Annotated in this window: 51 protein-coding genes, 1 tRNA gene and 1 pseudogene (2 of these 53 running past the window's edge); 28 read left to right on the top strand and 25 right to left on the bottom strand. The window is 63.6% G+C overall.

The window, feature by feature from the left end:
• Window positions 1-1,148, bottom strand: partial view of a glycogen synthase GlgA gene (glgA, locus tag AAFG50_RS31875; RefSeq protein ID WP_028176141.1) — the 5' portion only. Its footprint begins 310 nt before the window's first position; 1,148 of the gene's 1,458 nt are visible here — the first part of the coding sequence; its start codon is at window positions 1,146-1,148; its stop codon lies beyond the left edge, outside the window.
• The gene (glgC, locus tag AAFG50_RS31870) at window positions 1,145-2,407 is read right to left on the bottom strand and encodes a glucose-1-phosphate adenylyltransferase (RefSeq protein ID WP_011089198.1); all 1,263 of its coding nucleotides are present in this window, start codon (window positions 2,405-2,407) and stop codon (window positions 1,145-1,147) included. Before glgC ends, glgA begins: the two co-directional genes overlap by 4 nt.
• Window positions 2,408-2,741: 334 nt before the next feature.
• Between glgC and AAFG50_RS31865 the strand changes: the two genes are divergently transcribed.
• On the top strand, window positions 2,742-3,170 hold the full coding sequence (locus tag AAFG50_RS31865) for a hypothetical protein (RefSeq protein WP_028176140.1): 429 nt from the start codon (window positions 2,742-2,744) through the stop codon (window positions 3,168-3,170).
• Between the two features lie 119 nt (window positions 3,171-3,289).
• Here the strand turns inward: AAFG50_RS31865 and AAFG50_RS31860 are convergent, their stop codons facing one another.
• A complete protein-coding gene (locus AAFG50_RS31860; RefSeq protein WP_028176139.1) occupies window positions 3,290-4,276 on the bottom strand; it encodes an ABC transporter substrate-binding protein in 987 nt (328 codons plus the stop codon).
• Window positions 4,277-4,754: 478 nt separating this feature from the next.
• Here AAFG50_RS31860 and AAFG50_RS31855 point away from each other — a divergent pair, with 478 nt between their 5' ends.
• The 9 genes from AAFG50_RS31855 (at window position 4,755) to AAFG50_RS31815 (ending at window position 13,701) form a co-directional block, all read left to right on the top strand.
• Window positions 4,755-5,855: an ABC transporter substrate-binding protein gene (locus tag AAFG50_RS31855; protein ID WP_028176138.1), complete on the top strand. Its 1,101-nt coding sequence runs from the start codon at window positions 4,755-4,757 to the stop codon at window positions 5,853-5,855.
• The gene (locus tag AAFG50_RS31850; RefSeq protein WP_028176137.1) at window positions 5,833-6,855 is read left to right on the top strand and encodes an ABC transporter permease subunit; all 1,023 of its coding nucleotides are present in this window, start codon (window positions 5,833-5,835) and stop codon (window positions 6,853-6,855) included. Before AAFG50_RS31855 ends, AAFG50_RS31850 begins: the two co-directional genes overlap by 23 nt.
• Window positions 6,849-7,649 (top strand): ABC transporter ATP-binding protein, encoded by an 801-nt coding sequence (locus AAFG50_RS31845; RefSeq protein WP_011089193.1) that lies wholly within the window; start codon window positions 6,849-6,851, stop codon window positions 7,647-7,649. Before AAFG50_RS31850 ends, AAFG50_RS31845 begins: the two co-directional genes overlap by 7 nt.
• The gene (locus AAFG50_RS31840; protein WP_028176136.1) at window positions 7,643-8,815 is read left to right on the top strand and encodes an acyl-CoA dehydrogenase family protein; all 1,173 of its coding nucleotides are present in this window, start codon (window positions 7,643-7,645) and stop codon (window positions 8,813-8,815) included. The genes AAFG50_RS31845 and AAFG50_RS31840 overlap by 7 nt, the downstream gene beginning before the upstream one ends.
• 30 nt (window positions 8,816-8,845) lie before the next feature.
• Window positions 8,846-9,946 carry an LLM class flavin-dependent oxidoreductase gene (locus AAFG50_RS31835; RefSeq protein ID WP_028176135.1) on the top strand — a complete coding sequence of 367 codons (1,101 nt, stop codon included), beginning with the start codon at window positions 8,846-8,848 and terminating at the stop codon, window positions 9,944-9,946.
• Window positions 9,943-10,881: an ABC transporter substrate-binding protein gene (locus tag AAFG50_RS31830; RefSeq protein WP_028176134.1), complete on the top strand. Its 939-nt coding sequence runs from the start codon at window positions 9,943-9,945 to the stop codon at window positions 10,879-10,881. Before AAFG50_RS31835 ends, AAFG50_RS31830 begins: the two co-directional genes overlap by 4 nt.
• 360 nt (window positions 10,882-11,241) lie before the next feature.
• Entirely contained in the window at window positions 11,242-12,087 is an 846-nt protein-coding gene (locus tag AAFG50_RS31825) for a CmcJ/NvfI family oxidoreductase (protein WP_028176133.1), read from the top strand.
• 104 nt (window positions 12,088-12,191) lie between these two features.
• Window positions 12,192-12,488, top strand: coding sequence for a septal ring lytic transglycosylase RlpA family protein (locus AAFG50_RS31820; RefSeq protein WP_028176132.1), 297 nt, complete (start codon window positions 12,192-12,194; stop codon window positions 12,486-12,488).
• A 43-nt stretch (window positions 12,489-12,531) separates the two neighbouring features.
• Window positions 12,532-13,701 carry a Gfo/Idh/MocA family oxidoreductase gene (locus AAFG50_RS31815; RefSeq protein ID WP_028176131.1) on the top strand — a complete coding sequence of 390 codons (1,170 nt, stop codon included), beginning with the start codon at window positions 12,532-12,534 and terminating at the stop codon, window positions 13,699-13,701.
• 219 nt (window positions 13,702-13,920) lie between these two features.
• On the opposite strand, the gene AAFG50_RS31810 is transcribed toward AAFG50_RS31815, so the two are convergent.
• The 7 genes from AAFG50_RS31810 to AAFG50_RS31780 all read right to left on the bottom strand — a co-directional run bounded on the left by AAFG50_RS31810 (window position 13,921) and on the right by AAFG50_RS31780 (window position 21,561).
• Window positions 13,921-15,231: an ABC transporter substrate-binding protein gene (locus tag AAFG50_RS31810; protein WP_028176130.1), complete on the bottom strand. Its 1,311-nt coding sequence runs from the start codon at window positions 15,229-15,231 to the stop codon at window positions 13,921-13,923.
• A 187-nt stretch (window positions 15,232-15,418) separates the two neighbouring features.
• A complete protein-coding gene (locus tag AAFG50_RS31805) occupies window positions 15,419-16,657 on the bottom strand; it encodes an ABC transporter substrate-binding protein (RefSeq protein WP_011089186.1) in 1,239 nt (412 codons plus the stop codon).
• A 40-nt stretch (window positions 16,658-16,697) separates the two neighbouring features.
• On the bottom strand, window positions 16,698-18,179 hold the full coding sequence (locus tag AAFG50_RS31800; protein ID WP_028176129.1) for an ATP-binding cassette domain-containing protein: 1,482 nt from the start codon (window positions 18,177-18,179) through the stop codon (window positions 16,698-16,700).
• Window positions 18,179-19,105 (bottom strand): branched-chain amino acid ABC transporter permease, encoded by a 927-nt coding sequence (locus AAFG50_RS31795; RefSeq protein ID WP_011089184.1) that lies wholly within the window; start codon window positions 19,103-19,105, stop codon window positions 18,179-18,181. The genes AAFG50_RS31800 and AAFG50_RS31795 overlap by 1 nt, the downstream gene beginning before the upstream one ends.
• 1 nt (window position 19,106) lies before the next feature.
• The gene (locus AAFG50_RS31790; RefSeq protein ID WP_028176128.1) at window positions 19,107-19,982 is read right to left on the bottom strand and encodes a branched-chain amino acid ABC transporter permease; all 876 of its coding nucleotides are present in this window, start codon (window positions 19,980-19,982) and stop codon (window positions 19,107-19,109) included.
• A 98-nt stretch (window positions 19,983-20,080) separates the two neighbouring features.
• A complete protein-coding gene (locus tag AAFG50_RS31785) occupies window positions 20,081-20,203 on the bottom strand; it encodes a hypothetical protein (RefSeq protein WP_256380425.1) in 123 nt (40 codons plus the stop codon).
• 254 nt (window positions 20,204-20,457) lie between these two features.
• Entirely contained in the window at window positions 20,458-21,561 is a 1,104-nt protein-coding gene (locus AAFG50_RS31780) for an FAD-dependent oxidoreductase (protein ID WP_028176127.1), read from the bottom strand.
• A 254-nt stretch (window positions 21,562-21,815) separates the two neighbouring features.
• On the opposite strand from AAFG50_RS31780, the gene AAFG50_RS31775 reads away from it, so the two are divergent.
• Complete coding sequence (locus AAFG50_RS31775) at window positions 21,816-22,355, top strand: hypothetical protein (protein WP_311996474.1); 540 nt, start codon at window positions 21,816-21,818, stop codon at window positions 22,353-22,355.
• On the top strand, window positions 22,313-22,957 hold the full coding sequence (locus AAFG50_RS31770) for a hypothetical protein (RefSeq protein ID WP_011089179.1): 645 nt from the start codon (window positions 22,313-22,315) through the stop codon (window positions 22,955-22,957). Before AAFG50_RS31775 ends, AAFG50_RS31770 begins: the two co-directional genes overlap by 43 nt.
• Window positions 22,958-23,040: 83 nt before the next feature.
• Here the strand turns inward: AAFG50_RS31770 and AAFG50_RS31765 are convergent, their stop codons facing one another.
• Complete coding sequence (locus AAFG50_RS31765; protein WP_028176126.1) at window positions 23,041-24,162, bottom strand: D-alanine--D-alanine ligase family protein; 1,122 nt, start codon at window positions 24,160-24,162, stop codon at window positions 23,041-23,043.
• A gap of 130 nt (window positions 24,163-24,292) precedes the next feature.
• Window positions 24,293-25,525, bottom strand: coding sequence for an SMP-30/gluconolactonase/LRE family protein (locus AAFG50_RS31760; protein WP_028176125.1), 1,233 nt, complete (start codon window positions 25,523-25,525; stop codon window positions 24,293-24,295).
• Window positions 25,526-25,803: 278 nt separating this feature from the next.
• Between AAFG50_RS31760 and AAFG50_RS31755 the strand changes: the two genes are divergently transcribed.
• The 5 genes from AAFG50_RS31755 (at window position 25,804) to AAFG50_RS31735 (ending at window position 30,350) form a co-directional block, all read left to right on the top strand.
• Window positions 25,804-26,067 carry a hypothetical protein gene (locus AAFG50_RS31755; protein WP_028176124.1) on the top strand — a complete coding sequence of 88 codons (264 nt, stop codon included), beginning with the start codon at window positions 25,804-25,806 and terminating at the stop codon, window positions 26,065-26,067.
• Window positions 26,068-26,518: 451 nt separating this feature from the next.
• Entirely contained in the window at window positions 26,519-28,081 is a 1,563-nt protein-coding gene (locus AAFG50_RS31750; protein WP_011089175.1) for a 2-isopropylmalate synthase, read from the top strand.
• A 228-nt stretch (window positions 28,082-28,309) separates the two neighbouring features.
• Window positions 28,310-29,314, top strand: coding sequence for a TRAP transporter substrate-binding protein (locus AAFG50_RS31745; RefSeq protein ID WP_028176123.1), 1,005 nt, complete (start codon window positions 28,310-28,312; stop codon window positions 29,312-29,314).
• Window positions 29,315-29,510: 196 nt separating this feature from the next.
• Window positions 29,511-30,107, top strand: coding sequence for a Spy/CpxP family protein refolding chaperone (locus AAFG50_RS31740; RefSeq protein ID WP_028176122.1), 597 nt, complete (start codon window positions 29,511-29,513; stop codon window positions 30,105-30,107).
• 167 nt (window positions 30,108-30,274) lie between these two features.
• Window positions 30,275-30,350: transfer RNA gene (locus AAFG50_RS31735), tRNA-Lys, on the top strand.
• Between the two features lie 411 nt (window positions 30,351-30,761).
• Here AAFG50_RS31735 and AAFG50_RS31730 read toward each other — a convergent pair.
• A complete protein-coding gene (locus AAFG50_RS31730) occupies window positions 30,762-31,496 on the bottom strand; it encodes a class I SAM-dependent methyltransferase (protein WP_231166559.1) in 735 nt (244 codons plus the stop codon).
• Window positions 31,497-31,765: 269 nt separating this feature from the next.
• Between AAFG50_RS31730 and AAFG50_RS31725 the strand changes: the two genes are divergently transcribed.
• Complete coding sequence (locus AAFG50_RS31725; protein WP_011089086.1) at window positions 31,766-32,086, top strand: helix-turn-helix transcriptional regulator; 321 nt, start codon at window positions 31,766-31,768, stop codon at window positions 32,084-32,086.
• A 438-nt stretch (window positions 32,087-32,524) separates the two neighbouring features.
• Window positions 32,525-32,665, top strand: a pseudogene (locus tag AAFG50_RS31720) (IS630 family transposase); the annotation flags it as partial.
• A gap of 148 nt (window positions 32,666-32,813) precedes the next feature.
• Here AAFG50_RS31720 and AAFG50_RS31715 read toward each other — a convergent pair.
• From AAFG50_RS31715 to AAFG50_RS31685, 7 genes are read right to left on the bottom strand one after another with little or no spacing between them, the layout of a single operon-like run.
• Window positions 32,814-33,347, bottom strand: a complete 534-nt coding sequence (locus AAFG50_RS31715; protein ID WP_028176119.1) for an NADH-quinone oxidoreductase subunit B family protein — start codon at window positions 33,345-33,347, stop codon at window positions 32,814-32,816.
• Window positions 33,348-33,360: 13 nt separating this feature from the next.
• On the bottom strand, window positions 33,361-34,872 hold the full coding sequence (locus tag AAFG50_RS31710; protein ID WP_028176118.1) for an NADH-quinone oxidoreductase subunit C: 1,512 nt from the start codon (window positions 34,870-34,872) through the stop codon (window positions 33,361-33,363).
• 18 nt (window positions 34,873-34,890) lie between these two features.
• Window positions 34,891-36,342, bottom strand: a complete 1,452-nt coding sequence (locus AAFG50_RS31705; RefSeq protein WP_011089082.1) for a hydrogenase 4 subunit F — start codon at window positions 36,340-36,342, stop codon at window positions 34,891-34,893.
• Complete coding sequence (locus AAFG50_RS31700) at window positions 36,339-37,001, bottom strand: hydrogenase-4 component E (RefSeq protein ID WP_027548289.1); 663 nt, start codon at window positions 36,999-37,001, stop codon at window positions 36,339-36,341. The genes AAFG50_RS31705 and AAFG50_RS31700 overlap by 4 nt, the downstream gene beginning before the upstream one ends.
• A 5-nt stretch (window positions 37,002-37,006) precedes the next feature.
• Window positions 37,007-37,963, bottom strand: coding sequence for an NADH-quinone oxidoreductase subunit H (locus tag AAFG50_RS31695; protein ID WP_028176117.1), 957 nt, complete (start codon window positions 37,961-37,963; stop codon window positions 37,007-37,009).
• Entirely contained in the window at window positions 37,954-39,969 is a 2,016-nt protein-coding gene (gene hyfB, locus AAFG50_RS31690) for a hydrogenase 4 subunit B (protein WP_027548290.1), read from the bottom strand. Before hyfB ends, AAFG50_RS31695 begins: the two co-directional genes overlap by 10 nt.
• Complete coding sequence (locus tag AAFG50_RS31685; protein WP_028176116.1) at window positions 39,969-40,289, bottom strand: helix-turn-helix transcriptional regulator; 321 nt, start codon at window positions 40,287-40,289, stop codon at window positions 39,969-39,971. Before AAFG50_RS31685 ends, hyfB begins: the two co-directional genes overlap by 1 nt.
• 158 nt (window positions 40,290-40,447) lie before the next feature.
• Here AAFG50_RS31685 and AAFG50_RS31680 point away from each other — a divergent pair, with 158 nt between their 5' ends.
• A complete protein-coding gene (locus tag AAFG50_RS31680; protein ID WP_198046592.1) occupies window positions 40,448-42,175 on the top strand; it encodes an ABC transporter transmembrane domain-containing protein in 1,728 nt (575 codons plus the stop codon).
• Window positions 42,057-42,824, top strand: coding sequence for a hypothetical protein (locus AAFG50_RS31675; RefSeq protein ID WP_074076697.1), 768 nt, complete (start codon window positions 42,057-42,059; stop codon window positions 42,822-42,824). The genes AAFG50_RS31680 and AAFG50_RS31675 overlap by 119 nt, the downstream gene beginning before the upstream one ends.
• 238 nt (window positions 42,825-43,062) lie before the next feature.
• On the opposite strand, the gene lpdA is transcribed toward AAFG50_RS31675, so the two are convergent.
• From lpdA to AAFG50_RS31655, 4 genes are read right to left on the bottom strand one after another with little or no spacing between them, the layout of a single operon-like run.
• The gene (gene lpdA / locus AAFG50_RS31670; RefSeq protein WP_028176115.1) at window positions 43,063-44,460 is read right to left on the bottom strand and encodes a dihydrolipoyl dehydrogenase; all 1,398 of its coding nucleotides are present in this window, start codon (window positions 44,458-44,460) and stop codon (window positions 43,063-43,065) included.
• A 13-nt stretch (window positions 44,461-44,473) separates the two neighbouring features.
• Entirely contained in the window at window positions 44,474-45,757 is a 1,284-nt protein-coding gene (locus AAFG50_RS31665; RefSeq protein WP_028176114.1) for a dihydrolipoamide acetyltransferase family protein, read from the bottom strand.
• Entirely contained in the window at window positions 45,757-46,773 is a 1,017-nt protein-coding gene (locus AAFG50_RS31660) for an alpha-ketoacid dehydrogenase subunit beta (RefSeq protein WP_011089072.1), read from the bottom strand. The genes AAFG50_RS31665 and AAFG50_RS31660 overlap by 1 nt, the downstream gene beginning before the upstream one ends.
• Before the next feature lie 3 nt (window positions 46,774-46,776).
• Window positions 46,777-48,009 (bottom strand): 3-methyl-2-oxobutanoate dehydrogenase (2-methylpropanoyl-transferring) subunit alpha, encoded by a 1,233-nt coding sequence (locus AAFG50_RS31655; protein ID WP_028176113.1) that lies wholly within the window; start codon window positions 48,007-48,009, stop codon window positions 46,777-46,779.
• A 98-nt stretch (window positions 48,010-48,107) separates the two neighbouring features.
• Here AAFG50_RS31655 and AAFG50_RS31650 point away from each other — a divergent pair, with 98 nt between their 5' ends.
• A complete protein-coding gene (locus AAFG50_RS31650) occupies window positions 48,108-48,431 on the top strand; it encodes a hypothetical protein (protein ID WP_156149855.1) in 324 nt (107 codons plus the stop codon).
• Window positions 48,432-48,451: 20 nt separating this feature from the next.
• Entirely contained in the window at window positions 48,452-48,952 is a 501-nt protein-coding gene (locus AAFG50_RS31645; RefSeq protein WP_011089070.1) for an Lrp/AsnC family transcriptional regulator, read from the top strand.
• Between the two features lie 143 nt (window positions 48,953-49,095).
• On the opposite strand, the gene AAFG50_RS31640 is transcribed toward AAFG50_RS31645, so the two are convergent.
• Window positions 49,096-49,605, bottom strand: a complete 510-nt coding sequence (locus tag AAFG50_RS31640) for a hypothetical protein (RefSeq protein ID WP_011089069.1) — start codon at window positions 49,603-49,605, stop codon at window positions 49,096-49,098.
• Window positions 49,606-49,983: 378 nt separating this feature from the next.
• Here AAFG50_RS31640 and AAFG50_RS31635 point away from each other — a divergent pair, with 378 nt between their 5' ends.
• The 5 genes in view from AAFG50_RS31635 to AAFG50_RS31615 are tightly spaced (at most 51 nt apart) and all read left to right on the top strand, a layout consistent with a single transcriptional unit that may run on beyond the window.
• Window positions 49,984-50,982, top strand: a complete 999-nt coding sequence (locus AAFG50_RS31635) for an ABC transporter permease (RefSeq protein WP_049832626.1) — start codon at window positions 49,984-49,986, stop codon at window positions 50,980-50,982.
• A gap of 38 nt (window positions 50,983-51,020) precedes the next feature.
• Window positions 51,021-52,034, top strand: a complete 1,014-nt coding sequence (locus AAFG50_RS31630) for a sugar ABC transporter substrate-binding protein (protein ID WP_028176110.1) — start codon at window positions 51,021-51,023, stop codon at window positions 52,032-52,034.
• Between the two features lie 51 nt (window positions 52,035-52,085).
• Window positions 52,086-54,206 carry an SMP-30/gluconolactonase/LRE family protein gene (locus tag AAFG50_RS31625; RefSeq protein WP_028176109.1) on the top strand — a complete coding sequence of 707 codons (2,121 nt, stop codon included), beginning with the start codon at window positions 52,086-52,088 and terminating at the stop codon, window positions 54,204-54,206.
• Window positions 54,203-55,285: a strictosidine synthase gene (locus AAFG50_RS31620; RefSeq protein ID WP_143279714.1), complete on the top strand. Its 1,083-nt coding sequence runs from the start codon at window positions 54,203-54,205 to the stop codon at window positions 55,283-55,285. The genes AAFG50_RS31625 and AAFG50_RS31620 overlap by 4 nt, the downstream gene beginning before the upstream one ends.
• Window positions 55,286-55,289: 4 nt before the next feature.
• Window positions 55,290-56,563, top strand: partial view of a sugar ABC transporter ATP-binding protein gene (locus AAFG50_RS31615; RefSeq protein ID WP_028176107.1) — the 5' portion only. Its footprint extends 220 nt past the window's final position; only the first 1,274 of its 1,494 coding nucleotides appear in the window; the start codon lies at window positions 55,290-55,292; its stop codon lies off the right edge, out of view.

Here is a 56,563-nt window from a genome sequence, read left to right as displayed (position 1 = left end):
CCGCACGGCTCGAACCGCGACGGCACGATGAGCGCGTCCGAGCCGGCCTGGATCAGATGCGCCAGGATCTCGTCGTAGCCGATCACGACCCCGATCCGGCCGGGATTCGCGCGGGCGGCGGCCTGATAGCGATCCTGGAGATCGCGGTCGCCGCTGCCGAGCAGCGCGAGCTGCATGCCTTCGCCCAAAATGGTCGGAATGGCCTCGAGCAGGAGATCGAGCCCCTTCTGCCAGGACAGCCGGCTGATGACGCCGAGCAGGGGGGCTTCGTCCGAGGAATCGAGATTGAATTGTTGCTGAAGCACCGCCTTGTTCGCAGCGCGGAACGTAAGGTCCTCCGCGCCGAACCGATAGGCGATGTGCGAATCGGTCTGCGGATTCCACACCGCGATGTCGATGCCGTTGAGGATCCCGCTCAATGCGCCCGCGCGCGCGCGCAGCAGGCCGCCGAGCCCCATGCCGCCTTCGTCGCTCTGGATCTCACGCGCGTAGGTCGGGGACACCGTCGTGATGCGATCGGCGAATTGCAGGCCGGCCTTCAGGAAGCTGATGCCGCCGAAATATTCGAGGCCGTTGACGTCGAAGGAGCTCCACGGCAGGCCGATCGCACCGATCAGCTCAGGCGCGAACTTGCCCTGATAGGCCATGTTGTGGATCGTCATCACGGTGCCGGGACGCGGACGATTGTCGTAGTGCAGATAAGCGGGCGCGAGCCCGGCCTGCCAGTCATGGGCGTGCACGATGTCGGGCACGAAGGCCGGAACCAGACCGTGGCCGATGTCGGCCGCCACGCGCGACAGCGCCGCAAAGCGCACGCCGTTGTCCGGCCAGTCGACCCCCTCTGCCGTGACGTATGGGTTGCCCGGCCGCGCGTAGAGATGCGGCACGTCGAGCACGAACAGGTCGAGCCCGTCATGCGCGCCGGCGAGCAGCCGGCCCGGCCCGCCGAAATAATCCGGCCAGCGCCGGATCTCGTCCGCGCCCGAGAGCAGCCGCATCACGTCGGGATAGCCCGGCATCAGGGTGCGCATCTCGACGCCGTGCGCCTTCAGCGCAATCGGCAGCGCGCCGGCGACATCCGCGAGGCCGCCGGTCTTGACGATGGGGTAGACTTCAGAGGCGACCGCGAGGACGCGAACAGGCGTCATGTATTCAGCCTGTCGATCATCGGTTGGGTGATGAGGGAGATGCCCTGCTCGGTGGTGCGGAAGCGCTTTGCATCGAGCTCGGGATCCTCGCCGATGACGAGCCCCTCGGGGATCTCGACGCCGCGGTCGATCACGACGTTCTTTAAGCGAGCGCCGCGCCCGACATTCACATAGGGCATGATCACGGCGTTCTCGACATTGGCATAGGAGTTGATGCGCACGCCGGTGAACAGCAGCGACCGGCGCAGCGAGGCGCCGGAGATGATGCAGCCGCCCGAGACCAGCGAGCTCACCGCCTGGCCGCGCCGGCTCTCCTCGTCATGGACGAACTTGGCGGGCGGCGTGATCTCCGAGTAGGACCAGATCGGCCATGCGCGGTCGAACAGGTCGAGCTCCGGCACCACGTCGGTGAGGTCGATGTTGGCCGCCCAATAGGCGTCGACCGTGCCGACGTCGCGCCAGTAGGCGCGGGGATCGTCGCCGGAGCGGACGCAGGAGGTCGAGAACTGGTGCGCGATCGCGCGGCCGTTCTTGACGATGTAGGGAATGATGTCCTTGCCGAAATCGTGGTTCGAGCTCGGGTCCTCGGCGTCGCGCTTGAGCTGGTCGAACAGGAATTTCGCATCGAACACGTAGATGCCCATGCTGGCGAGCGAGACGTCCGGCTTGCCCGGCATCGGCGGCGGATCGGCCGGCTTTTCCAGGAACTCCTGGATCCAGCCGTTCTCGTCGATATGCATGATGCCGAAGCCGGAGGATTCCGCGCGCGGCATTTCGAGGCAGCCGACCGTGACGTCGGCGCCGCTATCGACGTGCTGGCGCAGCATCACCTCGTAGTCCATCTTGTAGATATGGTCGCCGGCGAGCACGACAATGAAGCGGGCGTTGTGCGACTCGATGATGTCGATGTTCTGGTAGATCGCGTCCGCCGTGCCGACATACCACATGTTCTCGGAGACACGCTGGCTCGCGGGCAGGATGTCAAAGCTCTCGTTGCGCTCCGGGCGGAAGAAGTTCCAGCCCATCTGAAGATGCCGGATCAGGCTGTGCGCCTTGTACTGGGTGGCGACCGCGATGCGGCGGATGCCGGAGTTCACCGCGTTCGACAGCGCGAAATCGATGATGCGGGACTTGCCGCCGAAATAGACCGCCGGCTTGGCGCGCCGGTCGGTCAGCTCCAGAAGCCGGCTACCGCGTCCGCCAGCCAGGACGAACGCCAGCGCCTGACGGGCGAGCGGCTCATTTCCGACGGCACTCATGTCATCCTCCCACTCTTCTGGCGCAAGTCGGAGCCCTCGCGAGATGCCTCTCGGCCGCGCACCATTGGAACCAATAGTAACGGTACGAATAGTAAATCGGGAAGGTGGTTGTTGGTTGCGAACGCGCGGGAAGCTTAATGCTTTGCCGTCGTGCGCGGCGCAGGTGCCGTCGCATCGGTGTCATCCCGGCGCGGCGAGCCTGACCACAATTGAGGCATGCATGGGCTCTCTTGTGCGCCGCACGCAGAATCGAGCGTTTGACTTGGCGCAAGGATGCCCGATCATACGCCTGCGATCCTTTTTCCAGGCGAAACGTCCGAGAGGGAGCAAGACGATGAGGATCTGGACAACGGCAATTGCCTGTTCGCTGGTGGGCGCGGTCATGGCCGGCCAAATCGAGCAGGCCGCAGCAGCCCCGATGCCGACCAATGTCGCGGCCATGAAGGCTGCGGCCGGCGACGACGTCACGCAGGTGCATTGGCGCGGCGGCGGCTGGGGATTGGGCCTCGGCGGCCTCGCGGTCGGCGCGATCATCGGCGGCGCCATCGCCAGCAGCGCGCCTTACGGCTACGGCTATTACGGCGGCGGCCCGTATTACGGTGGCTATGGTTATCCGGGATATGGCTATGGTTATGCGCCGGCCTATTACGGCTACGGGCCGGCCTATGCCTATCCGCGATACTATGGCTACCGCCGGGTCTATCGGCCCTATTACGGCTATTACCGGCCGTATGCGCGCCCGTACTACCGCGGATATTGGTGATCGCGGTTAAAGCGAGAGCCACACGATCAGGCTCATGCAGGCGAGATGCGCGAGCACGATCGCGGCGAGATGCAGCGGGCCGGCCTTGAGGCGAAGCCTGCGCATCCCGCCGCCTCCGCCTAGTTCGACCCGGCGGCCGCCGCGGTGAAGCTGCGGTCGACGGCTTGGTTGACGTCGAGCTTCTTCGGCAGGATGCCGTAGCGCGTCGAGCGGTCCGAAGCTGCCTGGATCTCCTTCACCACATTCTCGTCGATCACGATCGGGCTGGTGCGTTGCGCGGTGTAGGCCGACCGCAGCACGTCTTCCGGCAGCTTGGTCAGCTCGGCCGTGCTCCTGGCGTATTCGGCAACATGATCCAGTGACCACAGCCGTGCCTTGTTCAACCGCTGCACCAGGTCCTGCACCGCCGCGCGCTTGGTGGCGATGGCATTGTCGGAGGCGACGATGAAGGTGATCGTCGGCGTCAGGCCGTCGCCGTCGGCGATCACGCGGGCCTTGTCCTTCAGCGTGGCGAAGGAGACATAAGGCTCCCACACCGCCCAGGCGTCGATCGAGCCCGCCACCAGCGCGATCTTGGCATCCACGGGGCCGAGCGGAGCGAACGTCGCGTCCTCCAGCTTGATCTGCGCCTTCTCCAGCGTCGCGTCGATCAGAAACTGCCCCCAGCCGCCGCGCGTGCCGGCGAGGCGCTTGCCCCTGAGGTCGGCCGCCGACTTGATCGGCGAATCCTGCCGCACGAGGATCGCCTGCGTCTTCGCATCCGAGCGCGTGCCGCCGATCGCCTTGATCGGCGCACCCGCCGCATAGACCGACAGGAAGGACAGATCGCCGGTGTAGCCGACGTCGAGCGCGCCCGCATTGAGCGCTTCCAGGATCGGAGCTGCGGCCGGGAATTCCGACCATTCGATCTTGTAGGGCAGGTCCTTCGCGTAGCCGGAGATCTCCAGCAGCGAGCGGTTGCCGCCCTTCTGGTCGCCGACGCGCAGCACGACGGTGTCGGCCGCGAGCGATGCGGCCGCCGTCGACAAGGTGATGGCGGCCGCCAGCAGCGACGCCGCAAGCCGGCGCGTCAGGGAATGATCGAGAGAGGAAGAGTTGATGCTCATGTGATCTGTCTTGTTGGTTTGCTCACAGCGCGTGAGCGAACGAAGCAGCGGGACGATCAAGTCTATGAGCGCGCGATGCGCAGTCAATGGAATGGCCAACCGTATTGCGCGCGCGATCGGCAAGGACGTTTCAGCGAACGATCGCTTTCGAGAAAGCGACGTGCGCCGGCTGCAAAGCAGCGCTGCAACGATGCGGATGCCGCAGTCGTGATGGAGATTACAAACGGACCCGGCCGCGAAAATCCTTTCACCGTTCCTGCACGCGACGATGGAGAGAATGACTTCGCTTCGCGCAACATTCGAAATTCCATTTCATTGACGATGCGGCGAGCGCGCCGCATGATTTGCGCATCGCATCAACGCGGCGCCGGAAGCGCCGACGGAAAGACATTCTCTCAACGCAGCTCCGTACGGAACATGTGCAACGACATTCGTTGCGCAAACGGCGGAGACGTGCCAGCGCAGGAGCCAGGGCCCGATGAACAACGAGAACAAGCGCGGCGGATCGAGTCTCGACCGTCGCCATCTGCTCCAGGCGGGATTGGCTGCGGCTTTCGCCGCACCGCTCGGTGCGCTCGGCGCACAGGCCTTCGCGCCGCCGCCGATCGGATCCGGCATCGATTTCTCCGAGTTCCCGCTGTGCCGGACGGCATCTGACGCGCCCGCGTTGACGGGTGCCCCGCGTAAGCTAAAGCTGTCGTGGAATGCCGGCGCGGTCTGCCTCGCGCCGCTGCCCGTCGCCATCGAGCACGGCTTCTTCCAGAAGCAGAATCTCGACGTCGAGCTCGTCAATTATTCCGGCTCGACCGACCAGCTCCTTGAAGCGATCGCGACCGGCAAGAGCGATGCCGGTCTCGGCATGGCGCTGCGCTGGCTGAAGCCGCTGGAGCAGGGCTTTGACGTCAAGATCGCCGCCGGCACCCATGGAGGCTGCATGCGCGTGCTGACGCGCGCCGATTCCGGCGTCGCCAGGCTCGCCGATCTCAAGGGCAAGATCGTCGCGGTCGGCGATCTCGCCGGTCCCGACAAGAACTTCTTCTCGATCCAGCTCGCCAAGCTCGGCATCGACCCGGTCAAGGACGTCGACTGGCGCGCCTATCCCGGCAATCTCCTCAACGTCGCCGTCGAGAAGGGCGAGGTGCAGGCCTTCCTGTCGTCCGATCCGCTCGCCTATCTCTGGCTGAAGGACAGCCAGTACAAGGAAGTCGCCTCCAATCTCGATGGCGAGTACCGCGACAAGAGCTGCTGCATCGTCGGCGTGCGCGGCAGCCTGGTGCGCGAGGAGCCGCAGGTCGCCCGTGCCATCACGCAGGCGCTGCTCGATGCCGCGATGTTCACCTCGCAGAACCCGACGGTGGCCGCGAAATCGTTCCAGCCCTACGCACCGAAAGCGGCGACGCTCGCCGATATCGAGGGCATGGTGCGCTACCACACCCACCACCATCATCCCGTCGGCGAAGTTCTGAAGCGCGAGCTCAAGGCCTATGCCGACGACCTGAAGAGCGTGCAGGTCTTCAAGCAGAGCACCGATACTGCCAAATTCGCGGAGCGCATCTATGTCGACGTATTCGCTGTCTGACGGCCTTGCCTCCGGCGCACCACGCCTCGCCCGCGCACCGCTGCTTGCGAGCTGGGTCCGTGAATCCGGTGTCGGTATTCTTGCCAGCGTCGCCTGGATCGCCTTCGGCCTGTCCTGCCTGTGGTGGGAAGATGTCGGCGACTGGTCGCGCACGCATTCGCTTGGCATCGCCGCCTTCGTCATCGCGGCCGTCGCGCTGTTCGGCACCGTCGGTGCCGACTATCTCGGCTCGGCGGGCAAGGCGTTGCATAAGCGCGCGCCCTGGCTCGTCGCGCTCGGTGCCTTCCTGACCTTGTGGGAAGTCGCCACCGCAAAATTCGCCTGGTTGCCGCTGCCGTTCTTTCCACCGCCGCAGTCGATCATCGAGGTCTATACCGACGATCTGCCCAAGCTGCTCGACAGCGTGTTCGCCTCGGTCAAGCTCCAGCTTGGCGGCTATCTGATCGGCGCCACGATCGGATTCCTGACCGGCGTCTCGATCGGCTGGTCGCGTGCGGTTGGCTATTGGGTGCATCCGGTGCTGCGCTTCATCGGCCCGCTGCCGGCGACCGCCTGGCTGCCGATTGCCTTCTTCACCTTCCCGTCGAGTTGGAGCGCCTCGACCTTCCTGATCGCGCTGGCGACCGGCTTTCCCGTCACCGTGCTGACCTGGTCGGGCGTCGCGAGCGTCAGCAACGCCTATTACGACGTCGCGCGCACGCTGGGCGCAAAGCCGTCCTTCCTGGTGCTGAAGGTCGCGATCCCCGCGGCACTGCCGCATGTGTTCGTCGGCCTGTTCATGGGGCTCGGCTCGTCCTTTGCCGTGCTCGTCGTTGCCGAGATGATCGGCGTTAAGGCCGGCCTCGGCTGGTATCTGCAATGGGCGCAGGGCTGGGCGGCTTACGCCAACATGTACGCGGCGCTGATCGTGATGTCGCTGCTCTGCTCCGGCGCGATCACGCTGCTGTTTTCGATCCGCGACCGCCTCCTGGTCTGGCAGAAGGGGACCGTGAAATGGTAGCCGCAGCCGCACTGGCCGAAGTCGCCACGCATCCCGCCGCCGGCGCCGCGCTCGACATCGAGCAGGTCAGCCATGCCTTCGACATCGACGGTGCCGAGCTGCCGGTGTTGAGCGACGTCAGCATCTCGGTCGAGCCCGGCGAATTCGTCGCGCTGCTCGGCCCCTCCGGCTGCGGCAAGTCGACCCTGCTGCGGCTCGTCGCCGGTCTCGACAAGCCCAAGGCGGGGACGCTGCGTGAGGACGAGGCCCGCATCACCCGGCCGCATCCTTCGCGCGTCGTCGTGTTCCAGGATCCGACTCTGTTTCCCTGGCGGTCGGTCTGGGACAACGTCGCCCTGGGCCTCGAGGCCCAGGGCATCCTCAAGAGCCAGCGGCAGCGCGTGGATGACGCGCTCGATCTGGTCGGCCTTGCGTCATTCCGCAACGCCTATCCGCACCAGCTCTCCGGCGGCATGGCGCAGCGCGTCGCGCTGGCGCGTGCACTGGTCAACGATCCCAAAATCCTGATCCTCGACGAGCCACTCGGCAAGCTCGACTCGCTCACCCGCATCACCATGCAGGCCGAGATCGTCGCGCTCTGGCAGCGCAAGGGCTTTACCACGTTGCTGGTGACGCACGACGCCGAGGAGGCGCTGGTGCTCGCCAACCGCGTCATCGTGTTCAGCGACCGCCCGGCCCGGGTGAAGGCCGACATCCGCGTCGACCGGCCCTATCCACGCCATCGCGGCGATCCATATCTTGCGGATCTGCGCCGCCAGATCCTTGGTCTGTTGGGGTTGGACGCCACATGGTAGTTTCCGCAGCCAAGGGCCGCACGGCGCACAGCGAACCCGACTACATCGCCCGCGCCGAGGCGTTGGCCGAAGGCTTTGCCGCGCGCGCGGCCGAGCATGACCGTAACGGCAGCTTCCCGTTCGAGAATTTTCGCGAGCTGTCGGAAGCGGGCCTGCTGTCGCTGACGGTTCCCGCAGTCCATGGTGGGGCCGGCGCCGGTGCGCGCTACGCCGCGCGCGTCATCGGCATCATCGGCAAGGCCGATCCGTCGACCGCGCTGGTGCTGTCGATGCACTACATCAATCATCTCGTCATGGCGCGCAGTCCGACCTGGCCCGCCCGGTTGTCGCGCAAGCTTGCGCGTGAGACTGTCGAAGGCCTTGCACTCGTCAACGCGCTGCGCGTCGAGCCCGAGCTCGGCTCGCCTGCGCGCGGCGGCCTGCCGGCGACGATCGCGCGGCGCACCGAGACCGGCTGGCGCCTGACCGGCCACAAGATCTATGCGACGGGATCGCCGATCCTGAAATGGTATCTGGTCTGGGCCCGGACCGACGAGGCGGAGCCGCGGGTCGGACAGTTCCTGGTGCCGGCGGGCCTGCCGGGCACGCGCATCGTCGAGACATGGGACCATCACGGCCTGCGCGCCAGCGGCAGCCATGACGTCATCTTCGATGACGTCGTGATCCCGCTCGATTCCGAGGTCGATGTCCGCAAGCCCGCCGATTGGCGCGGACCTGACGTCACGCAGGCGACCGTGCACACCATCTTCGTTGCCGCAATCTATGACGGTGTCGCCCGCGCCGCGCGCGACTGGCTGATCTCGTTCTTGAAGCAACGCGTCCCCGCCAGCCTTGGCGCGCCGCTCGCGACTCTGCCGCGTGCGCAGGAGATCCTCGGCGCCGTCGAGGCCCGGCTCGCGGTCAATGCGCGGCTGATCGCCTCTTTTGCCGGCGACTTCGACGACGGTGTCGAGCTCTCGGCGGCCGAGTCCAACGTGATCAAGCTCACCGTCACCAACAATGCCGTGGCCGCCGTCGAGGACGTGCTGTCGCTCACCGGCAATCACGGCCTCTCCCGCACCAATCCGCTGGAGCGGCACTATCGCGACGTGCTGTGCGGCCGCGTGCACACGCCGCAGGACGATTCCACGCGCATCGGCCTCGGCCGCGCCGCACTGGGCCTCTAGCTTTTCCGCAAAACAATCAGGGAGACGATCATGTCGATCGAGTTCATCGGCTTCATCAGCAACAACAATTCGTCCGAAACTGTCGTCCGAGAGGGGCCGGTCCTCAACCCCACCCACATCGAGACGGTGGCCAAGGCGCATGAGAATGCCGGCTTCGATCGTGCGCTGCTGGCGTTTCATTCGACGACGCCGGACGCGCTCCAGGTCGCCCAGCACGTGCTCAACACGACCAGCCGCCTCAACGTGCTGATCGCGCAGCGGCCCGGCTTCACCGCGCCGACGCTGCTGGCGCGGCAGTTCGCGGCGCTCGACCAGTTTTCCCGCGGCCGCGTCGCGCTTCACGTCATCACCGGCGGCAACGCCACCGAGCTCCGGCAGGACGGCAACACGCTCGACGACAAGGACGAGCGCTACGCCCGCACCTCCGAGTTCCTCGATGTTCTCAAGCTGGAATGGACCAGCGACAAGCCGTTCACCTACAAGGGCAAGTACTACCAGGTCGAGAATGCCTTCTCGCAGGTGAAGCCGTATCGTCCCGAAGGCATCCGGATCTATTTCGGCGGCGCCTCGGACGCGGCGATCGATGTCGCCGGCAAGCATGCCGACACCTTTGCGCTGTGGGGCGAATCCTATGCGCAGGTGCGCGACGTCACGTCCCGCGTTCACAATGCCGCGGTCCGGCAGGGCCGGCCGACGCCGCGCTTCAGCCTCTCGGTGCGCCCGATCATTGCGCCCACGGAAAAGCAGGCCTGGGAGAAGGCCGAAGAAATCCTGGCGCGCGCCACCGCGCTTCAGGACAAGACCGGCTACCGCAAGCCCGCCGACGGCCATGCCACGGCGGGCGCGCGGCGCCTGCTCGCGCTCGCCGACCAGGGCAGCCGGATCGACAAGCGGCTCTGGACCGAGATCGCAAAGCTCACCGGCGCCAACAGCAACACCACCGCGCTGGTCGGAACGCCCGAGCAGGTGGCCGAAGTCTTCGGCGACTATTACGACCTCGGCATCAGCCATTTCCTGATCCGCGGCTTCGATCCCCTGATCGACGCCATCGAATATGGCCGCGAGCTGATCCCGCTGACGCGCGAGCTGGTGGCCAAGCGCCGGGCCGTTCGCGGCGAGGCGGCAGAATGATCCGCCTCATGCTGGCCGGCGCGCTGCTGCTCGGTTCGTTGGAACTGGCGGCAGCGCAAACCACGCTCCGCGTCGGCGACCAGAAGGGCAATGCGCAGGCTGTGATGGAAGCGGCAGGCCAGCTCAAGGATGTCCCCTACAAGATCGAGTGGAAGGAGTTTCCGGCCGCCGCACCGCTGCTGGAGGCGCTCAGCGCCGGCGCGATCGAGACCGGCCTCGTTGGTGACGCGCCCTTCACCTTCGCTGCCGCCTCCGGCGCGCCGGTGAAGGCGATCGCCGCGATCCGGCAGACGCGCGAGGGGCTCGCCATCCTGGTGCCCGAGACTTCGCCGATCAGGAGTTTTGCCGACCTCCGCGGCAAGAAGATCGCAACCGGCCGCGGCTCGATCGGCCATCAGCTGATCCTGGCCGCGCTGGAGAAAAGCGGCTGGAGTGCGAGCGACGTGCAAATCGCGTTCCTCGCGCCCTCGGATGCCAAGATCGCCTACACGCAGGGCTCCGTGGATGCGTGGTCGACCTGGGAGCCTTATGTGAGCCAGGAAGAGGTACTGTTCAAATCGCGCCGCATCATCACCTCGGAGGGCCTGACGCCGGGCCTGAGTTTTCAGGTGGCGCGGCCCGACGCTATCAGGGACAAGCGTGCCGAACTGACCGACTTCATCCGCCGCCTCACCGCCGCGCGCGCTTGGTCGCTGAACAACGTTGATGGCTATGCCGCGACCTGGGGCAGGCTGATGAGCATCCCGACCGCCGTGCCGCTAAACTGGCTGTCGCGTGCAAAAATCCGCATCGCGCCAATCGACGACGGCGTGGTCGCGGACGAGCAGGGCACGATCGATTTGTACCTCCGCTGGGGCCTGATCAAGCAGAAGCTCGATGCGGCGGAGATCGTCGACCGCTCCTTTGCGGATGCGATTGCGAAGGCGGGGCTGTAGCTGCTAGGCACACTCGCGTGTCCCGGACGCGCTCTGGCGTGAGGTGCTGCACCGGCGTCATTCCGGGGCGCGACGAAGTCGCGAGCCCGGAATCCATTGATCTACAAAGATTGCGGCCCGATGGATTCCGGGCTCGCCCTGCGGGCGCCCCGGAATGACGGCGGCGGGGTACGAGGGTTGACGAGGCCCTCAAGCATCCGTGAAGCGAGAAGAACGTAGCCAGAGCGACCGCCGTTCTCGACAGATTCGTTCTGCGTTCCCTCCGCTTAACAACAGCTGCATTGCTATTTGCGTCACCTCCCTTGCGGCGCGCTCTACCCCGTCAAAAATCAATCCCACGACCACATCGGGAGACCGGCCATGGGCCTGCAAGAAACAAGAATCGAATCGCTTCCCTTCGTCACCGCCGAACTCAACTATCTCGCGCCGATTTCAGGCAAGCCGCGCACCTACGCGTTCGATCCGCCGCCGGGCGAGCCGAAGAGCACGTCGCTGCCGGAGCCGCATCAGGTGCCGATCTTCGACGCACGACTGATCGCGAACAATATCTCGCTCGATCGCGAAGGCTTTGCGCTGGTGCGCCATCCGACGCAGGTGAAGGATTTTTACAACGACGAGGAGGTGAGGGCGGTCTACTATCCCGCCGTCGAGGCCTTTTTGCGGGCGACCTTGAAGGCCGATCGCGTCGTCATCTTCGACCATACCGTGCGCAGGCGCGTCGAGGGCGCCCCGGATATTCGCGATGGTGGCCCGCGTCAGCCGGCGACGCGTGTCCATGTCGACCAGACCGCCGTCTCCGGCGCCAACCGCGTGCGCGAGCATCTGCCTGACGAGGCCGACGAGCTTCTGAAGGGGCGTGTGCAGGTGATCAATCTCTGGCGGCCGATCCGCGGCCCCTTGCGCGATTCACCGCTGGCGATGGCCGACGGCGCCACGGTGGCGCCTGAGGATCTCATCGCCTCCGACCTGATCTATCCCAATCGCCGCGGCGAGACCTATTCGGTGAAATACAATCCGAACCACCGTTGGTTCTATTTCCCGGAGATGACGCCGGACGAGGCGCTTCTGCTCAAGTGCTACGATTCCGCAACGGACGGCCGCACCCGCTTCGGGCCGCATACCGCCTTTGTCGATCCGACCACGCCCGCCGATGCGCCGCCGCGCGAAAGCATCGAGCTGCGCACGCTGGTGTTCCACAAACAGTAACAATGTGTGATGGCACTGCCGGGGTGACCCGGCAGTGTTCCCGGAACCTAGGGGAACAAGGCGACGTTTGCAGCGCGGGGCAGGGCCAACCGGGGAGCGGTGCCGTGCGAGCGCTGACCACTTTATTGTTTTGTCTTGCCACATTTTCTCTGGCGCATGCCGAAAGCGGACTTGCCTCATATTACGGGTACGGAAAAGGCAAAGGCGCCGAGCTGACCTGCGCCCACCGCACGCGCCCGTTTGGCAGCGTGCTCAGGGTGTCCTACGGCGGCCGCTCGATCCAGTGTCGCGTCAATGATCGCGGCCCGTTCATCCGCGGCCGTATCGTCGATCTCTCGGTGCCCGCCGCCCGCGCGCTCGGCATGATGAGCGCGGGCGTGGTGCGCGTCTCGGTGGAATAGGCCTCCGGGCGCGCTATAGTGCCGCCCAAAGCAGGGGGACGCTATGGCCAGGATCAGGGTGGGACTCGTCGGCTGCGGCTTCGTGTCGGAGCTGCACATGTATGCGTTCCGGCGCGTCTATGGCGTGGACGTCGAGGTCGCGGCGGTGGCTGCGCGCGGCGACAAGGTCGTCGCGTTCGCCCAGCATCACAATATCCCGCGTGTTTATCGGAGCTTCGCCGAGCTGATCGCGGACGGCGAGCTCGATGTCATCGACATCTGCACGCCGCCGAACCTTCATGCGGAGATGATCGTCGCCAGCATGCAGGCCGGCAAGCACGTGATCTGCGAAAAGCCGTTCGCCGGCTATTTCGGCCGCGAGGGCGACACGCAGCCGATCGGCAAGCACGTGCCGAAGGCGCTGATGTATGAGCGCGTGATCGAAGAGATGGACAGGACGCGCGCCGCGATCGAGCGCACCGGGAAACTCTTCATGTACGCCGAGGACTGGATCTACGCGCCGGCCGTGACCAAGACCGCCGAGATCATCAAGGCGACCAAGGACAAGATCCTGTTCATGAAGGGCGAGGAGAGCCATTCCGGCTCGCACGCGGCCCACGCCGCGCAATGGGCGATGACCGGCGGCGGCTCGCTGATCCGCATGGGCTGCCATCCGCTCTCCGCCGTGCTCTATCTCAAGCAGGTCGAGGCCAGGGCGCGCGGTGAAATCATCCGCGTCGCCAGCGTCACCGGCGATGTCGGCAACGTCACCGCTGGCCTGAAGCCGGAGGAGCGCACCTACATCAAGGCCAACCCCGTCGATGTCGAGGATTGGGGCACGCTGACGGCGACGTTCTCCGACGGCACCAAGGCCACCGTGTTCTCCGGCGACATGATCATGGGCGGCGTGCGCAACCTGATCGAGACCTATACGAGCGGCGGCTCGCTGTTCGCCAACATCACCCCGAACACGCATCTGATGAGCTACCAGACCTCCGAGGAGAACCTCGCAAACGTCTACATCACCGAAAAGGTCGACCGCAAAACCGGCTGGCAATATGTCTGCCTCGAGGAGGAGTGGACGCGCGGTTATTTGCAGGAAATCCAGGACTTTATGGAATGCGCCGCGACCGGACGGCAGCCGCTGTCGGACCTCGCGCTGGCGTATGAGACGATCAAGGTGAACTACGCGGGGTATTGGGCGGCGGAGGAAGGGCGGCGGGTGGTGTTGTAGAGCGTTGCAGGGAGATGGTCACCGCGACGGGACTGTGCTCCCTCGCCCCGCGTAGGGGGCCGCGACGAGCTTCGCTCGCGCTGAGAGGGTTGGGGTGGGGGGAGTCTCCGCGGGGACGGTGATAGCGGAGTTCGCGGAAAACTCCCCCTCACCCGGAATCCGCGCGCATCGCGCGTATTCCGGCCTCTCCCCGCAAGCGGGGAGAGGCGAAGAACCCCCTCACGCCCCGTAGGTCGAGCCCTTCGGCAGCGGAAACACCGGGTCCTGTGTGCGGATGTTCGTCGGCCACACCACCGAGATGTGCTCGCCGGCGTTCTGCATCACGACCGGCGTCGAGCGCTCGTTCTGGCCGGAGAGCGGCGTGCCCGGCGGGAAGAACTTTACCCCATAGCCCTGGATAGTGCCGCCGGCGGGGATGTCGACGTCGAGCGCGGCCTTGCGGATCGCCTCGGGCTCGAAGCTGCCGTACTTTTCCTTGGCGACCGGCAGCACGTTGTTGAGCAGCACCCAGGTCTGGTTGAAGCCCATCGAGCAGTGCGGCGGCACGTCGGTGGCGCCGGTCTTGGCCTTGTAGCGCGTGACCATGGCGTTGGTCAGATCGCCGATACCCGGTGCGAGCTTTGCCGGATCGAGCAACTGCGCCGGCACGGGATCGATGTTGCAGAAATTGTCGATGTCGGGACCGAAGGTGGCGCGCAGCTTGTCGAGCTGGCTGTAGCCGGCGCCGGCGCCGAACAGCATCTTGAAGCGCAATCCGCTCTCGCGGGCCTGGCGCAGGAACAGGGTGATGTCGGGGTTGTAGCCGGCATGAGAGATCACGTCGGCCTTGGCGCGCTTGATCTTGGTCACCAGCACCGAGAGGTCGGGCGCGGAGGCCGAATAGCCCTCACGCAGCACCACCTGGATGCCGGCCTCCTTGGCGTAGGCCTCGTCGGCGGCGGCGACGCCAACACCGTAGGGGCCGTCCTCATGGATCAGTGCGACCTTGACCTCCTTGGGATCCATTCCGAGTTTTGCTTTCGCATGCTCGGCGAGGAAACCGGCAAAAGCCTGGCCATACTGGTCGGAATGGATCTGCGCGCGAAACACGTATTGCAGGTTCTTGTCCTTGAACACGGCGGTCGAGACCGCGGTCGTGATCCAGAGGATCTTCTTCTGCTGCTCGACCTTCGCCGCGAGTGGCACCGCATGCGAGCTCGCATAGACGCCGTTGATGATGTCGATCTTCTCCTGGCTGATCAGGCGTTCGGCCTCGTTGATCGCAACGTCGGGTTTGCTCTGGGAATCCGCAGCGACCGGAGCAATCTTGGTCTTGCCGCCGATGCCGCCTTTCTCGTTGACGAGATCGATCGCGATCTGCGCGCCGATTGACGAGGCGACCGAGCCGCCGGCGGCGAACGGGCCGGTGAGGTCGTAGATCAGGCCGATGCGCAATGTCTCGGCTTGCGCCTGGGCCCTTGTCCAATCGAGGCTGAGTGCGGCGGCGGCAGCCGCCGAGCTCTTCAGCAACTGCCTGCGTGAAGTCGGCATCCTATCCTCCCTCAAGACCGTCTTATGATTGGTTGTTATCTTTTTGCGAAGTATGGGGAGCGGAACGGCGGAAAGTCAACATCGCCCAAGGTCGATACGCGGTGCGCCGCCGCACAACGCATCTGCGAAAGACAAAAAAGCCCACCGCTCCCTGCGGAGCGATGGGCCTGATGCCGGTGCGAGCCGGTTACTGCGACAGCTTCACGAAGTTCGGAAACTTCAGCTTACCTTCCGCGATCTTCTCGGGCCAGACCACGACCTGCTTGGAGTCCTGCCACTGGAAGACGAGACCGGTCACGGCGCCGGGGCCGGACTTGATGCCGTGGGTGAACTCGTCGTCCTTGCCGTAGAACTGGATGCGGCCGATCGTGCCCTCGTAATCGGTCTTCTCGATCTCGGCGACCATCTTGTCGGGATCGGTCGAGCCCGCGCGCTTGATCGCCTCGGTGATGAAGTAGACCTCGTCATAGGCGGTGTAGCCGGTATAGGCCGGCGGCGAGCCGAACTTGGCCTTGAAGGCGGCCGCGAACGGCTTCGTCTTGGAGGTCACGGCGACATCCGGAGTGGCCACCGCCAGCGACGGGATGCCGTCGGCGGCGCCATTGGTGTCCTTCCAGAAGGTCGGGCTCAGCGCCTGCGCGCTGATGCCGAACATCGGGATCGGCACCTGCTGGTTCTTCCACTGCACCGTCGGCTGCACGCCGACATGCGAGATGCCGGTCACGATCACATCGGGCTTCTTGCCTTCGATGTTGTTGAAGATCGGCGTGAAGTCGGTGGTATCCGGCGAGAAGCGCACGTGCTCGACGACCTTCAGCCCGGCCTTGGGCAGGCACGCCTCGTAGCCGACGTCGAGCGGCTTGGTCCAGGCGGCGTCCTCGCTCATGATCGCGACCGTCTTGAACTTGAGCTTGTCGACGAGCAGGTCCTTGGCGGCGTCGCAGACGAGCTGGGCCTGCGCGGCCGAGGTCAGATAGCCGTGGAAGGTGTACTTGTTCTTCTCATAGTCGTTGTGGATTGCCTTGGTGATCTCGTTGGAGGCGGCGCCGGGGGTGATCAGCGGCATCTTCAGGCGCGCCGCCCAGGGCTCGAGCGCCAGCACGACCTCGCTGATATAGCTCGCGATCACGGCGGAGACCTTGTCCTCGCTCACCGCACGCTGGAACGCTCGCACCGAGTCGGCCGAGGAGCTCTTGTTGTCGTAGGTGACGATCTCGACCTTGCGGCCGAGGATGCCGCCCTTGGCGTTGATCTCGTCGGCGGCGATCTGCGCGCCGCCCGGCGTCGCCGCGCCCGCGATCGACTGCACCTCGGCGATGACGCCGATCTTGATCGGATCGTTCGACTGAGCGTAGGCGGGGGCGGCGAGGCACAGCGCCAGCGCGGAGGCGAGGAAGCTGCCGCTCAGGATGGTCGATGGTCGCATGGTCGTTTCCCTTCTATGTTTTTTGTTGATGTTGACGGACTTAAAGAAAATCAGCGCCGGCCTCGCTCGCGAAGCGGCCGGGATCGCCCTCCCAGACGATCCTGGCGTGTTCGAGCACATAGACGCGGTCGGCGTGCGGTAGCGCGAAAGTGACGTTCTGCTCGCCGAGCAGCACCGTGATCGACGTGGTCTGCCGCAGCTTCGTCAGCGCCTTGGACAATTGCTCGAGGATGACGGGGGCAAGGCCCAGCGTCGGCTCGTCCAGGATCAGGATCTGCGGCTGCATCATCAGGGCGCGGCCGATCGCGAGCATCTGCTGCTCGCCGCCGGATAGCGTCTGCGCCATCTGGCCCTGGCGCTCCTTCAGGATCGGGAACAGCTCGAACAGCCAGGCGAGCTGCGCCGCGCGCTTGTCGTCGGACAGATGCTGGCCGCCGAGATCGAGATTTTCGCGCACGCTCATCTCGCCGAACAGCTCGCGCGATTCCGGGCACTGCACGAGACCGCTGCGCGCGATCCTGGCCGGGCTGGTGCCGCGCAGCCTGTCGCCGCCGCGCACGATCTCGCCGCTATAGGGCAGGAAGCCGGAGATGGTGTTGAACAGCGTGGTCTTGCCGGCGCCGTTGAGGCCGACGACCGAGACGAACTCGCCTTCGTGGACGTGGATCGAGACGTTGTCCAGCGCCTGCGCCTTGCCGTAGAACACGCTGACATTCTCGACCTGGAGCAGCGGCACCTTGTCCTTGAAGCTGGTCTCGGGCCGCGCATGGGTCTCGATGGCGCCGCCGAGATAGACCCGTCGCACCGTCTCGTTCTTCATGACGTCCTCGGCCCTGCCGGTGACGATCTCCTCGCCGAGATACATCGCGAGCACGCGGTCGACCAGCGCTGCGACGCTCTTGACGTTGTGGTCAACCAGCATCACCGCGCGGCCGTCATCGCGGAAGCTGCGGATCAGGTCGGAGAAGATATCGACCTCGGCCCGCGTCAGCCCGGCAAAGGGCTCGTCCACCAGCACGACTTTTGGATCGCGGGCGATAGCCTTGGCGAGCTCGAGCCGGCGCAGATCAGCGAACGGCAGCGTCGGCGGGCGGCGGTTCATGACGTTGCCTAAGCCCACGCGGTCGGCGATCCACTTGGCGCGCTCGACCAGCGCCTTGTCCGGAAACAGCATGAACAGGCTGTCCGGCAGCAGCGCCACCATGATATTCTCCAGCACGGTCTGCCGGTTCAGCGGCCGCGAGTGCTGGAACACCATGCCAAAGCCCTTGCGCGCGATCTTGTGCGCGGGGAGGCCCGCGACGTCCTCGCCCTCGAAGACCACTTCGCCTGATGTCGGGCGCTCGATGCCCATCACGCTCTTCATCGCGGTCGACTTGCCGGAGCCGTTCGGCCCGATCAGGCCAAAGATCTCGCCGCTGTTGACCTCGAAGCCGAGGTTCTTCACCGCGGTCAATCCGCCGAAACGCTTGGTCAGGCCGCGGACTTCCAGCACGGCCCGGTTTGAAAGCCTCATATCCATCACGAACGAGCCTCGCGCGAGAGGGCCGCTCCGAGGAAGCCGCCGGGGAAGAACAGCACGACGAGCAGCGCGACCGCCGAGACGATGAAGGTTGCAAGCTCGCCGGTGGGCCTCAGGAATTCCCCGGCGACGATCAGGAAGATCGCGCCCAGCGCCGCGCCGAGCACGGTGCGCCGGCCGCCGAGCACGGCCGAGACGATCACGTTCACGCCGACCGCGACGTCGACGACGGTGCCGACCGAGGCGGTGCCGAAATAGAACACCAGGAGCGCACCCGACAGCCCGGAGAAGAAGGCGCTGACGATGAAGGCGGCGAGCTTGTGCTTGACGATGTTGAAGCCGAGCGCGCCGGCCTGCACCGGATCCTGGCCGCTCGCCTGCAGCACGAGGCCGATCGGCGATTGCGACAGGCCGTAGAGGATCGCGGCCGAGATGGTCATGAAGCCGAGCGCGATCCAGTAATTCGTGCCGGCATTGATGCTGATGACGTCGGGGATGGTGAGCCCGATCTCGCCGCCGGTGAGGTCGGCGAACACCACGATGAAATTTTGCAGCATCAAGACTGCGACCAGCGTGGTCAGGCCGAAATAGGGCCCGCGCACCCGCAGTGCCGGCAGCGCCAGCACCAGCCCGGCGATGACCGAGGCAAGCGCGCCGAGCACGATGCAGAGATAGACCGACCAGCCGAACTGGGCGTTGAGGATGCCGGCGGTGTAGGCGCCGACGCCGATCAGGAAGGTCGGACCGAAATTGACCTCGCCGGCGAAGCCGAACAGCAGGTCCCAGGCCATCGCGAACACGCCGAAATAGAAGGCGACGGTCAGCAGGCCCAGCACGTAGCCGGAGACATAAAGCGGCAGCGTCGCCGCGATCACGACCAGCGCCAGCGAGACGAAGAACAGGCGCGAAGTGAAGAAGGTGGACATCTCAGCGCCTCCCCAGAAGGCCCTGGGGCCGGATGTACATCACGAACACGAGCAGCAAGAGCGCCGGAATGGTGCGATAGGCCGGCGAGACCAGATAGGCCGTCAGCGTTTCGAGATAGCCGACCACGAAGGCCGCGATCAGAGAGCCCGAGACACTGCCGAGCCCGCCGAGCACGACGATCGAGAACGCGCTCGCCGTCAGAGGGCCGACGCTGTAGGAGCTGACGCCGAGGAACATGCCGAGCAGCACGCCGGCGATGCCGGCGAGGATGCCGTAGATCGCCCACACCACGATGTAGATGTTGGTGAGCTCCAGCCCGAGCAGCGTGACGCCGCGCGGGTTCATCGAGGCCGCCAGCACCGCCTTGCCGGTGCGGGTGCGGTTCACGAGCAGCCACAGCAGCGCGATGACGAGGCAGCAGACGATCGCGGTGAAGATCTCGTTCTTCGGCGTGCGCACGCCGAGGATCTCGACGACGCCTTCGACGATCGGCAGCACGGTCTTGGCGTTGTTGGTGAAGAAATAGGCGATCAGCTCCTGGATCATGATGCCCCATAGCAGCGTGCCGGTAAGGACGAAGATTTCCTTCTCCTCATTCTGAATGCGCCGGGAATCCTGGATCGGCTTCACCACGGCGAAATAGGTGGCGAAGGCCGTAAGGAGGGCGACCGCGACCCCGATCAGCGCGCCGGCATAGGTGCCGACGTTCAGGATGCTGGCGGCGGCCCAGGCGGCGACGGCTGCCGCTACCATGATGGCACCGTGGGAGAGGTTGAGCACGCCGGAGACGCCGAAGATCAGCGTGAAGCCGGTGGCACCGAGAGCGTAGAGAGCGCTGATGGCAAAGCCATCGATCAGGATCTGGAAAGCTCGCATTGATGATTGGCCGGGCAGACGAGCTGCCTCCTTTAGGGAAGGTGCTGTATGGAGCGCATGTGAACGCTTCCGAGCTCACGCCCGGAGAGCAGTCCCGATCAGCCTGTGATGGGTTTGATGAGGCTGGGAAGCCAGACGTCGGCCTTTGCAACGTCCTTCGGCGCGCCGGCCGTGGCCGTGTCGCGCGCCAATTGCAATGCAACAGAGAGTCGTTTCTTCATGTTGTTCTCTCCCTTTGAACAGGCCTCTTGTGAGCCATTGTGTCGCGACTATACCGGCCGAGACTTCCCCGGCAAGTGAAACTGCGTTCAGGATTATGAGAGAGGACTAAAGTCTAGCGCTGCGTAAATTGCAGGCAAAAGAGGCGTGAGACACTGATCCTGCCGCAGGCATGCAGATTCCGTCGGCGGGCATGCGTGAGTATCAAAGGCTGAGAGCAATCGGCGGTTGAGGAGCCGCGATGTCGGCGAGCGCTTCAGCGTGCTTGCAGCAGGGATGGATCGAGCGGTGTCAGCCGGGCGGGGTCGAATGGCGACACGTCAATCTCCCGCGTTGCGCCTTCAGCGATCAGTTCTGCCAGCGCTTCCCCCGTCGCCGGCGCATTGAGGATGCCCCAGACATTGTGCCCGGTCGCAACATAGAGGCCATCGCTCCGCGGCACCTTGCCGATCAAGGGCAAGCCGTCCTGCGTCACCGGACGGAAACAGGCCTGCTGCGCGATGATCCTTTCGGGACGGAACAGCGGCGATAGCCGCTCGGACATGGTTTGCAGCCGCGCGATCGCATCGCGATCGGGCGCCACGGCGGCGGGATCGAGCGGCAGCGGCGCGATGTCGGAAAGGGCCGTGACGTGCGTGCTGCCGTCCGCGCGCGGGAAGACCTCGATCGACACTGCGCTGCCGTCTTCCTCGCACTCCAGGAATAACGCCTCGGCTGGCACGTCGGCGGCGGTGTCGTAGACGATGCTGGGGCTGCGCTGGCCGTAGACGGCGGGCAGGCTCATCCATTGCGCCGCGAGCAGCGACCACGGCCCCATTGCGATCACGACGGCATCCGCCTCGATGAGGTCGCCATCGATCTCGACGCCCGTGGCTGTCGCTCCGTCGGTGCCGCGCGTGATGCCGATGACGCGGCCGGGGCGATGCTCCGCGCCTTGCGCCAGCGCTGCGTTCATCACGGCCGACGTGAACTTGCGGGGATGAACGATCGCAGTCGTCTCCGCCGTGCCGATGCGCTGTGCAATGACGACGCCGTCGCTGAGCCAGCCAAGCGCGGACGGTGCATCCCGGCGCGCGTCGCCGTCGGACGCAACGAAGCCGCTATAGGCGGTCATCGTCCGGTAGCCCCAATCGCCCGAGATCTCCTCCGGCAGTTGCGCGTGAAGCGCAAAGCTGCGCCGGGCCAGCGCATCGAGCGGCGTGCCGGTGCACCAGTCCCGTGCCAGGAAGCCGCCGGCCTTGCCCGACGCGGCGGCCGCGACCTCGGTCCGTTCCACGACGGTCACGTCGATGCCGCGGCGGCGCAGGAAATATGCCGCGCAGGCCCCGATCACGCCGCCGCCGCAGACCACAACGCGCATGTTCTCTCCCTTGTCGATCCCGCGGCGCGCGACTTCATCAGCTGTGCCGTGTTTCAAAATGTTTCACGCGGGCGTCATACCCGGTGGATACGTTCACTGCGGCAATTTGAAGCCGCAGGTGGGGCTTCTTCTCATTTTCGTAGATCGGGTCTGGCGCAGGACAATTCAACGTTGCTGCCTGCGGCGAGCCTTGTTCTGTCTTCTGTCCAAAGCTGTTCTGGGGAGCGACGATGACGAGACTTCGCGAAGGGAAGTTGGAAGACGTCTACGGCAGGCTGCGCAAGATGAGTTTTCTCGTGCTTGCAGCCTGCTTTGCGATTTGTTCGATCGTCAGCGCGCATGCCGACGATGACGACCGGGGCAGGGGAGGCGAGAGCCGGGCCTATGCCATCGGGCTGTGGGGCGATTTGCCATATTCCGACCTCCAGGCGCAGGTCGGCGTGCCGAATCTGATCGCCGACATGAACGACCAGAAGCTGGCCTTCACGGTGCATGATGGCGACCTGAAAGCCGGCAGCGGCACGCCGGGATCCGTGACTCCCACGACGTGCAGTGACGCTCTGTATCAGCAGGGGCTCGGATATTTCAATGCCTTGAAATCCGCTGCGATGGTGACCCCGGCGACAATGACTGGACCGACTGCGACCGGCCGGCGAACGGCTCGTTCAACTCGCGCGACAGGCTCGACCACGAGCGGAAGGTTTTCTTCAGCACTGACTATTCCCTTGGCCAGCGGCCGATCAAGCAGCAGGTGCAGCATGACAAGCTGTGCCTCGATCACAACAACCAGCTGACCGGGTGCGTCGAAAACCGCCGCTGGATCATGAAGGGCGTCGTCTACGCCACGCTCAACATTCAGGGATCGTGCAACAATCGTTGCGATACGTTGCCGGACGACGCCGAATGGGCCGCGCGCAACAACGCCAACATCCTCTGGATGCAGCAGACCTTCGAGATGGCGAGAACATATCGCGCCGCGGCCATCATGTTCATCTCGCAGGCGGACCCGGGCTGGGATCAGTCGGACGGAACCCGCGCGCCGTTGCGTGACCCGAAGACGCTTGCGCAAACGGACGCCAATCCGGATGGTTTCCAGGCTTTCCTGGTTGCGCTGCGCGATGAGGTGGTCGCCTTCGGCAAGCCCGTCGCCTACGTTCATGGCGACTCCCATTACTTCCGTATCGACCGGCCATTCCTCGATAGCAAGGGCCGGCGGCTCGAAAACTTCGTCCGCGTTGAGACCTTCGGCGACAATCAGGCGAACGGCAACAACGACGTGCATTGGCTGAAGGTCTTCGTGGACGACCGCAGCCGCGAGGTGTTCGCGTTCCAGCCGCAGATCGTACCCGCCAATCGGACCGCTGTGCCGGCGCCGCCGAAGCGTGGCGATGATTAGCGGGCCGTGCCGCCTCCGATGCTGACCTCGGCTGAGGTCAGCATCGGGCGGTCGGATCGGGCGCCGGCGGATCGCGCCGGCGCCTAGCTCGCGTAACCCCGTTCCAGCGATTGACGCTGCCGGTGCCGGTCCAGCGCCAGATCGACGAGGCGGCTCAGCAGCTCGCCATACGGCACGCCCGACGCTTCCATCATCTTCGGATACATGCTGATCGACGTGAAGCCGGGCAGGGTGTTGATCTCGTTGAAGCAGAACTCGCCGGTTTTCCGGTCGAGGAAGAAGTCGACGCGGGCGAAGCCGCTGCATTCGAGCGCCGCGAACACCCGGGTTGCGAGTGACCGGACGCGCTCCATCTGTGCCGCGTCGAGCCTGGCCGGAAGGTCGACCCGGGCGCCATCGGGATCGAGATATTTTGCCTCGTACGAATAGAACTCGTGATGGGCGTTGGGGTTCAGCTCGCTGGCGAGGCTGGCGAACAGCGTCTCGTCCTCGAGCACCGCGACCTCGATCTCGCGCGCGTCGATGCCCTGTTCGACCAGCACCTTGACGTCATAGCGAAACGCATCGTCGAGCGCCGCTTCGAGCGCATCCTGCGTCTTGACCTTGTGGATGCCGACGCTGGAGCCCATGTTGCACGGCTTGACGAAAACCGGGAGGCTCAGACCCTCGACCGCCTTCGCAAGCGATGAGACGCGGTCCTGGACGAAGGCCTTGCGGGTGAGCACGCGATAGGGCGCGACCGGAATGCCGGCGAATTCAGCGAGCCGCTTGGCGACATCCTTGTCCATGCTGACGGCGGAGGCGAGAACGCCCGATCCCACATAGGCGACGTCGGCCAATTCCAGCAGGCCTTGCACGGTGCCGTCCTCGCAAAGCGGCCCGTGGATGACAGGAAAGACAACGTCGATCTCGATCGGGGCGGCCGCGCCTTGCATTATCGGCATGAGGACGCCGCGTCCGTCGGGTTCCCTCGCGAGCCGCATCTCCGGTGCATCGGGCAGGATCGGCAACGCCGCCGCGTGCGCCTGATCGAGCGAACCAAGATCGTTCCATTGCCACCGGCCCGTCTTGTCGATGGAGACCGGGATCACCTCGAAGCGGGTGCGGTCGAGATGCCTGAATACCGAAGCGGCCGATTTCAGCGAGACCTCATGCTCACCGGACCTGCCGCCATAGAGAACAACGACGCGAATTTTGTCTGCCATGGCTCAATTATCACGCGCTCGATCCGGAAGTCACCTCAGTTGCCCGGTTCAGGCATCGACGGAGCGATGGAAACAATTCGGCGCCGGCGAGGACCGCCGGCGCCGTGTCGCAATTAAGGGCTTGTGCCGTTCAGCCCGGCCCCGCGCCTTGCGTCGCCGTAAACACGGCGTAGAGCGACTGGCTCGCGGCCATGAACAGGCGGTTGCGCTTGGGGCCGCCGAAGCAGATGTTGCCGCACACCTCCGGCAGGCGGATGCGGCCGAGCAGCTTGCCCTCCGGCGACCACACCGTCACGCCGCTATAACCGACGGCGCGCCCGGCATTGCTGGAGGCCCAGACATTGCCGTTGACGTCGCAGCGCACGCCGTCCGGGCCGCACTTCACGCCGTCGATCGTGCATTCGGAGAAGCGCTTCTGGTTGGAGAGCTTGTTGTCCGCCCCGACGTCGAACACGAAAATCTCGCCCTTGCCGCCGGGGCCGCTGTCGCCCGGTCCCTTGCCGGTCGAGACGACGTAGAGCTTCTTGAAATCGGGTGAGAAGCACAGGCCGTTCGGATCCGGCACCTGCTCCTCGGTGACGACGAGGTCGACGCGGCCTGAGGGATCGATGCGGTAGCAGTTGGTCGGCAGCTCGCGCTTGCCCGGTGTGAAGCCGGCCGGCTGTCCGATCCGCGGATTGAGCTTGCCACCCGAATTGCTCGGGCCGCCCGCGGCGTCGGGCTCGCCTTCGTACAACTGGCCGCCATAGGGCGGATCGGTGAACCAGTAGCTGCCGTCGGGATGCGCGACGACATCGTTCGGCGAGTTCAGCTTCTTGCCGTTGTAGTTGTCGCAGAGCACGGTGGCGGTGCCGTCGTGCTCGTAGCGCGTCACGCGTCGTGTCAGGTGCTCGCAGGAGAGCTGGCGGCCCTGGAAGTCGAATGAATTGCCGTTGGAGTTGTTGGACGGGGAGCGGAACACGCTGATGCGGCCGTCGTCCTCGCTCCAGCGCATCTGCCGGTTGTTGGGAATGTCGCTCCACAACAGATAGCGGCCCTGCGCGCTCCAGGCCGGACCTTCGGCCCATAGCACGCCGGTGTAGAGGCGCTTGATCGCTGTGTTGGGCTGCGCGAGATCGTCGAAGGACGGATCGACCGCGATGATGTCGGGGTCCCAGAAATAGGTTGTCGGCGCGCCGTTGGGGCCGAAATCGCGGGGCGGGGTCGTGATCGTCGTCGGCGGTGCGGCAGGCCCGGTCTGGGCCAGCGCGGGGCCGGCCATTGCGGCCGCGGCGCCGAGCGCCAGTCCCCGGACAAGTGTTCGTCGTGAAAGCGCAGCATCCTGGTCACGCGGCTCGTGGTCACGAGCCTCCTGGCGTGTCATCGCGTCCTCCCGGTCATGTTCGGCTGGCCGGTTGATCCGGCCGAGCGCGGCGAAGGTTAGTCTGGTCCGCGTCAGGTTGCGAGAGGCAGGTTCGCAGCCTCCGCGCGATGCCGCGAGATCGCCGCAACATCGCCGCATTGCGGGGCTGTGCGAGGTGAAAGTCGACAATTCGCCTCGCCCGCGAGCTGTTAACCGGGACCGGTTTTGAGACCTGTCAAGCCTTGACCTCGCGCGCGATGCTGGCAGAACGGTGTGCGGGGCAAATACCGGAGTTCTCTGTGTTAGCCGTTGTTGCACTGGTCATTGCGCTCGCCGTCGCATTCGCCGCCGGCTATTTCACCCGCGATCTCGCCTCCCGCAAACGTCGCGCGGAGGCGCGGCGCTGGCGGGAATACAGCGAGCCGGGCTGGCTGCGCGCCACGACGCCCGCCAACACCAACGAAGTTGCGAATTCCAACGCGGTTGCGAAGGTGGCCACCGGCGAACTCGGCCAGATGCTGGATCGCTGGGAGAGCAGGGCCCGTGCCCGCCGCGCGGGATAGCTTGACGTTGCTCCGTCGTTCGGATGGAGCGAAGCGCAATCTACTCGCCGTCAGCCAGAAGTGCGCGTCACGCGACGCGATGCCGATCAGGTCAGTCTTCCTGACCATCTTTTGGCGTTGCAGTTGCGGCCATTTCTCGTCTAGAAACAGGCGCATCGGGCCTCCCGGCAACCAACCGTCAACGGTTTTGACCGAGGATTTGAGGGCTCAAAAGGGTCTGGCAATGCTGATTCGCGGCCAAATCGATGGGATTTCGGGGGAGGTGGCTCTGGCCGCCGCCACGATCCCGGCCGCGCTGCTGCCCACCCTCCTTCTTGGCGGCCTTCTTCTTACTTGCCCCTGAGGGCCGGCTGGGCGCCACGCGCCTGGGCGCTCAGGGGTTGGTCGAGATCACCGGACACCTCAAGCGCCCAGCACTGAACGGCGCAAAAGCTCAAAAGGAAATCTAGTAATGGCCCCCGTGAACAAGTCCGACAAGGACCGCGTCATCATTTTCGACACCACGCTGCGCGACGGCGAGCAGTGCCCCGGCGCCACCATGACCTTCGAGGAGAAGCTCGAGGTCGCCGAGCTCTTGGATGATATGGGCGTCGACGTCATCGAGGCCGGCTTCCCGATCACCTCCGAGGGCGACTTCCAGGCGGTCAGCGAGATCGCCCGCCGCTCCAAGAACGCCGTCATCGCCGGCCTGTCCCGCGCCCATCCCGCCGACATCGACCGCTGCGCGGAGGCTGTGAAATTCGCAAAGCGCGGCCGCGTCCACACCGTGATCGCGACCTCGCCGCTGCACATGCGGGTGAAGCTGAACAAGACCCCGGAGCAGGTGATCGAGACCTCGGTCGCGATGGTCGCGCGTGCCCGCAACCAGATCGACGATGTCGAATGGTCGGCCGAGGACGGCACCCGCAGCGAGATGGATTACCTGTGCCGCATCGTCGAGGCCGTCATCAAGGCCGGCGCGACCACGGTGAACATCCCCGACACCGTCGGCTACACGGTGCCGGAGGAATACACCCACTTCATGAAGACGCTGATCGAGCGCGTGCCGAACTCGGACAAGGCGGTGTTCTCGGTCCATTGCCATAACGATCTCGGCATGGCCGTTGCCAATTCGCTGGCCGGGGTCGTCGGCGGTGCGCGCCAGGTCGAGTGCACCATCAACGGCATCGGCGAGCGCGCCGGCAACGCCGCGCTCGAAGAGATCGTGATGGCGATCAACGTGCGCAACGACAAATTTCCCTACTGGAACAAGATCGACACCACGCAGCTCACCCGCGCCTCGAAGGTGGTGTCGGCGGCGACCTCGTTCCCGGTGCAGTACAACAAGGCCATCGTCGGCCGGAACGCCTTCGCGCATGAGAGCGGCATCCATCAGGACGGCGTGCTGAAGGACGCCTCCACCTACGAGATCATGCGGCCGGAAATGGTCGGCCTGAAGCAGTCCTCGCTGGTGCTCGGCAAGCACTCCGGCCGCCATGCCTTCGTGCACAAGCTGGAGGAGATGGGCTACAAGCTCGGTCCGAACCAGCTGGAAGATGCGTTCACGCGGATGAAGGCGCTCGCCGACCGCAAGAAGGACATCTACGACGAGGACATCGAGGCGCTGGTCGACGAGGAGATGGCGGCGTCCCACGACCGCATCAAGCTGACCTCGCTGACCGTGATCGCCGGCACCCATGGCCCGCAGCGCGCGACCATGAAGCTCGACGTCGACGGCCAGATCAAGATCGAGGAGGCCGAGGGCAATGGTCCGGTGGACGCGGTGTTCAACTGCATCAAGCGCCTCGTTCCGCACGAGGCCAAGCTCGAGCTGTACCAGGTCCACGCGGTGACCGAAGGCACCGACGCCCAGGCGGAAGTCTCGGTGCGTTTGTCGCATGACGGCCGCTCGATGACGGCGCGCGCGGCCGATCCCGATACGCTGGTGGCCTCGGCCAAGGCCTATCTCGGCGCGCTCAACAAGATCGTCATGAAGCGCCAGCGCGACACGGTGACGACCGCCGCGGCGAGCTGACAAGCGAAGCTTGTCATTCCGGGGCGCCTCGAAGAGGCGAACCCGGAATCTCGAGATTCCGGGTCTGGTCCTTCGGACCATCCCGGAATGACGCCGGTTGTGGTGGCGAATAGCTGCCCTGCTAAGGGCCAATAGCGGCTCGGTCTCCCAGCCGCTATTGATGCTCGCGGCTATTGGATAAGGCGCCCCGCGTTGGGCAGCCCAAGAGAATAACAACAGGGAGAGATCATGCGCACCTTCGCGATCGCGGCGTCCGTCGCGGCACTGGCACTTGGCTTGGCCATGCCGGCATCGGCCCAATCGCCGATCATCATCAAGTTCAGCCACGTCGTCGCCACCGATACGCCGAAGGGCAAGGCGTCGGAGAAGTTCAAGGAGCTCGCCGAGAAGTACACCGGCGGCAAGGTCAAGGTCGAGGTCTACCCGAACTCGACGCTCTACAAGGACAAGGAAGAGCTCGAGGCGCTTCAGCTCGGCAGCGTGCAGATGCTGGCGCCGTCCAACTCCAAGTTCGGCCCGCTCGGCATCCGCGAGTTCGAGGTGTTCGATCTGCCCTACATCCTTCCCGACCTGAAGACGCTGCGGAAGGTGACGGAAGGCCCGCTCGGCGCGCGGCTGCTCAAGCTCCTGGACTCCAAGGGCATCACCGGCCTTGCCTATTGGGACAACGGCTTCAAGCAGATGAGCGCCAACAAGAAGCTGATCGCGCCGGCCGATTACCAGGGCGTCAAATTCCGCATCCAGTCCTCGCGCGTGCTGCAGGCCCAGTTCAAGGCGCTCGGCTCGCTGCCGCAGGTGATGGCGTTCTCGGAAGTCTACCAGGCGCTGCAGACCGGCGTGGTCGATGGCCAGGAGAACACCTGGTCGAACATCTATACCCAGAAGATGCACGAGGTGCAGAAGTACATCACCGAGACCAATCACGGCTACATCGGCTACGTCGTGATCGTGAACAAGAAGTTCTGGGACGACCTGCCGGCCGACATCCGCGACCAGCTGTCGAAGGCGATGAAGGAAGCCACCGACTTCAACAACGCGCAGTCGCAGAAGGAGAACGACGACGCGCTCGCCGAGATCAAGAAGGGCGGCAAGAGCGAGATCATCAAGCTCACGCCGGAGCAGGACGAGGCGATGCGCAAGGCGATGGAGCCGGTCTACAAGGACGCCGCGAGCCGCGTCGGCCAGCCGCTGATCGACGAATTCCTGAAGGAATCGAAGAGCACGACGAATTGATCCAAGGATGCATGAATGAAGGGGCTTCCGTGCCAGGCGCGGAAGCCCATTTTTTGTTGCGAATGATTTCCGGTTGCGGCTGGAGGTAAAAATCAGGCGTTACATCTTCGTAAGGACGCCCTCCCTGTCCAAGTTGTAATTTGCGTGTCAGATGCCCCGGGCCCATCCTCAGCGCATCCTTCCAGAGGAGGTTCGCATGAGGAAATTCACCATCGCAGCCATCGCCGTGCTCAGTATCGCCGGCTCGGGCGCGGTCTATGCCCAATTTCATCGCCCGTGGATGGAGCATTTCCGCCACGTCCGGATGAACCCGGAAGACCGCGCCGCCTTCGTCGACGCGCGGATCGCCGCCGTCCATGCCGGGCTGAAGCTCAACGCCGACCAGGAGAAGCTGTGGCCGCCGGTCGAGGCCGCCGTGCGCGAATTCGCCAAGCTGCGCATCGACCGCGCCAATGCGCGCATGAGTGCCGCCCCCGGCGCCGCCGACAAGCCGGAGGATCCGGTCGCCGGCCTGCGCCAGCGCGCCGAGGACATGGCGGCTTCCTCCGCGGCCCTGAAGAAGATCGCCGATGCCGCCGATCCCCTCTACAAGACCCTGGACGAGGGCCAGAAGCGGCGCCTCGCCGTGCTGACCCGTCACCGCGGCCCGTTCGGCGGCGGCGAGGACGGCCCGCCCCGCCACTTCATGGAACGCGGCATGGACCGCATGATGGAGCGCGGCATGGACCACTTCCATGGCGACCGTTTCGACCGTGACGGCGGCCCGGACCGGGATCGCGAGGGCCGGCTCTGAGCCAACCTGGACTTTCCAGGGATTAACCTTGGCGAAGCCGCTGGAATCCAGCGGCTTTTCGCTTTTTTGGGCCTGTGGAAGAACCTTGGAAAACATGCGCCACATCGCTTGCCAGACCCGGATCGCTTTGCTAAACGACCGGCCTCGCAAGGCATTCACCGCCTTTCGGGCGCATAGCTCAGTTGGTAGAGCAGCTGACTCTTAATCAGCGGGTCCCAGGTTCGAGCCCTGGTGCGCCCACCATTTAAAAATCCTTCCTCATCAATACGTTACAAGCGGCAATGCCGAGAAAATGGGTCTCGTGCGACGTTTTTTTGGTCGCACGTCGCACGCCATGCGCGAGTTGCCGATGCTCTGAATGTTCTCGGCCCGGAATCTGGCACGCGAGAACCGTCGATGGCAGGACGGATCGTAGGGGTATCGTGGCTTCCGCGCGAAACCAAAGGTCCGTGACGATCCGGACACGCCGTGGGCGATCGATCTGTTGCCGGCAAGCAGTGGCGCGAAAGGGTGGACCATCCACCGCGCTTAGTTTTCCAGATCGATGCTTACGCGGCCGCTGTGGAGAGAGTCCCAGTTCGCGTCCAACCGTTCCCCAAGGAGGAGACGAGCCCAGTGCCGGTTATCCACGTCGATCTTCCGGAAGCTGCGACATTAGCGCGATCCACTGGTGAGATCGCGATTTCGCAATCTCCCGCGGCGGATCGCCCAGCGTTCATGGCTATGGCGCATCACGCGATCGAGCGCCGCCGGTGAACCCAAGGTCTTCTCGGGGACGCATGCGATGACGGCATTGCGATCCTCGACGAATTGCTCATCGACGATCCATGTCCGCAATTCTTCACCGGCGAGTCTGGCCGCGATCCGGTCGGGTGTAGGATCAATGTCGTGTGCGACCGTTACGTTCATTACGATCCGGCCGCCCGGTGCCAGACGGGCGCGGATGGCGTCGCAGGTCTCCGCGTCAAACTCCTCCGCGTATCGGAATCCCGGTCCACCGACGTCGATCGCAATGCCGTCGTAATATGCGCGGTCATCGAATACGAATTTTCGAAAGTCGGAAACGATGCAGGGTAGATCGTCCGGTAGATCGAAATACCTATGCGCGAGCACGAAACTGATCGGGTTGATGTCGACGATGGTCAATCTCTTGCCGAGACGCCACAGCCGTGTCGCGAGATTTCCGCCGCCACAACCCAGGACGAGGATCTGTTCGGACCGAGACAGAAGTTCGTCCATGAGCTTCACATAGGTGAAGACACTTTCTCCGTCGGGCGTGGCCTGACTTTGCCTTACGCCCTCCTCGAAGTACACGCGTGTTCCATCCCATGAACACTCGACGATGTCGATCTGTCCGTTCGTTCCTTGATAACGCCCCAGCAGTTTCACGGCAGACAAAGACCTTAAGATATGGGCATTAGAACGCATGCTTTAAACATCTCTTATCATGTAATTTGCTAAGAACCAATCACTTCGGGTGCCGTTGATAGTATTTCCCGTATTCTTCGATAGAAATTCGACCCAGGTTTCTGGCCGCAATCCGGTTCAAGCCCGCGAGAACTGGCGGTGATATATTTTGTATCTAGATTGATGCTTGAAGCGGTAATTTGGATGGTGTAAATATATTCGATGAGAAATTTGCCGAAGGCCGCCATTTCATGATCACGGCCAATCAACTCAGGGCCGCCCGCGCGCTCCTGAATATAGACCAGCGGCAGACGGCCGAACTCGCCGGTCTCTCAGTCCCCACCATTCAGCGCATGGAAGCAAGTGACGGAGTTATCCGTGGGAATGTCGATTCTCTGATGAAATTGGTTTCTGCCCTGGAGAATGCCGGGATCGAATTGATCAATCCGGGGGTTACGAGTTCGGCCGGTGGTCGAGGCGTCCGTCTCAGGGAGCACGTCGCGAAGCCGAAAATGAAGAACATGAAGCAGTCCAAGCCCTCTACGCCGCGGAGTTTGGAACGGGTGCGATGACCCCTCGAGCCATTCGAATGACGGGTTTCTCGATCGAGGATGATGAAAACGCTGAAGACAAGCGTACTTGCAAGCGGTTTCTCACGCCTTGAGGCGCCTAGTAGCACTGCACATTGATTATGACCGGTTGGTCTTGGGGGCAGAGTAGCTCTGGCAGCAACTTTGGATCAACGAGGATCTCGATGCTGCGAGAGGTCCTTGGCGGCCTTCTGATGAGGCAAGCGCGCTGCAGCGTCAGCACCATCTGGTGAACCGACGGCGTGCTGACGCGGAAATATTCCTGCATGTCGGTTTCGGCCGGGGGCCCGCGATGCAGCCGGCTATAGAGGGATAAAGGCCAGATCCTGCCCCTGCTTGGGCGTGAAGGTTTTTGCCGCAGGACTCACGCCGGCCATCCGATTCAGTTGTTCGTGTGTGCCTCGAACGAGGAGGCACGCCATGAATGTACGCTATCGGGTCGAACTCAGGCGAATCGAGCGTACCGAACTCAGGGCGCTGCTCGGCGGCGGCAAGCATGCGTCCCGCAAGCTCAAGCACGCACGGATTTTGCTGGCCGCCGATGGCCGAGCCAGCGATGAGGCCGACGGCGTTGGATCGCGACTAGACGCGGTGGAAACGTCATCCCGATACTGTGCGAAAAGGATCGGCGTCATCGTAAGGACTATCCCGGTCTGAACGCGCCCTGCGATCACGCCGGCTTAGAATAGCCGAAGGCGCCGCCACAGCCTCAAATGGAATTGGTGTTCTTGGCCGCCTGATCGAGTAGGGCGAGAAGTCCTCGCAAGATCGTGGTGGGCGGCGGAGGACAGCCGGGAATATGAAGATCGACGGGAACCACCTGCGAGACCCCTCCTACCACCGCATAGCTGCCGGCAAAGCAGCCGCCATCCCGGGCGCAATCTCCGACGGCGACGACCCATTTCGGATCGGGGGTCGCATGATAGGTGCGCTCCAACGCGTCGCGCATGTTCTTCGTCACCGGTCCGGTCACCATCAACACATCGGCGTGACGCGGCGACGCAACGAACCGGAGACCGAAGCGCTCGACGTCGTAATAGGCATTGTTCAACGCGTGGATTTCAAGTTCGCATCCGTTGCAAGATCCTGCATCGACCTCGCGTATCGAGAGGCTTCGGCCGAGGCGCCGTCGTGCCGCGCGACCAACGGCAGTTGCGAGCTCGGTCACCGCGGCATCGTTCGGTGACGGTGCTTGCTCGGTGAACGGCCGGCGAAACAGGCTCTCAAAAAGCAGCTTGCGCATCTGGTGCCGTTCCTCAGAGATCGTGGCCCGAATAGGAGCAATTGAAGGATTTGTTGCAGAGCGGGAAGTCGGCGATGATGTTGCCCTCGATCGCGGCCTCTAGAAGCGGCCACTGAAACCACGACGGGTCGCGCAGATGGCATCGTTCGACCTTGCCATCCCGCAAGCGGAGCCAAACCAGAACGTCGCCGCGAAATCCCTCGACGATCGCCATGCCTTCCCGCGCCTCCCGCCGATGCCCCGCATGCGTTCCCAGCGGGCCATCGGGAAGCCGGTCCAATATCTGGTCGATCAGCAAAAGACTCTGTTCAACTTCGCGCACGCGGATCCAGACGCGAGCATTGACATCACCCTCGTTCAGGACCGGTACATCGAAGCGCAGTGCGTCATACGGCGCATACCCAAGTGTCCTGCGTGCGTCGAATGAGCGGCCGGACGCGCGGCCTACGTAGCCTCCAACGGCATACTGCCTAGCCAGAGCGGCCTTGAGTACGCCCGTATCGACAGTACGATCCTGTAGCGATGCCGTATTGTCGTAGAGCTCGACCAAAGCAGGAAAGCGCAACCGGATGGTATGCAGCGTCGTCCGGATGATTTTTCTCCCTTCCTCAGTGAGGTCGCGGGTCACGCCACCGGGCACGATGATATCACGCATCAATCGATGGCCGAATGCGGTATCGGACGCGCGCAGGATGCTCTCTCGCAACACGCCGCAAAGGGCGTGCATCAGCGTAAAGGAGGCGTCGTTGCAGATTGCGCCGATGTCGCCGAGATGATTGGCGAGCCGTTCGAGCTCTGCGAGCAAGGCACGCAGCCAAACCGCGCGATCGGGCACGACAAGCTGTAAGGCTGCTTCGGCCGCTCGCGAAAACGCAAACGCGTAGGCGACTGTGCTGTCGCCTGACACGCGTCCGGCGAGCTGGACAGCCCGTTCAAGATTGGCTCCAGTCATGAGCCCCTCGATACCCTTGTGGGTATATCCCAGCCGTTGCTCCAGCCGGGCCACAGTCTCACCGCTGGCCGTAAACCGAAAATGCCCCGGCTCGATAATTCCCGCGTGCACCGGACCGACCGCGACCTGATGCAGACCGTCGGCCTCCACCGGCAGGAAATGATAGGGGGATGCCTTCGACAACGCGTTGATGCGGTTTCCCAAGGGGAAGCGAACGGCCCAACAATCGTGATCGAACCACGGGCGAGTGTCGGGCAAGCCTTCCGCTGACAAACCAAACAGATCATTGATGGCGCGCTCCAGTCGAAGCGCCGGCGGGTGGTGTTTGCCGACCGAAGGATAAGTGCGGTCGGGGCAATCCAGGCTGACGGTGGCGACCTCTGCCGTATGTCCATCCATAATCGCCATGTGCACCGTTGAGGGTTCTCCCCAAAGGCCAAGCAGGCTCCAGCGTCCATGTGCCAGCTCGCTTGCCGCAAATGTCCAAACGGAAGCATCGACTGTAGCTCGCGGCCACGGGCTGTGTTGTTGGACCGGGCGGCCCTCCAGCATGAGATCGATCAGCGATGGCATATCCTGTTGATCTCCAAACTATCCAAGAAGGCGTGCCACGTGTTGGAACCATGTGACGAGCGGCGCCGGAAGATAGAGTCCCGCAATCAGAACCAGCGAGAGATGGGCAAACATCGGCACGTAGGAAGCCTCGGCTGACTTGGTGCTGCCTCGAGGTTCGCCAAATGCGACGCTCGTCAGGCGCAACGTCAAAGCGCCGAACGCCAACAACAGCCCGAACACCAGCACGATCGCGAGCAGCGGCTGGCGTGCGAAGGTCGAGCTTACGACCAGGAATTCGCTCATGAAGATGCCGAGCGGCGGCAAGCCGGCGATCGCGACGACGCCCGTTACCAGACCCCAGCCGAGCGCCGGATGGGTCGCGGTCAAGCCCCGGATCCGGGAGATTCGCTGGGTGCCCTTGATCTGCGATATATGCCCGACGGCGTAGAAGATCGCGGACTTGGTCAGGCTGTGCATCACCATGTGCAATAGCCCTGCGAAATTGGCGAGCGGGCCGCCCATGCCGAACGCGAACACGATGATGCCCATGTGCTCGATCGAGGAATAGGCGAACAGCCGTTTGATGTCGCGTCGGCGGTAGAGCATGAAAGCTGCGAAGAGGAGCGAAATCAGGCCCATCGTCACCATCAGGGGGCCGGGAGCGATTGCCGCCGGATTGGCGGCGAGCAATATCTTGAAGCGCAATAGCGCGTAGAGCGCGACATTCAGCAGCAGCCCCGACAGTACCGCCGATATGGGCGTCGGACCTTCGGCGTGGGCGTCGGGCAGCCATGCGTGCAGCGGCGCCAGACCGACCTTGGTGCCGTAGCCGAGCAGCAGGAATATGAAAGCGACGTTGAGAAGCGCAGGATCGAAATTCGCGGCATGTTGGATCAGAAGTGTCCAGACCATGCCGTCCTGCCCCTCGCCCATGACTGGACGCGCCGCCATATAGACCAGGATGGTACCAAACAGGGCGAATGCGATGCCGACACTCCCCAGAATGAAATATTTCCATGCCGCTTCCAGAGCGGCGTGGGTACGATATATGCCGACCATCAGTACCGTGGTGAGCGTCGCAATTTCCACCGCGACCCACATCAGCCCGATATTGTTCGACACGAAAGCTAGGTTCATGCCGAACATCATGGTCTGATACATGGCGTGGTAGAAACGCAGATAAACCGGTGTCAACCGCCCAGTCTCCAGTTCATGCGCGATGTAGCTGGCGCTGAAGATGCTGGTCGTGAATCCCACGAAGGTGTTGAGCACGATGAAGACGATGTTGAGATCGTCGACGAGCACGTACGGCCCCGGCGGCGGACGTTCGATGACGAACAACGAGAGGGCCGAAAGAAATGTCGCCAGGCTCGCCACGACGTTCAACCGTGCCGTCAGCCGGTAACCCGGCAGAACGGCGAGCAGCGCTGCCGAGCCGATCGGAATTACCAGGATGGCTGCGACCGAATCGAAGGAAGCTATGTTCATCGCCGTTCGCCCCGGTAGTCATCGAGCGCGGAGACGTCAACGGAATCGAAACGTTCGCGGATCCGGAACAGGAAGATGCCGATGACGATGAATGCGATCAGGATCGAGAAGGCGACGCTGATCTCAACCACCAGCGGCATGCCCTTGGCGCCGGTTGCGGCCAGCACCAGCCCATTCTCGAGCGACATGAAACCGACGACCTGGCTGACGGCGTTGCGACGGGTTACCATGACCAGAAGTCCGAGCAGCACGACCGACAAGGCAAAAGCGAGATCCTCGCGCGCCAATGGATCGGCCTCCGCGGTCACCCGCAGCATCAGCACCATTGAGAGGGCAACCAGTGCCATCCCGGCCAGCATGGTCGGGCCGATCCCCACGGCGGACTCGATGTCACGATGTATCCCAAGCTGCTTGACGATGCGATGCAGCGCCACCGGAATGACGATCGCCTTGAAGACGAGCGCGATTGCAGCCGTGATGTAAAGATGAGGCGCGTCCTGGACAAAGGCCTGCCAAGCGACGGACAGCGCGAGCACCAGGGCATGAAGCGCAAAAACGTTGAGCAGCGAATAGAGCCTGTCCTGGTACAGCATCATGAAGCTGATCAGGACGAGCCCACCGGCCAGCGTGTGCGAGACGTCGAAGGAGAGGCTGTGCATCTGCATCAGAAGCTCTTTGACACGAACAGGAGGAGGGTGCCGAGCAGGCCCAGCATGAGGGCCGCACCGAGAAATTGCGGAACACGAAAGACCCGCATTTTCGCCGTGGCGGTCTCGAACAGCGCGAGGAAAAAGCCGGCAACCGCGAGCTTGACGAGGTAGGCGACGGCGCCGATGGCATAGGAAAACGGCCCGGTACCGAAGACTGCTATCTTCCAGGGAAGGAACACGCACGCGATCAGCGAGACATAGAGCAACAGTTTGAGGAAGGCGCCGAATTCGATCATTGCGAGATGGCGACCGGAATATTCGAGAACCATCGCTTCGTGCACCATGGTGAGCTCCAGGTGCGTTGCGGGATTGTCCACCGGTATTCGCGCGTTCTCCGCGAGCGCCACCATGATGAGCGCGATCATCGCCATTCCCAGCGATACCCGTAAGCCGACATAGGACGAGGCCATGAAATTTGCGACCGTCGAAAGTTGGGTCGAGCCGGCGATCAGCGCCGTGCAAAATACAAATAGCAGCATCGCCGGCTCCGCAAGCGCCGCTATCATGACTTCGCGGCTGGAGCCGATGCCGCCAAAACTGGTGCCGACGTCCATCCCGGCGAGCGCAAGAAAGAAGCGTGCGCTTCCCAGCAGCGCCACGATGGCAATCAAGTCCGCCGTCCAGTTGAAGAGGAGGCCGGTAGCGAACGTCGGCACCAGGGCGGCGGCAACCCAGATCGCGGCGAAGGTTACATAGGGTGTCACGCGGAACAGCCAGGAGGCGTTGTCCGCCAGCACCACTTCCTTGCGGAGCAATCGCAGGAGATCAAGATACGGTTGAAAGACCGACGCTCCCTGGCGACGCACCAGGCGGGCCTTCATCTTGCGCACAAAGCCGGTCAGCAGCGGCGCCAGCAGTAGCACCAGAAGCATCTGCATGCCTTGCACAAGAATGTCCGACATCACGACCATATCGCGAGAACCAGAAGGAGTGTGACGAGGGTCGCAAAGACCAGGCTGAGATAGCGCCGGATGGTCAGGAACTGTAGGCGATTGAGTTTATCGGCAGAGAAGCCAACGGCGCCTGCTATCGGCTCATACATTCGCTCCCAGATCAGATCGTGCAATTCGATTCGCAGGCGCGCTGGCCTGATATCCCCGGGGGGCGGCATCTCGACATGATCGCGGGCGTGGAACACGAGCGTACCGAAGACGCGGCGGATAGGCTGAGCGAAGCTTCCGCTCGAATATTGGGCCGCGGGTGTCGGATCGGAAAAGCCACAGCCCCAGGCCGGCCCCCGCCTTAAGGCACGAGAGGCAAAGCGATGAATAAAGACGACGGCCGCTGAAGCGGATATCGCGATGAACACCATAACAAGCAGCCCGTTGTATGAACTGCGACTCTCCGCAATCGGCGCGATCGAAAGCCAGGGTTCGTTGGCCTGGATCGGCATGCGGCCGCCGAGGATCTGTAGCGTGATCGGCGAAAGCGCGTCGATCACCAGTCCCGGCAGAATTCCGGCCAGCAAGCAAAGTGCGGCGAGGATGAACATTGCCGAAAGCGAGTAGCGGTCGACTTCCTCTGCGGTTTCCGCCGCCACGCCGCGCGGACGCCCGAGAAAGGTCACGCCGTAGGCCTTCACGAAACACGCCGCTGCCAACGCAGCCGCCAAGGCCAATAGAGCTCCGACCGCAGGCACGGTGATCTTCAGCGCCCATTGCGGCAACTCCGGGCTCTGCAATACAGCCTGGAACATGAGCCATTCCGAGACGAAACCGTTGAAGGGCGGAAGCGCTGAGATCGAGACACAGCCGACGAGAACGGCGAAGCTTGTGTACGGCATGCGATGAATGAGGCCACCCAGCTTGTCCATGTCCCGTTCGCCGGTCGCGGTCAGCACGGCGCCGGCGCCGAAGAAAAGCAGACTCTTGAAGAAGGAGTGATTGAGAACGTGAAACAGAGCCGCCGCAAACGCGAGCGCGGCCTGTAGTTTCAGGCCGTTGGCCTGGAAGGCCAATGCAAGGCCGAGGCTTGCGAAGATGACGCCGACATTTTCGATCGTACTGTAGGCGAGCAGGCGCTTGAGGTCCTTTTCCATCATCGCATACAAGATCCCCATTACGGCAGTGAGGCCGCCAAGAGAAAGCACGATCACACTCGCCCACCAGCTCGGCTGTCCCAGGAGATCGAATACCACGCGAATGAAGCCGTAGATCGCGACCTTGGTCATGACGCCGCTCATCAGCGCCGAGACGTGGCTCGGCGCCGCGGGATGCGCGAGCGGCAGCCAGACGTGCAGCGGCACCAGGCCGGCCTTTGAACCGGCGCCGAGCAACATCAGGATCAACACCAACGTGGCCACGTAGGGCGTATGTTGAGCCGTGCGAATGGCGGCAAATTCGTAGTCTCCCGCCGGCCCCGCCAAGAGGCCGAAGGCTAGCAGCAGGGCGAGCGTGCCGAAGCTCGCCATGACGAGGTAGACGTAACCGGCTTTCGCGTTGCCCGGTTCACGATGGTGCGCCATGACGAGCGCCCAGGACGCGAGCGACATGAATTCCCAACAAAGCAGATAAGAAAACGCATCACCCGCCAGCACCACAAGATTCATTCCTGCCAGAAAGGCGGGGAAGAAGGGCAACACGCGCTGCGGCGCCTCCTCATGATGACCGTAGCCGAGACCATAGAGGCTTGCCGATGCCCCTCCGAGATTGACGACGACGAGAAAGAACGAAGCCAGTCCGTCGAGGCGGAAATGGGCGCCAAGCCACGGCAATCCGATTGGCAGAATCAGATCGGCGGCGTTCGCGGTATCGCCCAGCAACCAGTGAATGGATCCTATCAACGCAATCGCAGACGCGGCTAATGTCGCGCCGTAGATGATGGTCGTGGCGATCGTTGAGCGGCTCAGAACAATCGCCAGAACTGCCGATCCAAGCATTCCGGCAACACACAGCATTTGCAAAACGACAGCCGACATTACCTGCGCGCCTTCATTCCGCTTGATGCTTTGTTCTCTATCTGATTGTTCAAATAGATTTTTGCCGATCCGGAATTGACTTTCAGCCGCACCCCGCGCCCCTCGGCGCTACTGACAGCCCCTTCGTCGATCAACTCAATGCCGGCGGTGTCGAGAGCTGTAATCAGCTTCACCAGCGAATCGACATTGCCCCGAACCATGGCCTCACTCGCCTCCATGCGCTGGATCGTTGGCACTGAAAGCCCGGACAGTTCTGCGAGCCGTCGCTGATCGATGCCGAGGAGCACCCTGGCCGCCCGCAATTGAGCCGCTGTGATCATCGATCGCCCCACCACCCGATTCGAACGAACACCAAACGTCATCATTCTATCGTAACTAGTCATGTTATAATGTCAATATATGATAGTTAAAACATCTAATCTAAACGAAATGTCATCGCGGGCTGTCGGCATCCAATCCTGATGCGTCGGGAGCCAATATGAGTTCGGCACCCGCGTGCGAGCTCATCGACCATACGTTTGAGGTTGTCGTCGCGGGCGGTGCCGGTTTGCGCGCCACCCAGGGCGCCGTCGGGGGCGGGCCTGACGACCGCCTGCATCACAAGATGTTTGCGACCCGCAGCGATACTGTCGTCGAACGGCTCGGGCCCACAATGGCCCGGACGATCGATGCAGGTCGCCGCGTATCGTCGCGATTGTTCCTGACCTCGACATTCGCGTTGCCGCGCCTCCACCGCGCCGCCGGACCGATCGTATGGCCACCTCGACCTTCGTCTGGGGCGACGAACGAGGGCTTGGCTTGCCCATTGAACAACGTTAGATGTAAGCGATCGTGTTATCCGTGGTTAAGTTGTTGTCTCAATCTGTTGCGCGAGTCGCGGGACCAGGCAAATCCTGCATGGTTCCCGGTTGGGATTCAGGCTGTTCTGGCTGGGTGTGAAGTCTGGGTCATGACCATTGCGATTGCGAAAGCGCCTGACGAGACTGCAGACATAACGAGCGGCAATGATCCTGATCTTCCGGCGTCGCTGCTTTCCTTCATTCTGGTAGCCAAATTCCTTGGGGTCCCGGCCGACGCTGGTCAGATCGCTCACGACCATGGCTCGCCGGGCGAGCGGTACCAGCTTGAGGACCTCGCCCGGATCGCCAGGCGGCTGAAGATCGTCGCCAAGGTGAAGCCTGCGGCCACTGAGGCGCTTCACAAGGTCCCATTACCTGCGCTCGCCGAATTGGAGGGCGGCGAAGCCGTCGTTCTGCTCAAGATCGACCAGCAGCCGGCTGGATCGCGCTTCCTGATCCAGCGCGGCAATGGCGGGCGCCCCGAGGTGTGGTCGGCGGACGATTTTGGCGGCCGGTATGCCGGACGGCTGCTGCTCATGACGACGCGCGAGCTGATGGCGGGGGCGACGCGCCCCTTCGACATCAGCTGGTTCATTCCTGCGCTCGTGAAATACCGCGGGCCGCTGCGCGACGTGCTGATCGGGTCCTTCTTCCTGCAACTGATGGGACTGATTTCACCCATCTTCTTTCAGCTCGTCATCGACAAGGTGCTCGTCCACCAGTCGCTGACGACGCTCGACGTGCTGGCGGTAGGGCTCTCGGCGGTGCTGATCTTCGAGACCGGATTGTCGGCGCTGCGCAACTGGCTGTTTGCTCACACCACCAATCGCGTCGACAGCGAGCTTTCGGCGCAGCTGTTCCGGCATCTTCTCAACCTGCCGCTGTCGTATTTCGAGGCACGCCGTGTCGGCGACAGCGTTGCCCGCGTGCGCGAGCTCGACCGCATTCGCGAGTTCCTGACCTCGAATGCCGTCACCGTGGTGATCGATCTCTTCTTCACCATCGTCTTCTTCGGCGTCATGTACGCCTATAGTCCGCTATTGACCCTGGTCGTCACGCTGTCGATCCCCCTCTATGTCGCGATCTCGGTGATCGTGACGCCGCCGCTGCGCGCCCGTCTCGACGAGAAATTCAAACGCGGCGCGGAGAACCAGTCCTTCCTCGTCGAAAGCGTCACGGGGATCGGCACGCTGAAGGCGATGGCGGCGGTCGACAATCTGACGGGCCGCGAGGGCCAGTCCACGCGCTTTGCTAGGCGCTGTACATGGCATCGCGGAGAGTCTCTACGAGCGGTTTGTCGGGGAGGGAATGTCGAAGGACAGCGCCTTCCTCAACACCGCGGAGTCGATCACCGGGCCTATCAGTAAGACGATCTCGCGCTCCGGTCTGAAGGCGGTGTACGAGCAGCTTGAGGACAAGGAGAAGGCGGCGTTCCGCGCCGCCTACAACGCCTCGTACCATCCGTGCCGTGAGATTCTCGAGGAGATCTACGACGACGTTGCCTCGGGCAACGAGGTGCGCAGCGTCATACAGGCAACCCGGCGCCACGGCATCTATCCGATGCGTAACATCGACACCACCGAAATGTGGACCGTCGGCGATAAGGTGCGCGTCGATAAGGAGCGCAACTATGCGCCAGTCAATCCGGAAACCGCCGGCGTCTATCTAGCCTGCATGATGGCGCAGGTCGATGTGCTAAAGGACCACGGCCATCCATATTCGGAGATCGCCAATGAATCAATCATCGAGGCGGTCGACTCGCTCAATCCCTATATGAGCCATAAGGGCGTGTCATACATGGTCGACAATTGCTCGACCACGGCGCGGCTCGGCGCCCGCAAGTGGGCGTCGCGTTTTGATTATATTCTGAAGCAACAGGCCTTCCCCATAATCGGGGGGGCCTCGGTAGGCGACAACACTCCGTTCGACAAGTTCCTCGCCAGCGATATCCACGAGGTGCTTGCGGTCTGCGCCGAACTGCGCCCGTCGGTTGATATCTCCTTAGTGCCGCGGTGAGATGCTGGACCGGGCCTCGCGCATATGACGTTGCGCCGTGGGCGCGGCGTTGTGGTCGGCCGGAAGGTCGGCCAGCCGTTTTCCACCGACTCTGTCTCCCCTCATTGGCTCGACGGGAACGAATCCTTATGCGGCAAGACCGAAGCGCTCTGAGCAAGCTCGGTCAACATCACTTTGACGGCGATCCCGCGGACGTTCTTCGCTAGAGGCGCCTACGTGCTGTTCGTCTCGCGACGGCCTAGACGTGGATCGCGTGGCCGAGTGCCTTGAAGGCCGCTTCCTGAATTGCTTCGCCCAGCGTGGGATGCGCGTGGATCGTGCCGGCGATGTCCTGCAGGACCGCGCCCATCTCGATCGCGAGGCCAAATGCGGCAGAAAGCTCCGAGACGCCCTGTCCAACCGCCTGGATACCGAGAACGCGTTGATTGTCGGCCCTGGCGACGACGCGCACAAAGCCGGGCTCGCCATGGCGCGTCATCGCGCGGCCATTGGCTGCAAAGGGAAATTGTCCAACCTTGATGTTGATGCCGGCCCGGCGAGCCTCGTCCGGCGACAAGCCCGCGGAGACGATCTCAGGATCGGTGAAGCAGATCGCCGGGATGCAGCGCTTGTCCCACGCGCGTGGCATGCCGGCTGCGATTTCCGCCACCATCTCGCCCTGCGCCATGGCGCGATGGGCCAGCATCGGCTCTCCCGTGACATCGCCGATCGCGTAGACGCCGCGCATCGAGGTTTCGCAATGCTGGCCGATACGGATGAAGCGACCATCCATGTCGAGGACGAGTTGCTCCAGCCCCAATGCCTCGGTGACCGGCGTGCGCCCGACCGTGACGAGAATCCTGTCAGCCGCCAGGCTGCTCTCCTGGCCATCGGGCGTCTCGACGCGCAATCCGTCGCCCTGAGCGGTCAGGCCGAGCGCCCGGGCACCGGTCAGCACCTCGACGCCGAGCGCGGTCAAGCGTCTGGCGATCGGAGCCGTCAACTCGACGTCGTAGAGCGGCAGGATGTTGTCCTGCGCTTCCACCACCGCAACCTTGCTCCCCAGCTTGGCGAAGGCGGTCCCGAGCTCGAGCCCGATATAGCCGCCGCCGACGACAACGAGGGATTTTGGCGCCTCCGCGAGCGAGAGTGCACCGGTCGAGGAGATGACCCTGCCGCCGAACGGCAGGGTCGGCAGCTCGACAGGAGCCGAGCCGGTCGCGATCACCACCGTCTCGGCCTTGATCGTCTTCGGGCCGGTCTCGGTCTCGACGACGATCGTCTTGCCGTCGCGGAAGCGTCCATGGCCCTGGACGATCTTGACCTTGGCCTTGCGGAGCAGCGCAGCGACGCCGTTGTTCAGCCGATGGACGATACCGTCCTTCCAGGCGATCGCCTGCTTGAAGTCGAGCGCAGGTTGCGCCGCCGTCAGGCCAAAGGGGGTCTTGCCATCAGCTGCCTCCGCCAGCTTCTCGAATTCCTCGGCAACATGAATCATCGCCTTCGAAGGAATGCAGCCGACGTTCAGGCAGCTTCCGCCGAGCTTGCCGCGTTCGACGAGAACGGTGTCGAGGCCGAGCTGGCCGGCGCGGATCGCGCACACATAGCCGCCGGGCCCGGCACCGACCACGAGGAGTTGACAGGTGATTTCGGTCATTGCTTGCTCTGCCTTAGGGGTCGACGAAGATCGTCGCCGGGTTCTCCAGCAGCTCCTTGAGCCTCTGCACGAAGACGGCGGCGTCCCATCCGTCGATGACGCGGTGATCGAAGCTGCAGGAGAGGTTCATCATCTTGCATGGCACGAACTGCGTGCCGTCCCAGACTGGACGTATCGCGATCTTGTTGACGCCGACGATGGCGACCTCGGGATGATTGATCACCGGCGTGGTCGCAAGGCCGCCGAGCGCGCCGAGCGAGGTGATGGTGATTGTCGAGCCGGTCAGCTCCTCGCGCGTCGCGGTGCCCTCGCGGGCGCGCTGCGCGAGACGGTTCAGCTCGATGCTGCAGTCCCGGAGGTCGCGCGCCTCCGCATGCTTCACCACGGGCACGACGAGGCCTGACGGAGTCTGGGTTGCGATGCCGATATGGATGCCGGCATGCTCGTGGACGATGCCGGCCTCGTCGTCATAGAGTGCGTTGAGTGCGGGCTGCTCGGTAAGCGCCTTGACCATCGCCCGCATCAGGAACGGCAGCAGCGTGAGCTTCGGGTGCTCCGGCGCAGGCTTCCTGTTCAGCGTCGCGCGCAGATCCTCCAGCGGCGAGACGTTGACCTCCTCGATGATGGTGATGTGCGGGATGCGAGACTTCGACAGCGCCATCTTCTCGGCAATGCGGCGGCGCAAGCCCACCACCTTGACGTCGGTGACGGCGGTCTTCGGAGCCATGCCGCGACCATGGGTCGGTGCCGGCCCGCGCGACAGGAAGGCGTCGATGTCCTCGTGGGTGATGCGTCCGGCGGGGCCTGTGCCGTGGACCTGGCGCAGGTCCAGGCCGGCTTCCCGCGCCTTGAGGCGTATGGCGGGCGAGGCCAGCGGCTTCTCGCCCGGCGTGCGGCGGACCGCAGACGTGGTCGCCGGCCGGGCCTCGATGGCCGCGGGGCGGATGCGGGCAGGGGGCGTTGGCACAGCATCCGGGGTTTCGCCGTTCGTCACGGCCGATGGTGTGGCGACGTCTTCCGTCGGTGCCTCGTCTGCCGGCTCCGAGGTATCATCGCCTGCGACCTTGAGCTTCACGAGCGTCGAGCCGATCGCCACCGCATCGCCAATCCGGGCGCCGATCCAGCTGACCTCGCCCGCGAGCGGCGAGGGAATCTCGACCGAGGCCTTGTCGGTCATCACGGTGGCGAGCAGGTCGTCCTCGCGAACAAGATCGCCCTCCTTGACGTGCCACTCGACGAGTTCTGCTTCGGCGATGCCTTCCCCGATATCGGGAAGCTTGACGCTGCGCTCACCCATCAGCGTGTCTCCATGATGTCGCGCAGCGCTTGCCCGAGCCTGATAGGACCGGGGAAATAGTCCCATTCCTGGGCATGCGGGTAGGGCGTGTCCCAGCCGGTGACGCGCATCACCGGCGCTTCGAGATGATAGAAGCAGTGCTCCTGCACCAGCGCCGTGAGCTCCGCGCCGAAGCCGGAGGTCAGGGTTGCTTCGTGCAGCACGATGCAGCGGCCGGTCCTGGCGACGGAAGCGATGATCGTCTCGAGATCGAGCGGAAGCAGGGTGCGCAGGTCGATCACCTCGGCATCGACGCCCGTCTCCTCGACCGCCGCCAGCGCGACGTGAACCATGGTGCCGTACGTCAGGACGGTGACGGCCTCTCCGGCGCGCCGCGTCACCGCCTTGCCGAGCGGCGTGGTGTAGTGTCCCTCCGGCACTTCGGAGAGCTCATGTTTGGCCCATGCGGTGACCGGGCGATCGTGATGACCGTCGAACGGGCCGTTGTAGAGCCGCTTTGGCTCCAGAAAGATGACGGGATCCGGATCCTCGATGGCCGCGATCAGGAGGCCCTTCGCATCATGGGGATTGGACGGCACTACGGTCTTCAGTCCCGCGACATGGGTGAAGAGTGCCTCGGGGCTCTGGCTGTGGGTCTGTCCACCGAAAATGCCTCCGCCGGTCGGCATGCGGATGACGAGGGGGCAGGTGAAGTCGCCAGCCGAACGATAACGCAGGCGAGCTGCCTCCGAGACGATCTGGTCGTAGGCCGGATACATGTAATCGGCGAACTGAAGCTCGACGCAGGGGCGCAGTCCATAAGCGGCCATGCCGATCGCGGTGCCGACGATGCCGCATTCGCTGATCGGCGCATCGAAACAGCGCGAGACGCCGTACTTCTGCTGCAGGCCCTGCGTGCAGCGGAACACGCCGCCGAAAAAGCCGACGTCCTCGCCATAGACCACGACGTCGTCGTTGCGAGCCATCGAGACGTCGAGCCCCGAGCGGATTGCCTCGATCATCGTCATGCGCGGCATGGCTCAGACTCCGATCTGCTGGCGCTGGCGACGCAGATGCGGCGGTAGTTCGGCATAGACATCCTCGAAGATATCGCGCGCCGAGGGCTTACCGCCGGAATGCAGGGTGCCGAAGGCCTCGGCTTCCTTCTGCGCGGCGATGACGGTGGCAAGAATCTCGGCCTCGGTCTGCTTGTGGCGCTCTTCCGACCAGGCGCCGGCTGCGATGAGATGCTGCTTGAGCCGGATCACGGGATCGCCCAGCGGCCACTCCTCGGATTCGTGCTTCGGCCGGTAGGCGGAAGGATCATCCGACGTCGAATGCGCGCCGGCGCGGTAAGTGACGTATTCGATCAGTGTTGGCCCGAGGTTGAGCCGCGCCCGCTCGATCGCCCATTTTGCGACGGCATAGGTCGCGAGATAGTCGTTGCCGTCAACCCTGAGCGCGGGGATGCCGAAGCCGAGGCCGCGCGCCGCGAAGGTGCCCGAGCCGCCACGCGCGATGCCCTGGAAGGTCGAGATGGCCCACTGGTTGTTGACCACGTTGAGGACGACCGGCGCCTTGTAGGTCGAGGCGAAGACAAGCGCCGCATGGAAATCCGATTCCGCCGTCGAGCCGTCGCCGATCCAGGCGGCGGCAATGCGGTTGTCGCGCTTGATCGCCGACGCCATGGCCCAGCCGACCGCCTGGACGAACTGCGTGGCGAGGTTGCCCGAAATCGAAAAGAAGCCGTGCTTTTTCGAGGAGTACATCACGGGCAATTGCCGGCCTTTTAGCGGATCATGCTCATTGGAATAGATCTGACACATCATGTCGACGAGCGGATAGTCATGCGCGATCAGCAGGCCGGCCTGACGGTAGGTCGGGAAGTTCATGTCGTCGGGGCCGAGCGCGATGCGGAACGCGCAGCTCACCGCTTCCTCGCCGGTGTGCTGCATGTAGAAAGACGTCTTGCCCTGACGTTGCGCCATCTGCATGCGCGCGTCGAACGTGCGCAGGGTCATCATGTGGCGCAGGCCGGCGACCAGTTCGTCCAGGGAGAGGTCCGGCACCCATGGCCCGATTGCCCGGCCCTCGTGATTGAGCACGCGGATGATCGAGTAGGCGAGGTCACGAATCTCCTCAGGGAGCACGTCGACCGGCGGACGCCGGACCGAGCCCGCCTTCGGAATCGAGACGCCGGAGAAATCCGGCTTGCCCCCCGGACGGCTTGCGGGCTCCGGAACGTGAAAGCGAAGTGGCGTGGGGCTGTTCATGGAAGCATCCGCTCGTTTGCCGGTTCTGCAGAGACAACGCCTGGCCGACCGGATTCCTCGCGCGCGAGCCCCACGACGCGAAGGTCCGTGATCGCCGGATGGCGCGACAGCCGTTCCGCGATGTCAGCGCAATCGGCCGACGGCTGGACTTCAAGGACCATCCGTATCGTTCGGCCGCCACCGGGGCAGGTCGTCATCGCGACCTGGTCGAGGCCGAAGCCGAACCGCGCCGCGTCGAGGACGAGCCGAACGATCCCGTCAAAGGGGTCGGATGTGGTGGCGATCACGCTGACGGATCGGCGCTGTTGAGGTTGCATGTCACGTTCTCCCGCCGCACAATGATAATCTCCTGGTTCGAGAAAATTTCCCAAAATTCCGGTGTATTGGCCGGAATCGCGGAAAAGTTTCCCGCCGGAATGTAAAAAGACAGAAGGATTGACCCATGCCCTCCAAGCGCAGCCCCGTCGAGGATCTCGATCATCTGGATCGCCGGATTCTCTCGGCGCTTTGCGAGAACGGCCGCTTGACGACGAGTGCGCTGGCGGAGCAGGTCGGGCTCTCGAGTTCTCCATGCTGGACCAGAGTGAAGCGCCTGGAGGAAAACGGAGCGATCGAGAAATATGTCGCGGTGCTCAATCACGCCAATCTCGGATACAACAACATCGCCTTCGTCGAGATCACGCTGGACAAGCATGACGACAAGGTGCTCGATCGCTTCGGTACTGCCCTGTCGCGGATTCCGGAGGTGATGGAGGCCTACCTGGTGACCGGCGATTACGACTATCTCATCAAGGTCGTCGTGCGAGACACCGATCACTACGAGCGCTTCCTGCGACAGTCGTTGTACAGGATACCGGGTATTCGGCAGTCGCGAACGACATTCGGCCTGCGCACCCTGAAGCGCCAGATTTCGATCGATCCCTCCAAGGCCGGTCCGCCGTAAGCGCGGCTGTTTCGAACGGGCCCCCGAGGGTCGGGCTCCCGCGATCGGGAGCCCGACGAAAGATGCTCGTGGCGCCGCGCGCCTAAGCCAGGAGCATTCGGTTCGACGCCAGCTCCCGTGTTCGAGCGGAAGCCAGCGGAGCATCAGAACGCGGTCTTCTTGCCGATGATGCCGACATAGCTCGATCGCACCAGGGCGCCCCATCGCCCATCCTTCTTGACGATCACATAGAAGGAATCGGCCGACAATATCGGCTTGTCGTTGGCGTCATAGCGCGTGAACCGCGTGATGAAGTGCAGCTTGTCGTCGGATTTTTGCACGAGCTTGCGATACGTCCATGCCGAACGCGCCCAGGTCGAGGCCTGCGCCAATTGCTTCGCGTCGTTCGATTGCGCATATTCTTCCGGCGTGTTCCAGATCTGAACCTGGCCGGCGGCGATCCGGATGTGCGGATAATGGACCGTCTTGGCCCAGGCTTCCGCGTCTCGCGAGTTGAACGCCTTCATGAACTCGTCGAGATAGGAGCATCCCTGCTTCAAGAGTTCGTCGTTTCCGGGATTCAGGCACTCATCGTCGGCCTGAGTTTGAGCGAGCGCAACGGTGCTCATGCCAAAGAACACACCCGCGAGCGCGAGCAGTCTGCGAAATTTCATACTTTACCTCCCTGTCAGGTGAAATCGGCTCTGTTTCGTTGTGATTGGTCGAGGCGCCGATCGCGTTTCGATCTTCAAGTAGACGAAGCGCCGAGGCAATGCCGGCGAAGCGCAGTATTTCTGACGGGGGTGTCAGTGTTTCTCAACGGCCGAGATCTCGACGACACTGCCGGTGTGAGCGTCAAAATGCCGGAGGATCAGAAAAACGAAACAGGGGGTCAGAAAAAGCGCCTTGCATGAGGCGGGGAGACCTCGCTCATCTTGCCCACCAAGAAGAGCCTATTGCAGGCGGGGAAACAACGATGATCGCGAGCAGTCAATCCTGCGCGAGGGCTCGGCCCGGTCGCGCCTCCGAAGCCGGAAACGGATGACCGGAACATGAGCCGCTCGGAGCATCTGGTGCGTGGAATTCCATCGTTCAGGCTGACGCAGGAGGAGGTCATCTTCTGCATCACGCTCGTCCTGATCGCGGCTTTCTCGATCTTCCTGCCCAGGTTTCTCACCGCCGGGAACATCCTCACGCTGCTGAACAACGTCGCGACGCTCGGCATCCTTGCGATCGGCATGGCGCTGGTCGTCGTCGGGCGCGGCATCGACCTGACCATGATCGCGGTGATGGTGATCGGCGTTGCGTTCAGCATCTGGCTGTCGACCACCGGCCTGCCGTTTGGCTGGGCACTGGTGGTTGGCGGGCTGCTCGTCATCCTCGTCGGCGTCGGCACCGGAACGCTCGTCGCGGTGGCGGACGTGCCGCCGATCTTTGCGACCCTCGGCCTCGCATCGGTGGTCTACGGCGCGGGGCGAATCGTCTTCAAGTCGGACGTGGTCTATGCTCCGACGGGGCACGGCTGGTTCACGTTCCTCGGAACAGGGACGATCGCCGGCGTTCCCGTCTCGGTCTGCGTGGCGGCGGTGCTGGCTGGACTCGTGGCCCTGTTCCTGCGGAAGACCCGCTTCGGGCGGTTCATCTACGCGACCGGCGACAATCCTTTCGCCGCGCGCACCATGGGATTGCCGGCCCGGCCGGTCATCGTCTCGCAATATGCCGCCAGCGCCCTGATCGCATTTCTGTCCGGCATCCTGATGTGCGCGGTGGTCTCCGGCATCAACACGCGCCTGTACAACTCGACGCTGATCTACGATGTGCTTCTCGTCGTCGTGCTTGGTGGCATTGGCCTCAGCGGCGGGCAGGGCGGTGTCCGCAACGTGATCGTGGGAACGATCCTCGTCGGCGTTCTCACCAACGGCATGACGATCCTCAACATCAGCTTCACGGCCCAGAACCTCATCAAGGGCGTGATCCTGCTCGATGCTCTGGCGATCGATGCGCTGCTCAATCCGCGCGACGAACAGACCTCGCAGAGTGGCGATATCTAGGGCGAACGCCTCAAGCGATTACAAACCGGGAGGACATCATGGTTTCAGTTCTGCGAAAATTGTTGTTGACGGGCCTCGTGCTCGGGGGCCTTGCGTCCGCGACGCCGAGCATCGCCGCCGAGGTGCAGCAGGTCGGCAGAGAGGCATATCTGAAGGCCCTCAAGGGCAAGAAGGTGATCTTCGTTCCGATCTCCCAGGGCTTCGACCTCAACCAGGCCTGGGTGACGGTATGGCAGCGGCATGCTCAACGCTATGGCTTCACGCTCGAAGTGCGCGATCCCAACATGAATACAGAGGCGGGCATTCGCGCGCTGACCGGCGCGATCGCCGAGAAGCCCGATCTGCTGATCGTGCAGAATCCGGACGTGCAGACCTATGCGCGCCAATTGAAGCAGGCTCAGGAGGCCGGAATTCCGGTGCTTCAGGTCAACATGCAGTCGGCGACCCAGACGGATTCGTATGTGGGAAACGATTGGATCGAGATGGGCCGGCTCGAGATGGGCGAACTGGCCAAGGCCTGCGCCAAGGGCAAGGGCCCGTCCACCAAGGTCGTCTGGCTCGCCGGGGTGGAGACCGGTGCGGCCAACATCTACATGCGCCAGGGCATCAACGAGGTGCTGGTCGCCAATCCCGACCTTCAGCTCGTATCTGATCAGGCCGCCAACTACGACTCCGACAAGGCGCGCCAGATCACTGCGACGGTTCTCCAGCAGCATCCCGATCTCTGCGGCGTGATGGGCATCTGGGACAACGCCGAGGTCGGCGCCGGAGCTGCCGTGGCAGCCGCGGGCAAGACCGGGCAGGTCACGATCGTCACGAATGGCGCAGGAAGCCAGACCGGTTGCGACAGCATCAAGAAAGGGCTCCTGACCGTCGTCTATAACTTCCATGCCGACATCCAGGGCGAGATCGCGGCAGGCCAGATATCCGAGCTGCTGCAAGGCAACCGCAAGGCGGCTGCCGTCAAGGACGTGTTCTTCGGGCCGGTGACGCGGGTCGACAAGAACAATGCGACCGGCCGCAACTGCTGGACGCTCGACGAACTCAAGTAAGGGGCATGTCGCGCTACGGCCCCAGGCTGGCGAGCGCAGGGAATGAGCGAGATGAGTTTTTCGACCGATATCGTTCGCTGGCGGTACAAGCTCCTCCCCGATCACGTGATCGGGGAGGTCCTCACCAAGAAGTGGGTCGACAGCGCCATCCCGTTCCTGGCGCTGGCGCTGCTCGTGTTCGGTCTGGGGCCGTTCGTTCCGCACTTCTTCGAATGGACCACGCTCGGAAACCTCGCGCGCCAGTTTGCGGAGTTTGGGCTGATCGTTCTCGGCCTCACGATCGTGATGATGTCGGGCGGAATCGATCTGTCCGTCGGCTCGGTTTTCGCACTGTCCGTGCTGATGTCCCTGATCGGCATGAATGTCGAGGGATGGAGCGCTGGTACTGGTCTCATTGCCACACTGGTTGTCGGAGCCTCATGCGGTGCTCTGAACGGGCTGCTTGTCGGCTATGTCAGGATGCGTGCGTTCCTCACAACACTGGTCACCCTCATCATCTTCCGATCGTTGTTCGAGATCGTCTTTCCCGAGTTCTCGACGGCGATTGTGACCAACATGTCCGACTCCGCCGCGTTTGAATATCTCGGTACCGCGAATATCGGGCTGGCGCCGGTCTCCTTCCTGATCACGGCCGCCATCGCAATCGGCGTTCACGTGGTGCTCTCGCGCACACGTTATGGCTGGCATCTACTCGCGGTCGGTGGGGCGCGCCGTTCGGCATACAATGCCGGCATCAATGTTCGCTGGACGATCTTCAGCGCCTATGTTTGCTGCAGCACCCTCGTTGCCCTGTCCGGATTCCTGTTCGCGAGCCGAATCGGGAGCGCGGCGTCGGACGTCGGGGCGGGACTCGAGCTGCAGGCGCTCACGGCCACTGTGCTGGGCGGCATCTCGCTTGGTGGTGGGCGGGGCACGGTCTCGAAGGCGATCATGGGGGCCGTTTTCGTGCTGCTCCTGTCGAACAGCTTCCTCGCGCTCGCGATCTCCGGTCCCGGGGCCGACCTCGTGCTGGGTCTGATCCTTGTCGCCGCCGTCTTCCTTGACGTGCGCTGGGTCAAGAACCGCCACAAGCTGCTGCGGAGCGTCTATATTTCCCCGGCCTATGCCCGCATGCCCGACCCCATCCCGACGGACCTGGGCGCCGGCGCCATGGCACCGAACGACAGGCTGCGCGACGTCGGCGTCATCGGCCTTGGCATTCTGGAGGGCGCCGAGGACGTCATCTTCGATCGCCACGACAACCTCTACACAGGCAACCGTCACGGCGACATCGTGCGCTGGCTTCCGCCCGACTATCAGCGCTGGGAGGTGCTGGCGCATATCGGTGGCTCGCCGCTGGGGATGGCGTTCGATCGCCAGGGACATCTCAACATCTGCGTCGCGGGAATGGGCCTCTATCAGGTCGAGATGAACGGCACGGTGCGCCGCCTGACCGCGGAGACGAACCGGAGCCTGCTGTCGATCATCGACGATTCCAACATGAAGCTCGCGGACGATCTCGACATCGCGCCCGATGGCACGATCTATTTCAGCGAGGCGACGACGCGATTCGAGATGCACGACTGGTATTCGGACGCGCTCGAGAGTCGCGGCAACGGCCGTATCATCCGCTACGACCCGAAGACCAGAAGGACCCGAACCGTTCTGAAGAACCTGGTGTTTCCGAACGGCATCTGCATGTCCTACGACAACGAATCCCTGCTCTTCGCGGAAAGCTGGGCTTGCCGGATCAGTCGGTACTATTTCGATGGACCGAAGAAGGGCGAGGTGGAGGTCGTCATTCCGAACCTTCCCGGTTACCCCGACAACATCAATCGCGCGTCCGACGGGTGCTACTGGCTGGCCTTGATGGGGATGCGTACACCGGCGCTCGACCTGTCGCTCGAGATGCCGGGCTTCCGCAAGAGGATGTCGCGGCGGTGCTCCGAAGATGCCTGGCTGATGCCGAATTTGAACACCGGATGTGTTCTCAAGTTCAACGAGCGCGGCGAGATCCTCGAAAGCTATTGGGATCAGGGCGGTCAGAAGCATCCCATGATCACCTCGATGCGCGAGCACAAGGGCGTGCTTTATCTCTGCGGAATCTTCAACAACCGGATGGGGACATACCGGCTGGAGGGAGCCGATCCCGCGTTCTGCGGTGTGGACAGCTATTGGGGCCGCCGCTCGTGAAATGGATCGACAAAGTGCTGGGGCGCCGCGAAGGCGCGGTCACGGTGCCAGTGCTCGACGGCCCGTTCCTGCCGAACCAGAAGCTCGAGGCCGCGCCGGTCCTCTGCCAGGTCGATCAGGTCGACAACCTCGTGGCTCTCGGTGCCAACCTCTTTGCCTCGAGCGGCTCCGGGCTGCTCCGTCTGCGGCCGACCTCCTCCTCAGGTCCGGAGACGGTGGCAATGTTCGATGCCCCCATCTCGGCGATGGCTGGACTGGGTGACGCGCTGGCGATCGGGCTGGACCGCAAGGGCCTCGTCGTACGGGGCGGTCGCTTCGACGGCAAGGTGGTTCAGCCTTCTGGTGACGTCCTGCATTGCCCGACCGCGATCGCGTGGCTGGACGAGTCGACGCTCGCCGTGTGCAACGGGTCGAAACATGTCGGTGCACTCGACTGGCGGCGTGCGCTGATGACGAAGGATCTTTCCGGCTCAGTCGTCGTCGTCGATCTCGTCAAGGACCGGGTTACGATCGCAGCGACCGGATTGGGGTGGCCATCCGGATTGGCGGCATCAGACGGACAGGTGTTCGTCTCCGAGTGTCTGCGTCACCGCGTCCTTGCGCTGGCGCTTCCGGCTGGAAAGCCCGTTGAGCTTGTCACCGGCCTGCCTGGCTATCCCGCACGCCTGACGCGCGCGGCTGCCGGTGGCATTTGGCTTTCCTTCTATTCCGTGCGCAACCAGCTCGTGGAGTTCATCCTGCGCGAGGATGAATACAGGACCCGTATGGTCAACGAGCTGCCGGAAGAGCACTGGGTGGCCCCGTCACTCTGTTCAGGACGCAGCTTCAAGGAGCCGATGCAGGGAAGCCAGCTGAAGCAGATGGGCATCCTGAAGCCCTATTCGGTCACGCGGTCTTATGGGCTGATAGCGTATTGCGACGCGAGCATGACGCCCATCGGATCCTTCCACTCCCGCGCGGACGGCACGCGGCATGGTGTCGTGGCGGCCGCCGAATGCGCAGGCGCGCTCTACCTCGCCAGCCGCGGTTCGAACGCGGTCCTGGAAATCCGCGATCCGGCGACGGCCCTCTCGGAGTAATCGCATGCAGCCAATTCTGGAAATCCGCAACGGAACGAAGCTGTTTGGAAGGATCCCCGCCTTCCAGGAAGTCGATTTCGCCGTTTCGCCGGGAGAGGTTCACGCCATTCTCGGCGAGAACGGTGCCGGCAAGTCGACGCTGACGAAGGTTCTTGCCGGCGTCTACAAGCTCACTTCCGGAGAGATGCTCCTGAACGGGACGCCGGTGCAGTTGTCGACGCCTGCCGAAGGCCTGAAGCAGGGCGTTGTCATGGTCTACCAGGAGACCAATCTCGTGCCGTCGATGACGGTGGCACAGAACATCTACCTAGGCGAGGAGAAGGTGTTCAATAGGCTGCGGGGACTCTACATCCAGGCCCGACAATTCCTGGCTGGCATGGGATTCCAGGTCGATCCCACGGCACAGGTCTCGCAGCTCGGAGCGGCGCAAAAGCAGATGGTGGAGATCGCGCGCGCCGTTCATCACAAGGCGAAGGTGATCATCTTCGACGAACCGACGGCGACACTCACGCCGGAGGAGAAGCGACACTTCTTCAACCTGATCCGGCGTCTGGTGGCCGACAAGGTCGCGATCATCTTCATTTCGCACGCGCTTGAAGAGGCGCTGCAGCTGGCCGATCGCATTACAATTCTCCGGGACGGGCGGCTGGTCGCATCGGATGTCAAGGAGACGTTCACGCGCGATACGGTCATCCAGGCAATGGTCGGACGAAACCTGACCGAGACATTGCATGGCGATCACGGCCGCCCGCCCAGGCCGTATGGTGAACGGGTGCTCAGCGTGGAGAATTTGTCTTCGGGCACGATGGTCCGCAACACGTCATTCTCTATCTTCGCAGGACAGGTGACGGGTGTCTTCGGGCTGGTCGGCGCCGGTCGCACCGAAATGATGAAGGTGGTCGCTGGCGTGTTGAAGCGGGACATCTTCCATGGTGGCGAGATCAAGTATCGCGGCAAATCGGTCCGCTACCGGGTTCCGCGGATGGCGGTCCGCGAGGGCATCGTCTACGTCACGGAAGACCGCAAGTTCGACGGTTTTTTCGAGACAATGACGGTGGCCGAGAACCTGCATCTGGGCGAGCTCTCGCGCTTCTCGAACCCGCTGTCCGTGATCTCGATGACACAGGCGAAGGAGCTGGCGCGACAATGGGCCGGGCGGCTTCAGCTTCGGTCGATCAATGAAAAGGCCAGGGTGATCGAACTCTCCGGCGGCAACCAGCAGAAGGTCGTCATCGCGCGGTCGCTCATCCAGAAGCCCAGGCTGATCATCTTCGACGA

This window comes from Bradyrhizobium sp. B039, from assembly GCF_038965675.1.
GTDB classification, from domain to species: Bacteria; Pseudomonadota; Alphaproteobacteria; order Rhizobiales; family Xanthobacteraceae; genus Bradyrhizobium; species Bradyrhizobium diazoefficiens.
This window is presented reverse-complemented; position numbering and strand designations above follow the sequence as displayed.

What these genes read in the sequence shown, in the direction of transcription:
- AAFG50_RS31695 (WP_028176117.1), bottom strand. Translation starts at nt 37,963, where the DNA reads ATGGTCGTGATGTCGGACATTCTTGTGCAAGGCATGCAGATGCTTCTG.
- AAFG50_RS31635 (WP_049832626.1), top strand. Translation starts at nt 49,984, where the DNA reads ATGAGCCGCTCGGAGCATCTGGTGCGTGGAATTCCATCGTTCAGGCTG.
- AAFG50_RS31665 (WP_028176114.1), bottom strand. Translation starts at nt 45,757, where the DNA reads ATGGGTGAGCGCAGCGTCAAGCTTCCCGATATCGGGGAAGGCATCGCC.
- AAFG50_RS31740 (WP_028176122.1), top strand. Translation starts at nt 29,511, where the DNA reads ATGAGGAAATTCACCATCGCAGCCATCGCCGTGCTCAGTATCGCCGGC.
- AAFG50_RS31760 (WP_028176125.1), bottom strand. Translation starts at nt 25,525, where the DNA reads ATGACACGCCAGGAGGCTCGTGACCACGAGCCGCGTGACCAGGATGCT.
- AAFG50_RS31835 (WP_028176135.1), top strand. Translation starts at nt 8,846, where the DNA reads ATGTCGATCGAGTTCATCGGCTTCATCAGCAACAACAATTCGTCCGAA.
- AAFG50_RS31805 (WP_011089186.1), bottom strand. Translation starts at nt 16,657, where the DNA reads ATGCGACCATCGACCATCCTGAGCGGCAGCTTCCTCGCCTCCGCGCTG.
- AAFG50_RS31640 (WP_011089069.1), bottom strand. Translation starts at nt 49,605, where the DNA reads ATGAAATTTCGCAGACTGCTCGCGCTCGCGGGTGTGTTCTTTGGCATG.
- AAFG50_RS31725 (WP_011089086.1), top strand. Translation starts at nt 31,766, where the DNA reads ATGATCACGGCCAATCAACTCAGGGCCGCCCGCGCGCTCCTGAATATA.
- AAFG50_RS31630 (WP_028176110.1), top strand. Translation starts at nt 51,021, where the DNA reads ATGGTTTCAGTTCTGCGAAAATTGTTGTTGACGGGCCTCGTGCTCGGG.
- AAFG50_RS31625 (WP_028176109.1), top strand. Translation starts at nt 52,086, where the DNA reads ATGAGTTTTTCGACCGATATCGTTCGCTGGCGGTACAAGCTCCTCCCC.
- AAFG50_RS31750 (WP_011089175.1), top strand. Translation starts at nt 26,519, where the DNA reads ATGGCCCCCGTGAACAAGTCCGACAAGGACCGCGTCATCATTTTCGAC.
- AAFG50_RS31710 (WP_028176118.1), bottom strand. Translation starts at nt 34,872, where the DNA reads ATGCCATCGCTGATCGATCTCATGCTGGAGGGCCGCCCGGTCCAACAA.
- AAFG50_RS31790 (WP_028176128.1), bottom strand. Translation starts at nt 19,982, where the DNA reads ATGCGAGCTTTCCAGATCCTGATCGATGGCTTTGCCATCAGCGCTCTC.
- AAFG50_RS31795 (WP_011089184.1), bottom strand. Translation starts at nt 19,105, where the DNA reads ATGTCCACCTTCTTCACTTCGCGCCTGTTCTTCGTCTCGCTGGCGCTG.
- AAFG50_RS31815 (WP_028176131.1), top strand. Translation starts at nt 12,532, where the DNA reads ATGGCCAGGATCAGGGTGGGACTCGTCGGCTGCGGCTTCGTGTCGGAG.
- AAFG50_RS31840 (WP_028176136.1), top strand. Translation starts at nt 7,643, where the DNA reads ATGGTAGTTTCCGCAGCCAAGGGCCGCACGGCGCACAGCGAACCCGAC.
- AAFG50_RS31850 (WP_028176137.1), top strand. Translation starts at nt 5,833, where the DNA reads ATGTCGACGTATTCGCTGTCTGACGGCCTTGCCTCCGGCGCACCACGC.
- AAFG50_RS31715 (WP_028176119.1), bottom strand. Translation starts at nt 33,347, where the DNA reads ATGCGCAAGCTGCTTTTTGAGAGCCTGTTTCGCCGGCCGTTCACCGAG.
- AAFG50_RS31705 (WP_011089082.1), bottom strand. Translation starts at nt 36,342, where the DNA reads ATGAACATAGCTTCCTTCGATTCGGTCGCAGCCATCCTGGTAATTCCG.
- AAFG50_RS31685 (WP_028176116.1), bottom strand. Translation starts at nt 40,289, where the DNA reads ATGATCACAGCGGCTCAATTGCGGGCGGCCAGGGTGCTCCTCGGCATC.
- AAFG50_RS31780 (WP_028176127.1), bottom strand. Translation starts at nt 21,561, where the DNA reads ATGCGCGTTGTGGTCTGCGGCGGCGGCGTGATCGGGGCCTGCGCGGCA.
- AAFG50_RS31855 (WP_028176138.1), top strand. Translation starts at nt 4,755, where the DNA reads ATGAACAACGAGAACAAGCGCGGCGGATCGAGTCTCGACCGTCGCCAT.
- hyfB (WP_027548290.1), bottom strand. Translation starts at nt 39,969, where the DNA reads ATGTCGGCTGTCGTTTTGCAAATGCTGTGTGTTGCCGGAATGCTTGGA.
- AAFG50_RS31810 (WP_028176130.1), bottom strand. Translation starts at nt 15,231, where the DNA reads ATGCCGACTTCACGCAGGCAGTTGCTGAAGAGCTCGGCGGCTGCCGCC.
- AAFG50_RS31830 (WP_028176134.1), top strand. Translation starts at nt 9,943, where the DNA reads ATGATCCGCCTCATGCTGGCCGGCGCGCTGCTGCTCGGTTCGTTGGAA.
- AAFG50_RS31660 (WP_011089072.1), bottom strand. Translation starts at nt 46,773, where the DNA reads ATGCCGCGCATGACGATGATCGAGGCAATCCGCTCGGGGCTCGACGTC.
- AAFG50_RS31825 (WP_028176133.1), top strand. Translation starts at nt 11,242, where the DNA reads ATGGGCCTGCAAGAAACAAGAATCGAATCGCTTCCCTTCGTCACCGCC.
- AAFG50_RS31745 (WP_028176123.1), top strand. Translation starts at nt 28,310, where the DNA reads ATGCGCACCTTCGCGATCGCGGCGTCCGTCGCGGCACTGGCACTTGGC.
- AAFG50_RS31650 (WP_156149855.1), top strand. Translation starts at nt 48,108, where the DNA reads ATGGCGCGACAGCCGTTCCGCGATGTCAGCGCAATCGGCCGACGGCTG.
- AAFG50_RS31645 (WP_011089070.1), top strand. Translation starts at nt 48,452, where the DNA reads ATGCCCTCCAAGCGCAGCCCCGTCGAGGATCTCGATCATCTGGATCGC.
- AAFG50_RS31655 (WP_028176113.1), bottom strand. Translation starts at nt 48,009, where the DNA reads ATGAACAGCCCCACGCCACTTCGCTTTCACGTTCCGGAGCCCGCAAGC.
- glgC (WP_011089198.1), bottom strand. Translation starts at nt 2,407, where the DNA reads ATGAGTGCCGTCGGAAATGAGCCGCTCGCCCGTCAGGCGCTGGCGTTC.
- AAFG50_RS31700 (WP_027548289.1), bottom strand. Translation starts at nt 37,001, where the DNA reads ATGCACAGCCTCTCCTTCGACGTCTCGCACACGCTGGCCGGTGGGCTC.
- AAFG50_RS31800 (WP_028176129.1), bottom strand. Translation starts at nt 18,179, where the DNA reads ATGGATATGAGGCTTTCAAACCGGGCCGTGCTGGAAGTCCGCGGCCTG.
- AAFG50_RS31845 (WP_011089193.1), top strand. Translation starts at nt 6,849, where the DNA reads ATGGTAGCCGCAGCCGCACTGGCCGAAGTCGCCACGCATCCCGCCGCC.
- AAFG50_RS31785 (WP_256380425.1), bottom strand. Translation starts at nt 20,203, where the DNA reads ATGAAGAAACGACTCTCTGTTGCATTGCAATTGGCGCGCGACACGGCC.
- AAFG50_RS31680 (WP_198046592.1), top strand. Translation starts at nt 40,448, where the DNA reads ATGAGTTCGGCACCCGCGTGCGAGCTCATCGACCATACGTTTGAGGTT.
- AAFG50_RS31860 (WP_028176139.1), bottom strand. Translation starts at nt 4,276, where the DNA reads ATGAGCATCAACTCTTCCTCTCTCGATCATTCCCTGACGCGCCGGCTT.
- AAFG50_RS31865 (WP_028176140.1), top strand. Translation starts at nt 2,742, where the DNA reads ATGAGGATCTGGACAACGGCAATTGCCTGTTCGCTGGTGGGCGCGGTC.
- AAFG50_RS31765 (WP_028176126.1), bottom strand. Translation starts at nt 24,162, where the DNA reads ATGGCAGACAAAATTCGCGTCGTTGTTCTCTATGGCGGCAGGTCCGGT.
- lpdA (WP_028176115.1), bottom strand. Translation starts at nt 44,460, where the DNA reads ATGACCGAAATCACCTGTCAACTCCTCGTGGTCGGTGCCGGGCCCGGC.